Annotated in this window: 53 protein-coding genes and 1 tRNA gene (1 of these 54 cut by a window edge); 32 read left to right on the top strand and 22 right to left on the bottom strand. The window is 63.6% G+C overall.

Annotated elements, in window-relative coordinates; all coding sequences use genetic code 11:
* From uvrB to AC1DSF_RS24840, 14 genes are all read left to right on the top strand, one after another.
* Positions 1 to 1396 carry the 3' portion of an excinuclease ABC subunit UvrB gene (gene uvrB, locus AC1DSF_RS24905; protein WP_478128284.1) on the top strand. 716 nt of this gene lie to the left of the window's left edge, so the window shows 1396 of its 2112 coding nt (coding positions 717-2112); its start codon lies off the left edge, out of view; it ends in the stop codon at positions 1394 to 1396.
* A gap of 233 nt (positions 1397 to 1629) precedes the next feature.
* Positions 1630 to 2166 (top strand): Fe-S cluster assembly transcriptional regulator IscR, encoded by a 537-nt coding sequence (iscR, locus tag AC1DSF_RS24900; RefSeq protein ID WP_478128283.1) that lies wholly within the window; start codon positions 1630 to 1632, stop codon positions 2164 to 2166.
* 71 nt (positions 2167 to 2237) lie between these two features.
* Positions 2238 to 3458, top strand: a complete 1221-nt coding sequence (locus AC1DSF_RS24895; protein WP_478128282.1) for an IscS subfamily cysteine desulfurase — start codon at positions 2238 to 2240, stop codon at positions 3456 to 3458.
* A gap of 18 nt (positions 3459 to 3476) precedes the next feature.
* A complete protein-coding gene (gene iscU, locus AC1DSF_RS24890) occupies positions 3477 to 3890 on the top strand; it encodes a Fe-S cluster assembly scaffold IscU (protein ID WP_478096903.1) in 414 nt (137 codons plus the stop codon).
* A 1-nt stretch (position 3891) separates the two neighbouring features.
* Positions 3892 to 4215 carry an iron-sulfur cluster assembly protein IscA gene (gene iscA, locus AC1DSF_RS24885; protein WP_184524123.1) on the top strand — a complete coding sequence of 108 codons (324 nt, stop codon included), beginning with the start codon at positions 3892 to 3894 and terminating at the stop codon, positions 4213 to 4215.
* Positions 4216 to 4274: 59 nt separating this feature from the next.
* Positions 4275 to 4793: a Fe-S protein assembly co-chaperone HscB gene (hscB, locus tag AC1DSF_RS24880; RefSeq protein ID WP_478128281.1), complete on the top strand. Its 519-nt coding sequence runs from the start codon at positions 4275 to 4277 to the stop codon at positions 4791 to 4793.
* A gap of 4 nt (positions 4794 to 4797) precedes the next feature.
* On the top strand, positions 4798 to 6654 hold the full coding sequence (gene hscA, locus AC1DSF_RS24875) for a Fe-S protein assembly chaperone HscA (RefSeq protein ID WP_478128280.1): 1857 nt from the start codon (positions 4798 to 4800) through the stop codon (positions 6652 to 6654).
* Between the two features lie 8 nt (positions 6655 to 6662).
* Positions 6663 to 7001 (top strand): ISC system 2Fe-2S type ferredoxin, encoded by a 339-nt coding sequence (gene fdx / locus AC1DSF_RS24870; protein WP_478128279.1) that lies wholly within the window; start codon positions 6663 to 6665, stop codon positions 6999 to 7001.
* On the top strand, positions 7001 to 7720 hold the full coding sequence (gene dnaQ / locus AC1DSF_RS24865) for a DNA polymerase III subunit epsilon (RefSeq protein WP_478128278.1): 720 nt from the start codon (positions 7001 to 7003) through the stop codon (positions 7718 to 7720). The genes fdx and dnaQ overlap by 1 nt, the downstream gene beginning before the upstream one ends.
* Positions 7721 to 7787: 67 nt before the next feature.
* A tRNA-Val gene (locus tag AC1DSF_RS24860) sits at positions 7788 to 7862 on the top strand.
* Positions 7863 to 7950: 88 nt separating this feature from the next.
* Positions 7951 to 8136, top strand: a complete 186-nt coding sequence (locus AC1DSF_RS24855; RefSeq protein WP_478128277.1) for a hypothetical protein — start codon at positions 7951 to 7953, stop codon at positions 8134 to 8136.
* 257 nt (positions 8137 to 8393) lie between these two features.
* A complete protein-coding gene (locus AC1DSF_RS24850) occupies positions 8394 to 9491 on the top strand; it encodes an NAD(P)/FAD-dependent oxidoreductase (protein ID WP_478128275.1) in 1098 nt (365 codons plus the stop codon).
* Between the two features lie 91 nt (positions 9492 to 9582).
* Positions 9583 to 9891, top strand: a complete 309-nt coding sequence (locus AC1DSF_RS24845) for a glycine zipper domain-containing protein (protein ID WP_478128274.1) — start codon at positions 9583 to 9585, stop codon at positions 9889 to 9891.
* A gap of 75 nt (positions 9892 to 9966) precedes the next feature.
* Positions 9967 to 10665 (top strand): phage holin family protein, encoded by a 699-nt coding sequence (locus AC1DSF_RS24840; protein WP_478128273.1) that lies wholly within the window; start codon positions 9967 to 9969, stop codon positions 10663 to 10665.
* A gap of 28 nt (positions 10666 to 10693) precedes the next feature.
* Here the strand turns inward: AC1DSF_RS24840 and AC1DSF_RS24835 are convergent, their stop codons facing one another.
* Entirely contained in the window at positions 10694 to 11767 is a 1074-nt protein-coding gene (locus tag AC1DSF_RS24835; protein WP_478128272.1) for a quinone-dependent dihydroorotate dehydrogenase, read from the bottom strand.
* 45 nt (positions 11768 to 11812) lie between these two features.
* Between AC1DSF_RS24835 and rpiA the strand changes: the two genes are divergently transcribed.
* Positions 11813 to 12514, top strand: coding sequence for a ribose-5-phosphate isomerase RpiA (gene rpiA, locus AC1DSF_RS24830; RefSeq protein WP_478128271.1), 702 nt, complete (start codon positions 11813 to 11815; stop codon positions 12512 to 12514).
* Between the two features lie 22 nt (positions 12515 to 12536).
* On the opposite strand, the gene AC1DSF_RS24825 is transcribed toward rpiA, so the two are convergent.
* The 5 genes from AC1DSF_RS24825 to AC1DSF_RS24805 all read right to left on the bottom strand — a co-directional run bounded on the left by AC1DSF_RS24825 (position 12537) and on the right by AC1DSF_RS24805 (position 19497).
* Positions 12537 to 13163 carry a glutaredoxin family protein gene (locus tag AC1DSF_RS24825; protein ID WP_478128270.1) on the bottom strand — a complete coding sequence of 209 codons (627 nt, stop codon included), beginning with the start codon at positions 13161 to 13163 and terminating at the stop codon, positions 12537 to 12539.
* A 58-nt stretch (positions 13164 to 13221) separates the two neighbouring features.
* Positions 13222 to 15270, bottom strand: coding sequence for a M3 family metallopeptidase (locus tag AC1DSF_RS24820; protein ID WP_478128269.1), 2049 nt, complete (start codon positions 15268 to 15270; stop codon positions 13222 to 13224).
* A gap of 129 nt (positions 15271 to 15399) precedes the next feature.
* Positions 15400 to 16251: a bifunctional methylenetetrahydrofolate dehydrogenase/methenyltetrahydrofolate cyclohydrolase FolD gene (gene folD / locus AC1DSF_RS24815; protein ID WP_478128268.1), complete on the bottom strand. Its 852-nt coding sequence runs from the start codon at positions 16249 to 16251 to the stop codon at positions 15400 to 15402.
* A 76-nt stretch (positions 16252 to 16327) separates the two neighbouring features.
* A complete protein-coding gene (locus AC1DSF_RS24810; protein ID WP_478104179.1) occupies positions 16328 to 16957 on the bottom strand; it encodes a response regulator transcription factor in 630 nt (209 codons plus the stop codon).
* On the bottom strand, positions 16954 to 19497 hold the full coding sequence (locus AC1DSF_RS24805) for a PAS domain-containing sensor histidine kinase (RefSeq protein WP_478128267.1): 2544 nt from the start codon (positions 19495 to 19497) through the stop codon (positions 16954 to 16956). The genes AC1DSF_RS24810 and AC1DSF_RS24805 overlap by 4 nt, the downstream gene beginning before the upstream one ends.
* 207 nt (positions 19498 to 19704) lie before the next feature.
* Between AC1DSF_RS24805 and aceE the strand changes: the two genes are divergently transcribed.
* The 4 genes from aceE to lpdA are packed head-to-tail and all read left to right on the top strand — an operon-like array spanning position 19705 to position 26608.
* Positions 19705 to 22419, top strand: coding sequence for a pyruvate dehydrogenase (acetyl-transferring), homodimeric type (gene aceE / locus AC1DSF_RS24800; RefSeq protein ID WP_478128266.1), 2715 nt, complete (start codon positions 19705 to 19707; stop codon positions 22417 to 22419).
* Positions 22420 to 22465: 46 nt separating this feature from the next.
* Positions 22466 to 24142 carry a dihydrolipoyllysine-residue acetyltransferase gene (aceF, locus tag AC1DSF_RS24795; protein ID WP_478183623.1) on the top strand — a complete coding sequence of 559 codons (1677 nt, stop codon included), beginning with the start codon at positions 22466 to 22468 and terminating at the stop codon, positions 24140 to 24142.
* Between the two features lie 34 nt (positions 24143 to 24176).
* On the top strand, positions 24177 to 24767 hold the full coding sequence (locus tag AC1DSF_RS24790; protein WP_478128264.1) for an MFS transporter: 591 nt from the start codon (positions 24177 to 24179) through the stop codon (positions 24765 to 24767).
* On the top strand, positions 24764 to 26608 hold the full coding sequence (gene lpdA / locus AC1DSF_RS24785; protein WP_478128263.1) for a dihydrolipoyl dehydrogenase: 1845 nt from the start codon (positions 24764 to 24766) through the stop codon (positions 26606 to 26608). Before AC1DSF_RS24790 ends, lpdA begins: the two co-directional genes overlap by 4 nt.
* Before the next feature lie 75 nt (positions 26609 to 26683).
* Here the strand turns inward: lpdA and AC1DSF_RS24780 are convergent, their stop codons facing one another.
* Positions 26684 to 27253 carry a C40 family peptidase gene (locus AC1DSF_RS24780; RefSeq protein ID WP_478128325.1) on the bottom strand — a complete coding sequence of 190 codons (570 nt, stop codon included), beginning with the start codon at positions 27251 to 27253 and terminating at the stop codon, positions 26684 to 26686.
* Positions 27254 to 27478: 225 nt separating this feature from the next.
* Here AC1DSF_RS24780 and AC1DSF_RS24775 point away from each other — a divergent pair, with 225 nt between their 5' ends.
* Positions 27479 to 28606 carry a PQQ-dependent sugar dehydrogenase gene (locus AC1DSF_RS24775; RefSeq protein ID WP_478183622.1) on the top strand — a complete coding sequence of 376 codons (1128 nt, stop codon included), beginning with the start codon at positions 27479 to 27481 and terminating at the stop codon, positions 28604 to 28606.
* A 22-nt stretch (positions 28607 to 28628) separates the two neighbouring features.
* On the opposite strand, the gene AC1DSF_RS24770 is transcribed toward AC1DSF_RS24775, so the two are convergent.
* The gene (locus AC1DSF_RS24770) at positions 28629 to 29462 is read right to left on the bottom strand and encodes an alpha/beta hydrolase (RefSeq protein WP_478128261.1); all 834 of its coding nucleotides are present in this window, start codon (positions 29460 to 29462) and stop codon (positions 28629 to 28631) included.
* A complete protein-coding gene (locus AC1DSF_RS24765; protein ID WP_478183621.1) occupies positions 29459 to 31096 on the bottom strand; it encodes a 4-hydroxyphenylacetate 3-hydroxylase family protein in 1638 nt (545 codons plus the stop codon). Before AC1DSF_RS24765 ends, AC1DSF_RS24770 begins: the two co-directional genes overlap by 4 nt.
* Positions 31097 to 31199: 103 nt before the next feature.
* Between AC1DSF_RS24765 and AC1DSF_RS24760 the strand changes: the two genes are divergently transcribed.
* Entirely contained in the window at positions 31200 to 31799 is a 600-nt protein-coding gene (locus tag AC1DSF_RS24760) for an isochorismatase family protein (RefSeq protein WP_478183620.1), read from the top strand.
* Between the two features lie 18 nt (positions 31800 to 31817).
* Here the strand turns inward: AC1DSF_RS24760 and AC1DSF_RS24755 are convergent, their stop codons facing one another.
* From AC1DSF_RS24755 to AC1DSF_RS24745, 3 genes are all read right to left on the bottom strand, one after another.
* On the bottom strand, positions 31818 to 32657 hold the full coding sequence (locus AC1DSF_RS24755) for a tetratricopeptide repeat protein (RefSeq protein ID WP_478183619.1): 840 nt from the start codon (positions 32655 to 32657) through the stop codon (positions 31818 to 31820).
* The gene (gene ku / locus AC1DSF_RS24750; protein ID WP_478128257.1) at positions 32654 to 33604 is read right to left on the bottom strand and encodes a non-homologous end joining protein Ku; all 951 of its coding nucleotides are present in this window, start codon (positions 33602 to 33604) and stop codon (positions 32654 to 32656) included. The genes AC1DSF_RS24755 and ku overlap by 4 nt, the downstream gene beginning before the upstream one ends.
* Before the next feature lie 86 nt (positions 33605 to 33690).
* Entirely contained in the window at positions 33691 to 35385 is a 1695-nt protein-coding gene (locus tag AC1DSF_RS24745) for a mechanosensitive ion channel family protein (RefSeq protein ID WP_478183618.1), read from the bottom strand.
* Positions 35386 to 35524: 139 nt separating this feature from the next.
* Here AC1DSF_RS24745 and AC1DSF_RS24740 point away from each other — a divergent pair, with 139 nt between their 5' ends.
* Positions 35525 to 35887 (top strand): response regulator, encoded by a 363-nt coding sequence (locus tag AC1DSF_RS24740; RefSeq protein WP_478128255.1) that lies wholly within the window; start codon positions 35525 to 35527, stop codon positions 35885 to 35887.
* A gap of 2 nt (positions 35888 to 35889) precedes the next feature.
* Here the strand turns inward: AC1DSF_RS24740 and AC1DSF_RS24735 are convergent, their stop codons facing one another.
* The 5 genes from AC1DSF_RS24735 to AC1DSF_RS24715 form a co-directional block, all read right to left on the bottom strand.
* Entirely contained in the window at positions 35890 to 36069 is a 180-nt protein-coding gene (locus AC1DSF_RS24735; RefSeq protein WP_478128254.1) for a DUF3606 domain-containing protein, read from the bottom strand.
* Between the two features lie 170 nt (positions 36070 to 36239).
* A complete protein-coding gene (locus tag AC1DSF_RS24730; protein ID WP_478128253.1) occupies positions 36240 to 36671 on the bottom strand; it encodes a hypothetical protein in 432 nt (143 codons plus the stop codon).
* Positions 36672 to 36786: 115 nt separating this feature from the next.
* Positions 36787 to 37053 carry a hypothetical protein gene (locus AC1DSF_RS24725; protein ID WP_478128252.1) on the bottom strand — a complete coding sequence of 89 codons (267 nt, stop codon included), beginning with the start codon at positions 37051 to 37053 and terminating at the stop codon, positions 36787 to 36789.
* A gap of 151 nt (positions 37054 to 37204) precedes the next feature.
* Positions 37205 to 38701, bottom strand: a complete 1497-nt coding sequence (glpK, locus tag AC1DSF_RS24720) for a glycerol kinase GlpK (protein WP_478128251.1) — start codon at positions 38699 to 38701, stop codon at positions 37205 to 37207.
* Between the two features lie 14 nt (positions 38702 to 38715).
* Complete coding sequence (locus tag AC1DSF_RS24715; RefSeq protein ID WP_478128250.1) at positions 38716 to 39486, bottom strand: DeoR/GlpR family DNA-binding transcription regulator; 771 nt, start codon at positions 39484 to 39486, stop codon at positions 38716 to 38718.
* A gap of 98 nt (positions 39487 to 39584) precedes the next feature.
* Here AC1DSF_RS24715 and glpD point away from each other — a divergent pair, with 98 nt between their 5' ends.
* The 8 genes from glpD to AC1DSF_RS24675 all read left to right on the top strand — a co-directional run bounded on the left by glpD (position 39585) and on the right by AC1DSF_RS24675 (position 48033).
* Positions 39585 to 41243, top strand: a complete 1659-nt coding sequence (glpD, locus tag AC1DSF_RS24710; protein ID WP_478128249.1) for a glycerol-3-phosphate dehydrogenase — start codon at positions 39585 to 39587, stop codon at positions 41241 to 41243.
* The gene (locus AC1DSF_RS24705; RefSeq protein WP_478128248.1) at positions 41234 to 42310 is read left to right on the top strand and encodes an ABC transporter ATP-binding protein; all 1077 of its coding nucleotides are present in this window, start codon (positions 41234 to 41236) and stop codon (positions 42308 to 42310) included. Before glpD ends, AC1DSF_RS24705 begins: the two co-directional genes overlap by 10 nt.
* 1 nt (position 42311) lies before the next feature.
* A complete protein-coding gene (locus AC1DSF_RS24700; protein WP_478128247.1) occupies positions 42312 to 43382 on the top strand; it encodes an ABC transporter ATP-binding protein in 1071 nt (356 codons plus the stop codon).
* 25 nt (positions 43383 to 43407) lie between these two features.
* Positions 43408 to 44301 carry a carbohydrate ABC transporter permease gene (locus AC1DSF_RS24695; protein ID WP_478128246.1) on the top strand — a complete coding sequence of 298 codons (894 nt, stop codon included), beginning with the start codon at positions 43408 to 43410 and terminating at the stop codon, positions 44299 to 44301.
* Positions 44298 to 45110 carry a carbohydrate ABC transporter permease gene (locus AC1DSF_RS24690; protein ID WP_478128245.1) on the top strand — a complete coding sequence of 271 codons (813 nt, stop codon included), beginning with the start codon at positions 44298 to 44300 and terminating at the stop codon, positions 45108 to 45110. Before AC1DSF_RS24695 ends, AC1DSF_RS24690 begins: the two co-directional genes overlap by 4 nt.
* Before the next feature lie 13 nt (positions 45111 to 45123).
* Complete coding sequence (locus tag AC1DSF_RS24685) at positions 45124 to 45432, top strand: DUF2160 domain-containing protein (RefSeq protein WP_478128244.1); 309 nt, start codon at positions 45124 to 45126, stop codon at positions 45430 to 45432.
* A gap of 93 nt (positions 45433 to 45525) precedes the next feature.
* Positions 45526 to 47256, top strand: coding sequence for an ABC transporter substrate-binding protein (locus AC1DSF_RS24680; RefSeq protein WP_478128243.1), 1731 nt, complete (start codon positions 45526 to 45528; stop codon positions 47254 to 47256).
* Positions 47257 to 47325: 69 nt separating this feature from the next.
* The gene (locus AC1DSF_RS24675; RefSeq protein WP_478183617.1) at positions 47326 to 48033 is read left to right on the top strand and encodes a hypothetical protein; all 708 of its coding nucleotides are present in this window, start codon (positions 47326 to 47328) and stop codon (positions 48031 to 48033) included.
* Positions 48034 to 48058: 25 nt separating this feature from the next.
* On the opposite strand, the gene AC1DSF_RS24670 is transcribed toward AC1DSF_RS24675, so the two are convergent.
* Positions 48059 to 49381: an HD domain-containing protein gene (locus AC1DSF_RS24670; RefSeq protein ID WP_478183616.1), complete on the bottom strand. Its 1323-nt coding sequence runs from the start codon at positions 49379 to 49381 to the stop codon at positions 48059 to 48061.
* 131 nt (positions 49382 to 49512) lie between these two features.
* Between AC1DSF_RS24670 and AC1DSF_RS24665 the strand changes: the two genes are divergently transcribed.
* Entirely contained in the window at positions 49513 to 49920 is a 408-nt protein-coding gene (locus AC1DSF_RS24665) for an SRPBCC family protein (protein ID WP_478183615.1), read from the top strand.
* Here the strand turns inward: AC1DSF_RS24665 and AC1DSF_RS24660 are convergent.
* Positions 49917 to 50945: an HAD family hydrolase gene (locus tag AC1DSF_RS24660; protein WP_478183614.1), complete on the bottom strand. Its 1029-nt coding sequence runs from the start codon at positions 50943 to 50945 to the stop codon at positions 49917 to 49919. The two genes, AC1DSF_RS24665 and AC1DSF_RS24660, sit on opposite strands and share 4 nt — an antisense overlap.
* A 109-nt stretch (positions 50946 to 51054) precedes the next feature.
* Here AC1DSF_RS24660 and AC1DSF_RS24655 point away from each other — a divergent pair, with 109 nt between their 5' ends.
* Positions 51055 to 52020 (top strand): metallophosphoesterase, encoded by a 966-nt coding sequence (locus tag AC1DSF_RS24655; protein ID WP_478128238.1) that lies wholly within the window; start codon positions 51055 to 51057, stop codon positions 52018 to 52020.
* A gap of 1 nt (position 52021) precedes the next feature.
* Here the strand turns inward: AC1DSF_RS24655 and gltS are convergent, their stop codons facing one another.
* Genes gltS through AC1DSF_RS24640 form a run of 3 tightly spaced genes read right to left on the bottom strand, consistent with a single transcriptional unit; the run spans position 52022 to position 56425 of the window.
* Positions 52022 to 53236, bottom strand: a complete 1215-nt coding sequence (gene gltS, locus AC1DSF_RS24650; protein ID WP_478128237.1) for a sodium/glutamate symporter — start codon at positions 53234 to 53236, stop codon at positions 52022 to 52024.
* Positions 53237 to 53279: 43 nt separating this feature from the next.
* The gene (gene mltB, locus AC1DSF_RS24645; RefSeq protein ID WP_478128236.1) at positions 53280 to 54374 is read right to left on the bottom strand and encodes a lytic murein transglycosylase B; all 1095 of its coding nucleotides are present in this window, start codon (positions 54372 to 54374) and stop codon (positions 53280 to 53282) included.
* A gap of 53 nt (positions 54375 to 54427) precedes the next feature.
* Entirely contained in the window at positions 54428 to 56425 is a 1998-nt protein-coding gene (locus tag AC1DSF_RS24640; RefSeq protein WP_478183613.1) for a transglutaminase TgpA family protein, read from the bottom strand.
* Between the last annotated feature and the right edge of the window lie 204 nt (positions 56426 to 56629).

Here is a 56629-nt window from a genome sequence, read left to right as displayed (position 1 = left end):
GATCCGAATCGAGCTCTTCGACGACGAGATCGAGTCGCTGCAGCTCTTCGATCCCCTCACGGGCCGCATCCGCCAGAAGATCCCGCGTTTCACCGTCTATCCCTCCAGCCACTACGTCACGCCGCGCGACAAGGTGCTGAGTGCGGTGGAAACCATCAAGCTCGAGCTTGACGAAAGGCTCAAGTTCTTCGTCGCCCAAGGCAAGCTGGTCGAGGCGCAGCGGATCGAGCAGCGCACGCGCTTCGATCTCGAAATGCTGGCTGAAATCGGCCATTGCAAGGGCATCGAAAACTACAGTCGCCATCTCTCCGGCGCGGCGCCCGGCGAGCCGCCCGCGACTCTGACCGACTATCTGCCCAAGGACGCCCTGATGTTCCTGGACGAGAGCCACCAGATGATCGGCCAGTTGAGCGCCATGTACAACGGCGACCGGGCCCGCAAGACAACGCTCGTGGAATACGGCTTCCGCTTGCCGTCGGCCATGGACAACCGCCCGCTGAAGTTTGAGGAATTCGAGGCGCGGACGCGGCAGTGCATCTTCGTGTCCGCCACGCCCGCGCAGTACGAAAAGGACAACGCGGGAAACGTCGTGGAACAACTCGTGCGGCCGACAGGGCTGATCGATCCCGAGGTTGAAGTCCGGCCCGCGACGCATCAGGTGGATGACGTGCTGCAGGAAATCCGGCTGCGCGTGGACAAAAACGAGCGCGTACTGATCACCACCCTGACCAAGCGGATGGCCGAGCAGCTGACCGACTATCTGGGCGACAACGGTGTCAAGGTGCGTTACCTGCACAGTGACGTGGACACGGTGGAGCGGGTCGAAATTCTTCGTGACCTCCGGCTCGGCACGTTCGACGTGCTGGTCGGCATCAACCTGCTCCGCGAAGGGCTGGATATTCCCGAGGTGTCGCTGGTTGCAATTCTGGACGCCGACAAGGAAGGCTTTTTGCGGGCGGAGCGCTCGTTGATTCAAACGATCGGCCGTGCGGCCCGGAATCTTCATGGCAAGGCCATCCTGTATGCCGATCGGGTCACGGATTCAATGAGGAAGGCCATCGACGAGACGGAGCGCCGCCGCGCCCGGCAGATTGCTCACAACGAAGCGCACGGAATCACGCCGCGCAGCATCGTGAAGCAGGTGCGGGACCTGATCGACGGTGTCTACAGCGAGAAGACCGGGAAAGAAGCCGCCAAGCGAGATCTTGAGCGCGCGAAGGTGGAAGACATGTCCGAAAAGGACATTGCGCGCGAGATCAAGCGCCTGGAAAAGACCATGCTCGAGCACGCGCGCAACCTCGAGTTCGAGAAGGCCGCGCGCGTTCGGGACCAGTTGGCAGTGCTGCGCGAACAGGCCTTTGGCGCTTCCGGGCACGACAATATCGCCCCTGTGTAGGCGGGCGGCGCGACTGCCGGGATCCGCAGGGCGCGAGCGGGTTTACCCGAGCAAAGTGAAGGGGCTCCTGCTATACTTGAGCGAAATACTCAACAACAAAGAAACTTCGCGATGAAGGGCCGACTCCCATTCACTGGATCACCAGAAAAGCAGGGGTCGGGCAGGGCGGAGACGACGTCACCACGGGTCCCGGCCAAGGTGTCATTTCAACGGTAAGCACTAAGGAGCTTGCGATGCGTCTCACTACCAAAGGCCGCTTTGCGGTTACAGCCATGATCGATCTGGCGTTGCGCCAGAACACCGGTCCGGTCACGCTGGCCGCAATCAGCCAGCGGCAGCAGATTTCGCTGTCATATCTAGAACAACTCTTCGGCAAGCTGCGCCGGCACGAATTGGTCGAATCCACGCGTGGCCCTGGCGGCGGCTATTCGCTCGGCCGCAAGGCTGCCGATATCACCGTTGCGGACATCATTGTCTCGGTCGATGAGCCCATCGATGCCACGCAATGCGGCGGCAAGGAAAACTGCCTCGGGGAAGCGGGTCGATGCATGACGCACGAACTGTGGGCTTCTCTCAATCAGCGCATGGTCGAATTTCTCGACTCCGTCACTTTGCAGAAGCTGGTCGACGACCAGATCGCCAAGGGCGTTCAGATCGAAAACAAGCCCGCCGTGAAGCGCGCGATTTCGAGCCAGCCTGTGGTCAAGCCGATCAGGGTCAACGCGCCCAATTCGGTATTTGCATTGGGCAACGTTTTCGCCAAGTCGTGATTTGCAGGCGCCTCGGGGCGCCGCTACTTCAGCTTCAACAAAGATAAACCCCACGCCAGCCTGAGCCAGCCATGGACGTCACTCCCCATTTCCCGATCTATCTTGACTACGGCGCCACAACGCCCGTCGATCCCCGCGTCGTCGACGCGATGATCCCGTGGCTGCGCGAGCATTTTGGCAATCCGGCATCGCGGAGCCATGCCTGGGGATGGGAGGCCGAGGAGGCCGTCGAAAAGGCGCGAGTCGAAGTCGCGGACCTGATCGGCGCTGACCCGCGTGAGATCGTCTGGACTTCCGGTGCTACCGAATCGAACAATCTGGCGCTGAAGGGTGCGGCCCACTTCTACAAGGGCAAGGGGAAGCACCTGATCACGGTCAAGACTGAGCACAAGGCGGTTCTCGACACCATGCGCGAACTCGAGCGCCAAGGGTTCGACGTGACCTATCTTGACGTCCAGGAAAACGGGCTGCTCGATCTGGAAGCCTTCAAGGCAGCCATCCGTCCCGACACCATCCTTGCGAGCGTCATGTTCGTGAACAACGAAATCGGTGTGATCCAGGACATGGTCGCGCTCGGAAACATTTGCCGTGAAAAGGGCGTGATTTTTCATGCCGACGCGGCGCAAGCCACGGGCAAGGTCGAGATCGACGTCAAGAACCTGCCGATCGACCTGATGAGCCTCGCTTCACACAAGACTTACGGGCCTAAGGGCATCGGCGCACTCTACGTCCGCCGCAAGCCACGCGTACGTCTTGAAGCGCAGATGCATGGTGGCGGCCATGAGCGTGGAATGCGCTCCGGTACGTTGCCTACGCATCAGATCGTGGGCATGGGCGAAGCCTTCCGCCTTGCCAAGCTCGAAATGAAGCAAGACATTGCCAAGGCGCACGCGCTTCAGAAGCGCCTTCTTGACGGCCTTAAGGATGTCGAACAGGTTTTCATCAATGGCGATCTCGCGCATAGGGTTCCGCACAACCTGAACATGAGCTTCAACTACGTCGAAGGCGAATCGCTGATCATGGGCATCAAGGGTCTGGCCGTGTCCAGCGGCTCTGCCTGCACCTCGGCCAGTCTCGAACCCAGCTATGTGCTACGTGCCCTCGGCCGCAGTGACGAACTCGCTCACAGCAGTCTGCGCATGACGATCGGCCGGTTCACGACCGAAGAAGAGATCGACTACGCGGTTTCGACCATCAAGCACAACGTCGCCAAGCTCCGCGAACTGAGCCCGCTGTGGGAGATGTTCAAGGACGGCATCGACATCAGCACGATCCAGTGGTCGGCGCATTAAAGATCAAAGAGGTATCCCATGGCTTATTCATCCAAGGTTATTGACCATTACGAAAATCCCCGCAACGTCGGCTCTTTCGAAAAGGGCGACGAGTCGGTGGGCACCGGCATGGTGGGCGCACCCGCCTGCGGTGACGTCATGAAGCTCCAGATCAAGGTCAACCCCGAGACAGGGGTGATCGAGGACGCGCGCTTCAAGACATACGGCTGCGGTTCGGCAATTGCTTCGTCGTCTCTCGTGACCGAATGGGTCAAGGGAAAGACGCTCGACGAGGCGGCTGCGTTGAAGAATGCGCAGATCGCCGAAGAGCTCGCATTGCCGCCCGTCAAGATCCATTGCTCGATCCTCGCCGAAGACGCCATCAAGGCGGCGGTCAGCGACTACAAGGCCAAGCATGGCGTCGCCGCATCGGCGACGGAGGCTGCTCACTGACATGGCTGTGACTCTCACCGAATCGGCTGCGCGCCACGTCACGCGCTACCTCGGCAAGCGAGGGAAGGGCGTGGGCGTGCGTCTGGGCGTCAAGACGACAGGCTGTTCAGGGCTTGCCTACAAGCTCGAGTACGTCGACGAACTGTCGCCTGAAGACGTGGTATTCGAGGACCACGGCGTGAAGGTGCTCGTCGATCCCAAAAGCCTTGCCTACATCGACGGAACGCAACTCGATTTTGTGCGTGAAGGCCTCAATGAGGGCTTCAAGTTCAACAATCCGAACGAGCGCGACCGCTGCGGTTGCGGCGAGAGCTTCCGCATCTGACCTCCACCGGCATCGAGCCCGAGCCGCCACCATGTCATGTGCTGGCGGCTTTTTGACGTATGAACCTCACTGACAACGATTTCGACCTCTTCGCGGTGCCTGCCCGGTTTGTGCAGGACCGCGCCAAGCTGGACGCCCGCTGGAAAGAACTGCAGCGGGAAGCGCATCCCGACCGTTTTGCTGCGCAGGGCGCGGCAGCTCAGCGGGTTGCCATGCAGTGGTCAGTTCGCATCAACGAGGCCTACCAGCGGCTGAAGGATCCGATCAAGCGTGCCGCATACATTTGTCAATTGAATGCTGCGCCGATCAACGCCGAGAACAATACCGCGATGCCGGCGGATTTTTTGATGCACCAGATGGAGTGGCGCGAAGAGCTCGACGAAGCTCACGGTGCGGCCGACCTCGAGAAACTGCGGTCCGAAGTCGAAGTCGTCCGTGCTCGCGCGATGTCCTCGCTCGATTGGCTCATTGACGAAAAAGGCGACTACCCTGCGGCGGCCCTGCAGGTCAGAGCCCTCATGTTCATAGAGCGCTTTGCCGACGATATCGAGGCGAAGTCAGAGCAATTGGGACAATAGCGCCATGGCATTGCTCCAGATCTCAGAACCGGGCCTCGCGCCCGATCCGCACCAGCGCCGCATCGCGGTCGGCATCGACCTCGGAACCACGCACTCGCTCGTTGCTGCCGTGCGCAATGGAGTCGCCGAATGCTTGCCAGATGCGGAAGGCCGCGTGGTGCTCCCTTCGGCCGTGCGCTATCTCGACAAGGATCGCCGGCAGATCGGCTTCGACGCGTTGGCTGCACGCGTGGGCGATCCCACCAATGTCATCACGTCCGTCAAGCGCTTGATGGGCCGCGGCATCCAGGACATCGGCAATCGCGAAGCAATGGCCTACCACCTGACGGACGACGCAGGCATGGTCAGGGTGCGCACGGCGGCCGGCGAGAAGTCGCCGATTGAAGTCAGCGCCGAGATCCTCGCGACCCTTCGCTATCGGGCCGAGGACACTTTCAATGCGGATCTGTACGGCGCGGTGATCACCGTTCCCGCGTACTTCGACGAAGGCCAGCGCCAAGCCACCAAGGACGCCGCTCAACTCGCAGGACTGAACGTGCTGCGCCTCATCAGCGAGCCGACGTCGGCAGCAATTGCCTACGGGCTCGACAACGCGAGCGAGGGTGTGTACGCCGTCTACGATCTTGGCGGTGGCACTTTCGACATTTCGATCCTGCGCCTGACGCAGGGCGTATTCGAGGTCATTGCAACCGGCGGCGATTCGGCCTTGGGAGGCGACGACTACGATCACGTATTGGCGGACGTGGTCCTCGCGCAAGCAGGCCTGAAGGTGTCCAGCGATACCGACAAGGCTGCGCTGCTGGTGACGGCTCGGGCAGCCAAGGAGGCGCTCACGTCTGCTGAAACAACTCTGTTCTCCGCCAGCCTGCAGGCCGGCAATGTGACCGCCGAGATCCGGCGCGACCAATTCGAAGGCGCGACCCAGCCCCTCACCGCACGAACGATCGCTGCCGTTCGCAAGGCCTTGCGAGACGCTAAGCTCCAGCCGACGGACATGCAGGGGGTCGTGCTGGTTGGCGGGGCCACGCGAATGCCGCAGATTCGGCGCGCAGTCGGTGAGTTCTTTGGTCGAGAGCCATTGACCAATCTCAATCCTGACGAGGTGGTGGCACTGGGCGCGGCCATCCAGGCCAATCAGCTTGCCGGGAATGCGGGCGCCGATGACCTGTTGCTGCTGGATGTGATTCCGCTTTCGCTCGGCATTGAAACCATGGGTGGTTTGGTCGAGCGTATCGTGCCTCGCAACCAGACGATTCCGACGGCGATGGCGCAGGATTTCACGACATACAAGGACGGGCAGACGGCGCTCGCGCTGCACGTGGTGCAAGGCGAACGTGACCTCGTCGCAGATTGCCGCAGCCTGGCGCGATTCGAGCTGCGCGGCATTCCGCCGATGGTCGCGGGCGCCGCACGGATCAGGGTCACCTTCACGGTCGATGCGGACGGCTTGCTTAGCGTGAGCGCCAAGGAGCAGGGCAGCGGAGTGGAGGCAAGCGTTACCGTCAAGCCTTCTTACGGGCTCTCTGACGACCAGATCGCCACGATGCTGCAAGACAGCTTCTCAACCGCCCAACAGGACATGCAGGCACGCGCACTGGTCGAGGCGCGGGTGGACGCCGATCGCATGCTGCTGGCGACACAGAGTGCGCTGGATATAGATGGTGCGCTTTTGTCCCCCGAAGAACGCGGGGCGATTCATTCGTTGATGGACGCCCTGCGCGAAGCCCGATCCACCGGCGACGCAGCCACTGTCGAAGCGGCGACCAAGGCGCTCGCCGATGGCACCGAAGCCTTCGCGGCCGAACGGATGAACGCCGGGATCGCGCGAGCGCTCTCGGGTCGCCAGATCGAATCCCTCTAGAACAAGCAATGCCCACGATCAAGATCCTTCCCCACCCCGAATACTGTCCCGAGGGCGCCGAGATCACCGCCACGGCGGGTACCTCGATCTGCGAGGCTCTGCTCGAGCACGACATCAACATCGAGCATGCCTGCGAGATGAGCTGCGCGTGCACGACCTGCCACGTGGTGGTCCGCAAAGGGCTGGAGTCACTGAACGATGCCGAGGAAGAAGAAGAAGACCTGCTGGATCGCGCTTGGGGCCTCGAGCCCCAGTCGCGCCTGAGCTGCCAGGCAATCCTTGCACAATCAGACCTGACCGTCGAAATCCCGAAGTACTCGATCAATCACGCGAAAGAAAACCACTGATGACAAGGCAGATCGTTCTCGATACCGAAACCACGGGCCTTTCGGCTGAAAACGGCGATCGCATCATCGAACTCGGGTGCGTCGAGCTGTTCAACCGAAAGCTCACGGGCAACGATCTGCACATCTACTTCAATCCTGAGCGGGAAAGCCATGAGGACGCCCTCAAGGTCCACGGCTTGACGTCCGACTTTCTGCGCGACAAACCCAAGTTCGTCACGCTGGCCAATGACATCGTGGAGTATCTGCGTGGTGCGGAACTGATCATTCACAACGCAGCTTTCGACGTCGGGTTTCTCAACAAGGAATTCGAGCTTGCCGGCCTGCCTCGCTTGCAAAGCTTCGTTGGCGAGGTGACCGACACGCTGGCCATGGCCAAGATGGTGTACCCCGGCAAGCGCAATTCGCTGGATGCGCTATGCGACCGATTCGGGGTGGACCGTTCGAACCGCACCTTCCACGGCGCCAAGCTCGATGCCCAACTGCTGGCCGACGTCTACATCAATCTCACGCGCGGACAGGATGCGCTGCTGATCGACGTGGTGCCGAACGAACCGGTGCTGGGCGCCATCGTTGTCGTGGAACTGAGCACCTACGAGTTGCCGGTTTTGGTCGCGACCGAACACGAACTTGCCGCGCACGACGAAGTGCTGGCGCAACTCGATAAGGCGAGCAACGGACGCACTCTTTTTCGACAAATTGCTGATTTTGCTGTGGCATAATCGAAGGCTTCGTGCCATACACGGCGCGAAAAATCCAAACGGCGCAGGTATTCAATATCTGCGCCACGGGCGGTTAGCTCAGGGGTAGAGCACAGCATTCACACTGCTGGGGTCGGAGGTTCGAAGCCTCCACCGCCCACCAAATTCCCCCCCTCTCTCTTTGTCCCCAGCGCTGGTCCTTCAGATCAGCGCTGTGCGTCACGTTGCGCTCGCGGCTTCCGAAGTTGCGCTTGAGGCTCGCCTTCGGCGGCCCTGCTGACGATGGCAAAGAAATCACGCGCATACGAGCAGTCGGCGAAGGCAATGCCGAGTTCGACGAGTTCAAAACGAACTTCAGCCTTGCAGCAAATTGGGCGTGCACGGATGTGACGGCGAAACTGGCGCAGGAGATTCGCGGGGACGAAAAATTGCGCTGAGTCCGCTGGTTCGGGCCACGTCTCTTACCCCTTGCATCCTCCGCCGAGCTCCCGTAGAAGTCGAACTGAAGGAGAACCGCCATGGCCACCAGCCCTGATCTTCCGCCGCCCATCAGCCCCGACCCGCCGGATGTCCCCGAGCTACCCGTCGAGCCCGACGAGGGCCCCGCGACGCCGCCAGGCAATCTGTCCAAGTCGCTCGCCCCACAACCGGCGCTAGTGAAGTGATCCGCCCGCAAGCCAGCTAAGCTTGCGTCATGGACGAATTCGATTGCGCCGTCATCGGCGCCGGGGTGGTTGGCTTGGCGGCGGCTCGCGCGCTTGCGCTGGCGGGCAGAGAGGTGATCGTGCTGGAGGCGGAAGGCGCGATCGGGACCGGCACCAGTTCTCGCAACAGTGAAGTCATTCACGCGGGCATCTATTACCCCAAGGGCTCACTGAAGGCACGACTGTGCGTGCAGGGCAAGCAGTTGCTCTACGACTACGCCATCGAACGCGGCTTGCCGCACCGACGCTGCGGCAAGCTCATCGTGGCCACTGCCGAGCCGCAGGTTGCGCAGCTCGCCGAGATCAAGGCCAAGGCCGCGGCCAACGGCGTAGACGACATGGTTCTGCTCTCAGGCGAGGAGGCGCGCGCCATGGAGCCTCAGCTCCGGTGCCTGGCGGCGCTGCATTCCCCCAGCACCGGGATCGTGGACAGCCATGCCCTGATGCTGAGCCTGCAAGGCGACCTCGAGCAGGCCGGTGGGGTCGTTGCACTGAAATCGGGCATCCTCAGTGCCGAATGCCTGGGTGACGCCATCGTATTGAAGTCCATCGACGGGACGCTTTTGCGATGCAAGAGCGTCGTGAACTCCGCCGGTCTCGTCGCGCCGCTGCTTGCCCGGCAATTCCAAGGCCTGCCGGCGACTTCCGTACCCAAGGCTTATTTCGCAAAAGGCAACTACTTCACGCTGGCTGGGCGGGCGCCGTTCAGCCGGTTGATCTACCCCGTTCCCGAGGCTGCGGGCCTGGGCGTGCATCTCACACTCGATCTGGGCGGACAGGCCAAGTTCGGTCCTGACGTTCAGTGGGTGGACTCGCCCGAGGATCTGGTGGTCGATCCCGCGCGGGGAGAGGGCTTCTATGCCGAGGTGCGCAAATACTGGCCCGCCTTGCCGGACGGCGCGCTGATTCCCGGATATGCCGGCATTCGCCCCAAGATCTCCGGGCCCGGAGATGCTGCTGCGGACTTCATGATCGCAGGCCCGGCGCTGCACGGAGTGCCGGGCTTGGTCAACCTCTTCGGGATCGAATCGCCGGGGTTGACCAGCAGCCTCGCAATTGCCGATCATGTCGTGGGAATTCTGTCGTAGATGCACTTGGGCATGTACTATGACGCGGAGCGTCGTTTGTCGGCGTGTGTTGCCGGCGCGGTGCCGGCGTGACTGAGGAGGACAACTTTAAATGACTGCATCCAATAATCTCGAAGCGGCAGCCAACGCCGTTGCTGAAGACATCGCGAGCGACGTTCGCGGTGTGCTCGCCAGCAAGGATCTCGACTCCGTTCCCCATATCAAGGCGCTTCGCCAGCGCATCGACAGCAAGCTGGCTATCGCGCGCGAACTGGCTGCCGAAAAGAGCCGTATCGCGAGCAAGAAAGCCCGTGAGGCAGCCAACTCGGCCAACGCCTACGCCCACGATGAGCCCTGGCAAATCGCCGGCGCTGCGTTGGCGGTGGGGGTGCTGGTGGGCCTGCTGCTTGGCCGCCGCTGAGCACGCCCGCCTGAGCGCGCAACAGCCAACCGCTTCCGCGGCTCCCATCGGCGGTGAGGCTCGCGGAGGGCACACGTGAAGTGGTTGTCATCGCTTTTTGGGATCAGGTCCCAATGGCGGCGCGTGCGCATCCTGGCGGGCGAAGGCGCCCTGGCTGCTGAAGACCGCCTGGACTTGCTGCGTTTCGCCTGGGAAGACGAAAAGAAGCGTTTGCGATCGATGCTGGGCTTGGTGATCGCGGTGGTCGGGTTGACGACCATTGCGATTGCGCTGCTGTCCGTGGCGATCGTCGTCCATTTCTGGGATTCACCGAATCGCACTGCCGCCGCCTGGTCGGTGGCGGCGGTCTGGCTGGTGCTGTGGCTCGTGTCAGTGATCGCGCTTGTGTCGATGAGTGGCAAACCTTCGACCGCCTTCGAGCCGGTGTTGCAAGAGCTGGAGCGCGATCGCCAGTGGCTTCGACACAGCCTGGGCCGCGGTAGCCCGGACAGTGACAGCATGACCCCGCGTGAGCGGCGCCCGGTGAGTCGTCCGGAGCTGCTTGCGCGAATCGAAAAGCAGCGGATGCGTATCGCAACGCTCCAGGCTGCAGCGACGGGAGCCGGGGAAGCGCCAGTGCCTAACGAGACGACAAGCGCTGCGGCAATGCGCCTCGCGCGCGAACACCCTGTAGCTGCTGGCGTGGCCGCGGCGGCGGTGGTGGCTGCATTGGGACCGCGCCGCCTGGTGCGCTGGGCCAGCGTGCTCGTGCCGGTTCTTTGGCGGATGCGCTGAGGGCGACGGCGCATTCCCAGACAGACCCTCAGGCCCTGCCGCGTTCGTCGCGCAAGGCCTGGGCGGCCCGATGCACCAGCGCCGGTCCGCGGTAGATCAAACCCGTGTAAATCTGGACCACATCGGCGCCGGCCGCAATCTTTGCTTTGGCGTCGGCTGCGCTCAGGATGCCGCCCACGCCGATGATCGGAAACCTGCTTCCCAAGGCGGCCCGCAACTGGCCGATCACTCGATTGCTTGTTTCCCTGACCGGCGCGCCCGAAAGGCCGCCGGCCTCTTCGGCGTGCGGCAAGCCTGCCACTGCATCTCGCGAAAGCGTCGTGTTGGTGGCGATGACGCCGTCCATGCCGTGCCGGACCAGCGTGGCTGCGATCACCTTGACCTGGCTCTCGTCGAGGTCCGGCGCAATCTTGACAAAGAGGGGGACTCGCCGACCTTGCCTCGCCGCAAGCGCCGCCCGTTTGTCGGCCACGGCGCCGAGGAGCGCGTCCAGCGCCTCGTCACTCTGGAGTGAGCGCAAGTTCGCTGTGTTGGGGCTCGAGATATTGATGGTCACGTAGTCCGCATGCGGATACACACCGTCCAGGCACACAAGATAGTCGTCCACGGCCCGTTCGATCGGCGTCGCTGCGTTCTTGCCGATGTTGAGCCCCAGCAGCATCGGCGCTTTTGACGCATTTCGGCGAAAGCGCGCGCGTTGCACGTTGGCGACGAAGGCGTCCAGTCCTTCGTTGTTGAAGCCGAGCCGATTAATCAGTGCATCCCGCTGCGGCAGGCGGAACATGCGTGGCCGCGGGTTGCCGGGTTGCGCCTTCGGCGTGACGGTTCCGACTTCGACAAAGCCAAATCCCATCGCCGCGAAAGCATCGATGCAGCGTGCGTTCTTGTCCAGACCGGCGGCCAGGCCGACCCGATTCGGAAAGGTGAGGCCGGCAAGCGTGATTCGGTCTTCGACGCGAGGTGCGGCGTAGGTGCGGGCGAGTGGTGTGTTCTGGGTTCGTGCCAGCGCATCCAGTGTGAGCTCGTGGGCATGTTCGGGGTCAAAGCCGAAGAGGAACGGACGGGCAAGTCCATACAGCGAGGAGGGCAGCAGCAAGGGCATCGGATAATTCTCGACTTGACTTCAATCAGCCCAGGATTCTCCCCGATGCCTTCTCCCGCTTCAGCTCCCGCCCTGACCCAGGACGAACTCAAGGCGCAGGTCGGTCGCGCCGCTCTGGATTACGTCGTCAAAGGCGAGATCGTCGGTGTCGGCACCGGCTCGACGGTCAACAAATTCATCGATGCGTTGGCGACGATCAAGAGCGAAATCCGCGGAGCGGTTTCAAGCTCCGTCGCGTCGACCGAGCGCCTGCGCGCGCTGGACATTCCCGTTTTTGACAGCAACGAAGTCGAAGAGCTGGCGGTCTACATCGACGGGGCCGACGAGATCGACGGCCGCGGCTACATGATCAAGGGCGGCGGCGCCGCGCTGACCCGCGAAAAAATCGTTGCCGCGCAATCCCGGCGGTTCGTATGCATTGCGGATTCGTCCAAGCTGGTCAATACGCTTGGAGCATTTCCGTTGCCGGTCGAGGTGATCCCGATGTCTGCGCAGCGGATCATTCGCCAGTTCGCGCGACTGGGCGGACTGGCGCAGGTCCGCGAAAAGGACGGCACGGCGCTCGTCACCGACAACGGCCAACACATTGTCGACGTGACGGGTCTGCGGATCACCGATCCACTGGGCTTCGAGACTGAAGTGAATCAATGGCCCGGCGTCGTCACCGTTGGCGTCTTCGCGCATCAGCGCGCCAGCGTCTGTTTGCTGGGCACTTCTTCTGGTGTCAGGACGATGCGCTTCGGCTGAGCGCATCTTCAATCTTCAAGCGTCAGAACTTGATGCCGGCAGGATTGCTCGGCGTTGGCTCGTTGCTTGCGGCCGGCGGAGGAGGAGGGGCCTGCACCGGCGCAGCGGCAGGCGCGGCGGGTGCAGCGGCCTTCAGAGCAACGAGCGGCTGGGCCGGCGGATTGCGAAAACCCGTGGGCAGTTGCGAACTCTTCGGATAGCCCGCAGCATCGAGATACTGCGACCACTCCGCGTCGGAGAACCCCTTGAGCTGCTGCGTCCCGATCGTCAGCAAGGGCAACCCGTTTTGTCCGCTCAGCCGTTGCAGCGCTTGAACGTCGTCATTGCTCTTGACCGTCTTCTCATCGAATGGAATACCGCGCGTGATCAGCAGCGAGCGACCTGCTCCGCAAGGAGCGCAATCGTCCCCGGTGTAAAGCGTGACGGGATAGCGCTGCACCACCTGACGCAGTTCATAAGGCAAACCTGAATTGGCGGCGACCGTCGACACACCCGTGCGTGGCTCGGCAGGCTGGGCGCTGGCTGAAGTTGGCTGGTCCGAAAACGTGACCTTGCCGTTCTTATCGACATTGCGATAGACGGCCTGCGCGAGCGCTGCGCTGGCGAGCAGCGTCAGGGCCAAGCCGGTCAGGGCGGTTTTGCGTTTCATCGAGATTCCCCGGTATCGAATGACGCCGAGTATCTCAGGCTCTGCCGCCCTCTGACCGTCACGCCGCCTGCGTTTCGGCCATTCCCTGATGGCGCAAGAGGGCGTCGATCTGAGGCTCGCGGCCCCTGAAGGCCTTGAACGAGTCCATGGCGCTCCTGCTGCCGCCTGCTTCGAGGATCGCCTGGCGGTATTTGCGTCCGGTCTCGATGCTGGGCTCGCCGTTGGCGCCTGCCGTCTCCTCGAAAGCGGCGTACGCGTCGGCGCTCAGCACTTCGGCCCACTTGTAGCTGTAGTAGCCTGCCGCGTAGCCGCCCGAGAAGATGTGGCTGAAGGTGTTGGGCGTGCGGCTGAAGGGCGGCGAAGGCATCACCGCGACCTCTTCGCGCACCTTGCCGAGCAGTGCCAGGACGTCGCCCGGTTTGGCCGCTGTTGCGTCGTACTCGGTATGCAGCAGCATGTCGAACAACGAGAACTCGATCTGCCGCAGGGTCTGCAGGCCGCTCTGGAAGTTCTTGGCTGCGGTCATCTTCTCGAAGAGCGCGCGGGGCAGCGGCTCGCCGGTGTCGACGTGCGACGTCATGTGGGCAAGCACGTCCCACTCCCAGCAGAAGTTCTCCATGAACTGGCTCGGCAGTTCGACAGCGTCCCACTCCACGCCGCTGATGCCGGAGACATCGCGCTCGTTGATCTGCGTGAGCATGTGGTGCAGGCCATGGCCGAATTCGTGAAAGAGCGTCGTCACGTCATCATGCGTCAGCAGCGGCGGCTTGCCATCCACGCCATCGGCGAAATTGCAGACCAGCTGCGCGACGGGCGTCTGCAGCGTTCCGGTGTCCGGACGCAGCCAACGCGCCCGGACGTCGTCCATCCACGCGCCTCCGCGCTTGGCCGAACGGGCGGAAGGATCGAGATAGAACTGTCCGACCTTCTTGCCATCGCGCTCAATGCGATAGAACTCGACGCTCGGATGCCACACAGGCGCGACGTCGCGCTTGATCGACACCTCGAACAGCGTCTCCACGATCTTGAACAGCCCGCCCATGACCTTCGGCGCGGTGAAGTACTGCTTGACCTCCTGCTCGCTGAAGGCATAGCGCGCTTCCTTGAGCTTCTCGCCGATGTAGCTCCAGTCCCAAGGCTGCGGGTCGACCATGCCGAGCTGGTCGGCCGCGAAGGCACGCAGATCGGCCAGATCGCGTTCGCCGTAAGGCTTGGCCTTGGCGGCGAGGTCGCGCAGGAACTTGACCACTTGGCCGGCGGATTCGGCCATCTTGGGCACGATCGAAAGCTCGCCGAAATTGGGGTAGCCCAAGAGCTTGGCTTCTTCCTGGCGCAGCGCGAGGATTTCGCGGATGAGATCGGTGTTGTCAAAGGCCGGATCGCCGAGTTCGCTGGCTCGCGTGACGTAGGCGCGATAGAGCCTTTCGCGCAGCGCGCTGCTCTTGGCAAACTGCATGACCGGCAGGTACGACGGCATTTTCAACGTCAGCTTGTAGCCTTCCTTGCCGTCCGCTTCGGCGGCGGCGCGGGCCGCACTGATGACGTCTTCCGGAAGTCCTTCGAGTTCGCCCAGAGGCGCATACCAGGCGAAGGCATCCGTGGCATCGAGAGCGTTTTCGCTGAACTTCTGGCTCAGCTCGGCCTGGCGTTCCTGGATCTCGGCGAACCGCGTCTTGGCCGCACCCTGGAGTTCGGCGCCGCCGAGAACAAAGTTGCGGACCGCATTGCGATGCGCTTGGCGCTGCTCCGGATTGAGCGTCGCGACGTCGATCGCCTTGTACTTGGCATACAGCCGTTCATCGGACCCCAGGCGCGTCCAGAACGCCGTCACACGCGGCATCGCTTCGTTGTAAGCCGCCCGCAGTTCAGGCGTATCAGCCACGGCATTGAGATGCCCGACAGCCCCCCATGCACGGCTGAAGCGCTCCGAAGCCACATCCAGCACCTTGGAAATAGCCATCCAGTCAGCCGGAAAATCCGGCGCCGTCACCGTCTGCAGCGCAGCCTCGGCATCCGCCAGCAGAGTGTCCACCGCTGGCGAGACATGCTCAGGCCGAATCCGGTCAAACAGCGGAAGGTCAGTGAAATCGAGAAGCGGATTTTTCATAGGGCGTTTCCAATGCAAGCGCAGCGAAGCAGTTTCGGGAACCACCGCGGAACCGGCTCAGCCGGGCCGCCGGTGGTGCCCCTTGAGGGGGAGGCGGCTACACGAAGTGAGCAAGCAACGGGGTGGTTCTTATGTAGTCATGCGCTCGGCAGCTTCAAGGGTGTTGGCGAGCAACATCGCACGTGTCATCGGGCCGACGCCGCCCGGAACGGGGGTGATCCAGCCGGCGACTTCCTTGACACCGTCGAAATCCACGTCGCCGGCGAGCTTTCCGTCTTCCTTGCGGTTCATCCCCACGTCGATGATCACCGCGCCGGGCTTGACCATGTCCGCCGTCAGGATGTTGCGCTTGCCGACCGCTGCGACCACCACGTCCGCATGACGCGTGAAAGCGGCGAGATCCTTGGTTGCGCTATGACAGATCGTGACGGTCGCGTTCTTGGCGAGCAGCATCATCGCCATCGGCTTGCCCACGATGTTGCTGCGCCCGATGACGACTGCATGCTTTCCGCGCAGGTCATAGCCGATAGAGTCGATCATCTTCATGCAGCCGTGCGGCGTACAAGGCCAGAAACCGGGTTGGCCGACCATCAATGCCCCGGCGCTGGCAACATGGAAGCCATCCACGTCCTTGGCAGGCGAGATGGCCTCGATGACACGATGGCTGTCCATGTGCGGCGGCAGCGGCAGCTGCACCAGGATGCCGTGTACCTTGGGATCTTCGTTGAGGGCGTGGATGCGCGAGAGCAGCTCGGCCTCGGTCATGCTGGCCGCGTAGCGCTCGAGGTTGGCCGTGAGTCCGGTCTCGGTGCTGTCGTTGACCTTGTGCTTGACGTAGACCTGGCTTGCCGGGTCTTCACCGACCAGCACGATGGCCAGCGTCGGCTCGACGCCGCGCGCCTTGAGTGCGGCAATGCGCCCGGTGACGTCGCCGCGAATCTTCCGGGCCAGGGCGTTGCCATCGATCAATTGGGCTGTCATGGTTTTCTGTCTTCCAAGTAAAAACGCCCGCTTGCGCAGGCGTGGATGCAAGATGGGCTGCAGTGCAGGCCAGCAATTAGGCTTTCGCCGGAGCCGCCTGTCCCAGGGCGATCTTCAGTAGATCGGCCACTGTGTTTGCGTTGAGCTTTTCCATGATGTTGGCGCGGTGTGCCTCGACCGTCTTGATGCTGATGCCCAGGTCGTCGGCGATCTGCTTGTTGAGGCGTCCGGCAACGATGCGCTCGAGCACCTGGGCCTCGCGGCCGGTGAGCTTGGACAACAGCGCGTCGCGGCTGGCGGATTGCTGATGCTGCGCAAACGCACCGCGCGCGTGTTCGAGCATGCGTTCGACCAGCGCCACGAGCGCTTCGTCGTTGAAGGGCTTCTGGATGAAATCCATGGCGCCCTTCTTCATGCTGTCGACTGCCATTGGCACGTCGCCATGGCCGGTGATGACAACGATCGGCAGCGGCGACCGGCGCTCGATCAGACGGTCCTGAAGCTCCATGCCGGACATGCCGCCCATGCGGATGTCGACGATCAGGCAGGCGACTTCGCGGGGGTCATATCGGGAGAGGAAGGACTCGGCGGAGTCGAAGCAGCGGACCCGGTAGTCCTTGCCTTCGAGCAGCCATTGCAACGAATCACGAACCGCCTCGTCGTCATCGACGACATAGACCGTGCCCTTCTTGGGAATCAAACTCATGCAGGTACTTTCGCCTCGTTGCTTGCTATTGAATCGATAGCGTCTAACACCGGTATCCAGAAGGAGAAACGGCATCCGACGACATCCGAACCATTGTAGATGTTCTCTGCCTGCATCCGGCCGCGGTGGGACTCGACGATCGTCCGGCAAAGATTCAGGCCGATGCCCATGCCTTCGGGCTTGGTGGAGAAGAAAGCTTCGTACAGCCGGTCCATCACTTCAGGCGCGAGGCCCATGCCCGTGTCCTGCACCGAGAACTCGACGGCGTTCTGGCCATCGATGATTTTCGGGAGCACGCGCAATTCGACGCTGCGCCGTGCCAGCGGGCGATTGGCCAGGTCGATCGACTCGGCTGCGTTCTTCAGCAGGTTGACCATCACCTGTTCGATCAGGATCGGATCCACGCGCAGTACCGGCAGGCGCGCCGCGACATAGTGGTTGAGTCGCACGTTCCGGCGTCGCAGTTCGATGCCTGCCAGTTCGACAGCTTCGCTCACCATCGTCGCGACCTCGGCCGGCGTGCGGTTCGGCTCGCTGCGCTTCACGAACGAGCGGATGCGCTGGATGATCTGACCGGCACGTTGCGCCTGCTTCGAAGTCTTGTCGAGCGCGGCCAGCAATGCGTCCGAATCGATCTGCTGCCCCCTGATGCGGGACATCATTCCGTTGCAATAGTTGGTGATCGCGGTCAGCGGCTGGTTCAGCTCGTGCGCCACGCTGGACGCCATCTCGCCCATGGTGATCAAGCGGCTGGCGGCCTGCGCACGGTCGGCTTGGGCGGCCGACAGGTCCTCGGCGTCGCGCCGCGGGGTGATGTCGGTGGCGATGACGAGCTGGGCCAAGCGCCCGTCGACCCAAGTCAAATAGCGAGACCGCACTTCCAGCCACTTGCCAAGCTCGGGAACGAAAATCTCGTTGTTGGCTGGCTGGGCCGTGGTCAGCTGGTCGATCGGCAGACCGGCGAAAGCGTCGACGTCATCGAGTTCTTCATCCCGCGTATGCGAAGCCGGAACACCAGCCTGCGCGACCATGCCCAGGTGCCCGACGGTGTTGGAGCCGAACCAGAGGCGGTACAGCTTGTTCGCGAACACGAGTTCCTCGCTGCCCAGCGGCGCCACGGACACCGACGCGTCAAGCGCTTCGAGCACGGTCGTGAAGCGCTCGTAAGAAGCGGACAACTGCTCGCGGATGCGCGTCGGCTCCGTGATGTCGGTCATCGAAGTCATCCAGCCCGTCTGGTGCCCGCGGGCGTCGATCAGCGGCGAGACATACAGGCGGGCATTGAAGACGCTGCCGTTCTTGCGCTTGACGCGCACCTGGAAACCCCCCGGCAGGGCGCGGCCATGCAACTCTTCTTCGAGCCGCTCGTTCATGACTTCCCGATCGGACTCAAGCCAATAGGGGAAGGGCGGCGTCTGGCCGACGAGTTCGTTTTCGCTCCAGCCGGTCATGGCGCAGAAGGCGGCATTGACGTAGGTGATGCGGCCCTCGAGGTCGAGCACGCGCATGCCGGTCAGCATCGAGTTTTCCATCGCCCGGCGGAAATTGGTCTCGGCGACCAGCGCCTGCTGTGCCTGCAGCCGGCGGCGCGTATGGCGCCAGGTGCCGATCAGCATCCAGCTTGTCAGCACGCTGAGTGCGCCCACCAGCCAGAACAAGCCATTGCCGACCACCCCCTGCGAGGTGCGATAGGCCTGGGCGCGAAGCACCAGCGCATTGCCAACTGGCGAAACCGGCACTTCGTACTCGTTGGTCCGCACCGTCCAGGGCAGGAGCCGATTGCGGGCGCCGTGCGGACTCGCGACGGTGTTGCCCGCGATGAGCCCGCCCTTTGCATCGAGCAAAGACACCGCGTAGCGCGCCGAGACTTCGGCCGGCATGCCGTAGCGCAGCAAGCCGTCGATGGAGAACTCGCCGAGCAGCATGCCGGCGAACAAGCCTTGGTCGAAGAGGGGGATGTGAAGCTGCAGCATTGGCGGAGGATCGCTGCCGGCCAAGGGCAGCGAGAAGACCGGCTGTCGAAGCTCCCGCGCCAGCGCGTAGTTGCTTTCAGTGTCGCCCGGCCTGAGCACTTCACCGACTGCGCGCTGCTGCGCCGGATGGACGCTGGGCGCCGCATAGCTGGCTTTGACGCGCCGGCGGTCGTCGATCCATGTCACCGCCTGCAATTCGGGGAACTGACTGACGAGTGATTCCGCGCGGCTGGTGAATTCCGTAGCGTCTATCTCACGGTTCGATGCGTCGCGCGCGAGGCGCATGAGTTGCTCTTGCCGCTCCAGCAGGCGCAGGCGCACCCGCTGCTGCGCGTATTCGACGTCGCGCTTGACCGATTCCTGGACGCGCTCCATTTCCTCCGCCCGCAAATACCAGAAGGCGGAAACGATCGCCGCGAGGAAGAGCAGCACCGCGGCGAGCGGCGCCAGCATGGCGACCGCGTCCTGCAGCATCGGCGTCTGGCGGCGCCACCAGCGGCGCCACCAGGACAGCGGCGACGCGTGCACGGCGCTTCGCGCGACCTCGATCGGGGAGGAAAAGGGCATCCATCGAGTTTAGGTGAAGGCTTCGAAAGCAGTGCATCGCTTTCCTGGCGCCAAAGAGAGCAAAGAACGAGCGGAAATCGCTGAAAATTTCATATCAAGAAACGACTACGCACGATTTGAAATCGCGAGAATTCTGTGAGAAACTTCCGCGCGCTGCCGTTACGGCACTAAATTACAGCCACAACCCGCCTTAAAAAGGAGACAAGCATGTCGGCAAATCCCGAGAACCTGTTCGGCTCGGCCGCGAACGATCCGGATGCGCAGGAAACGCGTGAATGGATGGACGCTCTTTCGGCGGTCATCGAGAGCGAGGGCCCTGAACGCGCTCATTTCCTGCTCGAACAATTGCTTGAGCATGCCCGCCAAAGCAGCATCGACAAACCGTTTTCGGCCAACACTGCCTACGTCAACACGATCGAGCCTGATCAGGAAGAGCGCTCTCCCGGCAATCTCGAAATCGAAGAGCGGTTGCGTTCGTACATGCGCTGGAACGCAATGGCGATGGTGGTCAAGGCCAATCGCCACCACCCACCCGAGGGCGGGGACTTGGGCGGTCACATTGGCTCTTTTGCTTCGCTCGCATCGATGTTCGGCGCCGGCTTCAATCACTTCTGGCACGCCGAGAGCGAAAACCATGGCGGTGACTGCCTCTACATCCAGGGCCACGTTTCGCCAGGCATCTACGCTCGCGCCTACCTCGAAGGCCGTCTGACGGAAGAGCAACTCCTCAATTTCCGCCAGGAAGTCGACGGCAAGGGCCTGTCGAGCTACCCGCACCCGAAGCTGATGCCCGAGTTCTGGCAGTTCCCCACGGTGTCGATGGGTCTCGGCCCCTTGATGGCCATCTACCAGGCCCGCTTCCTCAAATACCTGCACGCGCGCGGCATCGCCAATACCGAAAACCGCAAGGTCTGGGTGTTCTGCGGCGACGGCGAAATGGACGAGGTCGAATCCCTCGGCGCGATCAGCCTCGCTGCACGAGAGAATCTCGACAACCTGGTCTTCGTCATCAACTGCAACCTGCAGCGCCTGGACGGTCCGGTGCGCGGAAACGGCAAGATCATCCAGGAACTTGAAGGCGAATTCCGCGGTTCTGGCTGGAACGTGATCAAGCTGATCTGGGGCAGCAGCTGGGATCCGCTGCTGGCGCGGGACAAGGACGGCGCCCTGCGCAAGATCATGATGGAAACGAACGACGGCGATTACCAGTCGTTCAAGGCCAACGACGGCGCCTACGTGCGCAAGCACTTCTTCGGCCGCGATCCCCGCACGCTGGAGATGGTCTCCAAGATGAGCGACGACGAGATCTGGAACCTGCGCCGCGGTGGCCACGATTCGCAGAAGGTCTATGCGGCTTTCCATGCCGCGGTCCAGCACAAGGGCCAGCCGACGGTGCTGTTGATCAAGACCGTCAAGGGCTTCGGCATGGGCAAGATCGGCGAGGGCAAGAATACCGTCCACCAGACGAAGAAGCTCGGCGATGAAGACATCAAGGCCTTCCGCGACCGCTTCAACATCCCGATCCCGGACAGCCAGATCGCCGATCTCCCGTTCTACAAGCCCGCCGACGACACGCCCGAAATGAAGTACCTGCACGAACGCCGCAAGGCGCTCGGCGGCTACCTGCCGCATCGCCGGGTCAAGGCTGACGAGAGCTTCACGGTGCCGGCGCTCGAAACCTTCAAGGCCGTGCTCGAACCGACCGCCGAAGGCCGCGAGATCTCGACGACGCAAGCCTACGTTCGCTTCCTGACGCAACTGCTGCGCGACCAGGCGCTCGGTCCGCGCGTGGTGCCGATCCTGGTCGACGAGGCCCGTACCTTCGGCATGGAAGGCCTGTTCCGCCAGATCGGCATCTACAACCCCGCGGGGCAGCAGTACACGCCGGTCGACAAGGACCAGGTCATGTACTACCGCGAAGACAAGGCCGGCCAGATCCTGCAGGAAGGCATCAACGAAGCGGGCGGCATGTCGAGCTGGATCGCAGCGGCCACGTCATACAGCACGAACAACCGCATCATGGTGCCGTTCTATGTGTATTACTCGATGTTCGGCTTCCAGCGGATCGGCGACCTGGCCTGGGCGGCTGGCGACATGCAGGCTCGCGGATTCCTGCTGGGCGGAACGTCCGGACGCACCACGCTGAACGGCGAAGGCCTGCAGCACGAGGACGGCCACAGCCACATCCTGGCAAACACCATCCCGAACTGCGTGAGCTACGACCCGACCTTCGGGCACGAGGTCGGCGTGATCCTGCATCACGGCCTCAAGCGCATGGTCGAGAAGCAGGACAACGTCTACTACTACATCACGCTGCTGAACGAGAACTACCCGATGCCCGGCCTTCAGCCCGGCACCGAAGAGCAGATCATCAAGGGCATGTACCTGTGCAAGCAGGGGCCGTCGCTCAAGGCCAAGTCGCCGACGGTGCAACTGCTGGGCAGCGGCACCATCCTGCGCGAAAGCATCGCCGCGCAAGAACTGCTGGAAAAGGACTGGGGCGTGAGCGCCTCCGTCTGGAGTTGCCCGAGCTTCAACGAACTCACGCGCGATGGCCAGGAAGTGGAGCGCTGGAACCTGCTGCATCCGACAGAGAAGGCACGCGTTCCGTTCGTCGAGCAGCAGCTTTCTGCGAGCACCGGACCGGTGGTCGCGTCCACCGACTACATGAAGGCGTATGCCGAGCAGATCCGTCCCTTCATTCCGAAGGGCCGCAACTACAAGGTGCTCGGCACCGACGGCTTCGGCCGCAGCGACTTCCGCGCCAAGCTCCGCGAGCACTTCGAGGTGAATCGCCACTTCATCGCGGTTGCGGCGCTGAAGGCGCTGGCCGAAGATGGTGCCGTTCCAGCTCAGAAGGTGGCAGACGCGATCAAGAAGTACGGAATCAACGCCGACAAGATCAACCCGCTCTACGCATAAAACATCAACGAACAACCTACTGCGCCCCAGGGCGGGAGACACTTATATGGCTACAGTGGAAGTCAAGGTGCCGGACATCGGCGATTTCGATGAAGTCGCAGTGATCGAGGTGCTGGTGAAGGCCGGCGACACGGTGAAAGCCGAGCAATCGCTGATCACCGTGGAGTCGGACAAGGCATCAATGGAAATTCCGTCGAGCCAGGCCGGCGTCGTGAAGGAACTCAAGGTCGAAGTCGGCAGCAAGGTCAAGGAAGGGTCGGTCGTGCTGGTGCTTGAAAGCACTGGCGCGGCAGGCGATGCACCCGCTCCCGCCGCGGCGCCTGCGGCTGCAGCGTCCACTGCTGCGGCGCCGGCTGCACCATCACCATCACCATCACCATCACCGGCAGCGGCCGGCGCTTCAGGCCCCATCGAAGTCAAGGTTCCCGACATCGGCGATTTCAAGGATGTCGCGGTGATCGAAGTGCTGGCAAAGCCCGGTGACACCATCAAGGAAGAGCAGTCGCTCATCACCGTCGAGTCCGACAAGGCATCGATGGAGATTCCGTCGTCGGCGGCCGGCGTCCTCAAGGAACTCAAGGTCAAGGTCGGCGACAAGGTCAATATCGGCGACCTGATCGCAGTGATCGAGGGCTCCGCAGCTGGCGGAGCCGCACCTGCATCCGCTGCTGCGGCACCGTCGCCGGCTCCCGCTCAGGCCCAGGCCGCTGCTGCGCCTTCGTCCGCCAGCGTCCCGGCGACGGCTCCAACGGCCGCCCCTGCCGCTCACGATCCGACGGTCGCGCCCAGTGGCAAGCTTCCGCACGCTTCTCCTTCGGTGCGCAAGTTCGCGCGCGAACTCGGCGTGCCGCTCGAAGAGGTCAAAGGCAGTGGCCCCAAAGGGCGCATCACGCAGGAAGACGTCCAGAACTTCACCAAGGCCGTGATGAGCGGCGCCGCCAGCACCAAGGCCGCAGGCGCGAAGGCGCCCGCAGCGGGCGGTGGCGAAGCACTGGGCCTGCTGCCCTGGCCGAAGGTCGACTTCACGAAGTTCGGCACGGTCGAGCGCAAGGATCTGTCGCGCATCAAGAAGATCAGCGGTGCCAACCTGCATCGCAACTGGGTGATGATTCCGCACGTCACCAACAACGACGAAGCCGACATTACCGAACTCGAAGCCTTCCGCGTTTCCACCAACAAGGAAAACGAGAAGTCGGGCGTCAAGGTGACGATGCTCGCTTTCGTGATCAAGGCCGTGGTCTCGGCGCTCAAGAAGTTTCCCGAATTCAACACCAGTCTGGATGGCGACCAGCTCGTCTACAAGCAGTACTTCCACATCGGCTTCGCGGCAGACACGCCGAACGGGCTCGTGGTGCCGGTGCTCAAGGACGCGGACAAGAAGGGCGTTCTCCAGATCAGCCAGGAAATGGGCGAGCTTGCCAAGAAGGCGCGCGACGGCAAGCTGGGCTCCGCCGACATGCAAGGCGGGTGTTTCTCCATCAGCTCGCTCGGCGGCATCGGCGGGACGAACTTCACGCCGATCATCAATGCGCCTGAAGTGGCAATCCTCGGTCTTTCCAAGAGTTCGATGAAGCCGGTTTGGGACGGCAAGCAGTTCGTGCCGCGCCTGACCTTGCCGCTGTCGCTGTCTTACGACCATCGCGTGATCGATGGCGCCCTGGCTGCCCGGTTCAACGCCTACCTGGGCCAGGTGCTTGCCGACTTCCGCCGGGTGCTGCTATGAGCGGCTTCGTCGGGGCGGCGCGGCGTGAGCCTCTATGACCACGGTCGTGGCCGTCCGCAAGGGCGGTCAGGTCGTGATGGCTGCCGATGCGCTCGTGACCTTCGGCGATACGCGCCTGTCGTACCGCGCCGAAGAGAACCGCAAGCTGTTCATGGTCAACGATGCCGGCGGCCAGAGTATCTTTGCGCTGGCCGGCGCCGCAGCGCATTTCCTGGTGCTGCAGCACGCATTGGCGGCGCAGCCGGTGGAGGCGCTTCGGTTTGGCAGCAAGGACGAGATCTTTCGCACCTTCACGCTTTTGCATCCGGTGCTGAAGGACGCGTTCTTCCTGCAGACGAAGGAAGACGAGCATGAGCCCTACGAATCGAGCCAGTTCACCATGCTGCTGGCCAATGCAAGCGGCATCTACGGCATCTACAGCTACCGCGAAGTCTTCGAGTTCAAGCAGTTCTGGAGCATCGGCTCCGGCCGCAGCTTCGCATTGGGCGCGATGCACGCCGCCTATGACAAGGCGCGTTCCGCGCGCGATGTTGCCGAGGCCGGCGTGGCTGCGGCCTGTGAATTCGACCGCAACTCGGCCGGACCGGTCGACGTTCTCACACTCAAACTGAAGGTGTCCAAATGAGCGAAGTACAAGTCAAAGTGCCGGACATCGGCGATTTCGCGGAAGTCGCCGTGATCGAAGTCCTGGTGAAGCCGGGCGACACGATCAAGGCCGAGCAGTCGCTGATCACCGTCGAATCGGACAAGGCCTCGATGGAGATTCCTTCGTCGCACGCCGGCGTGGTCAAGGCGCTGGCCGTGAAGGTGGGAGACAAGGTCAGCGAAGGGTCGGTGGTGCTGACGATGGACGCTGCCGATGGCGCAGCTGCCGCTCCGGCGCCTGCGCCCGCGCCCGCGCCCGGGGCATCCGCCACACCAGCCGCAGCATCCGCACCCCAACAGCCCGCCCCCGGCCCCACCGCGCCGGCGAAGGCGCCTGCAGTGGCGTCGACCTACTCGGGCTCAGTGGACGTCGAATGCGACCTGCTCGTTCTCGGCGCCGGTCCCGGCGGCTACTCCGCCGCATTCCGCGCCGCGGACCTCGGGCTCAAAGTCGTGCTGGTGGAGCGCTACGCGACGCTGGGCGGCGTTTGCCTCAACGTGGGCTGCATTCCATCGAAGGCGCTGCTCCACGTCGCCGCGGTGATCGACGAGGTCAAGCATTTCGCCGACCTGGGCGTGAGCTACGGCGATCCCAAGATTGACCGGAGCAAGCTGCTCGGCCGCAAGAACAAGGTGGTCGGCAGGCTCACCGGCGGTCTCGCCGCGATGGCGAAGATGCGCAAGGTGACGACAGTGCGCGGCATCGGCGAATTCGTCGACCCGTACCACGTCAAGGTGCAGGAAACCACCGGCGACGGCAAGGACGCAACGGGCAAGTCGCAGACGGTCAAGTTCCGCCACTGCGTCATCGCCGCGGGTTCGCAGGCGGTGCATTTGCCCTTTATGCCGAAAGATCCGCGCGTCGTCGATTCGACCGGCGCGCTCGAACTCGGCGTCGAACCCAAGCGGATGCTCATTCTCGGCGGCGGCATCATCGGCCTCGAAATGGGCTCGGTGTATTCCACCTTGGGCGCCCGGCTCGACGTCGTCGAGATGCTCGATGGCTTGATGCAAGGTGCGGACCGCGACCTGGTCAAGGTCTGGCAAAAGCTGAATGCCCCGCGCTTCGACAACATCATGCTGAAGACGAAGACCGTGGGCGCCGAGGCAACGAAGGAGGGAATCCGGGTCACTTTCGAAGGCGAGCAGGCGCCCAAGGAACCGCAGCTCTATGACCTGGTGCTTCAGGCCGTGGGCCGAAGCCCCAACGGCAAGAAGATCGGCGCCGAAAAGGCGGGCGTCGCTGTGAGCGATCGCGGCTTCATCCCGGTCGATGTGCAGATGCGTACCAACGTACCGCACATCTTCGCGGTCGGCGACATCGTCGGCCAGCCGATGCTGGAGCACAAGGCGGTGCATGAGGCGCATGTTGCCGCCGAGGTCATCGCGGGCGAGCAAAAGGGCGATCACGAGCTTTCCAGCGCTGCGTTCAACGCGCGCGTGATCCCGAGCGTGGCCTACACCGATCCGGAAGTGGCGTGGGTCGGGTTGACAGAGGACCAGGCGAAGGCGGAAGGCGTGAAGATCCAGAAGGGGTTGTTCCCGTGGACGGCCTCGGGCCGCGCCATCGCCAAYGGGCGCGACGAGGGCTTCACGAAGCTGCTCTTTGAAGCGGAATCGCATCGCATCGTCGGCGGCGGCATCGTCGGAACCCACGCTGGCGACATGATCGGGGAGATTGCGCTGGCCATCGAAATGGGCGCGGACGCGATCGACATCGGCAAGACGATCCACCCGCACCCGACGCTGGGCGAAAGCATCGGGCTTGCGGCGGAGGCTGCGCACGGCAGTTGCACGGATTTGCCGCCGGTGAAACGCTAGCGCACGACGGCCATAAAAAAATCCCGCGAGCAGCGGGATTTTTTTGGCGGTCGGGTGGCGACCGGCCGGTGGTGATCAGTCGCCGGAGGTCTTGGTGTCGTCCTGGGCTGCGAGAACGCGACGGGCGCCGCTGAAGCGGCGTTGCCAATAACTTCCGCTCATGTCTTCCACGCGAACCTGGGCGCCAGGCTTTGGGGAATGGATGAACTTGCCTTCGCCGACATAGATGCCGACGTGGCTGAAGGCGCGGCGCATGGTCTTGAAGAACACGAGATCGCCCGGCTTCAGTTCGCTACGGTCGATTTTCTGGGTGGCGGCAGCTTGCTCTTCGGCACGGCGGGGAAGCAGATGGCCCACGGTCTGGGTGTACATCGCGCGGACGAAGCCGCTGCAGTCAAAACCGGTTTCGGCCGTGTTGCCGCCTCGCCGGTAGGGAACGCCCAGGAATCCGATGGCCGTCACCACGAGGTCGGAAGTGCGATCGACAACGGTCTGGCGGACCTGATGGAATTGGCCGAGAAATGTCTTATCGACTGTTTTGTCGAAGAGCTGCGGATCCGAATTTTCGTCAACCCGTTCAAGTTGCGGCGCGGCATGAGCGGCGAAGGCAATCAAGAGGCTGGCGGTGAGGAGGATAAATCGCATGGCGCGTAGGATATGGACGACACACCGCAGTGTCAATTTCAGGCAGGTTCGGGATTGTGCCTGTAACTCCTTGTCGTTTAACGATTTTCTTCTTCCTCTCACATCAGAAAATGTAAAGGTTTCGATTATTTTGAATAAGGGCTTTAACAAATGTAATGCGAAAGGTTTTCAAATGCAGGCTGAATGGCCAAACGTTTGCAGAGATCACGTCTTCGAAGGAGTGCCATGAATTCCCCATTGACAAGGATTTGCGCACGCGTCTGTTACGCGATTTTTTTTACATTCATTGCTGGCGGCCTGGCCGCCGCAGCGCCCCGGTCGGAGGTTATTGCTTCCGGTCTCGAGAACCCTTGGGGCGTCACGTTTCTGCCGGGCGGGCGCTTTCTTGTCACGGAGCGGCCGGGGCGGCTTCGCGTCGTCGGCGCGGACGGCAAGCTCGGCGTCCCGGTTGCAGGTCTTCCGCCGATCGCGACCGGCGGCCAGGGCGGGTTGCTCGACGTTCTGGCGGACTCGGGCTTCGACGGGAACCGCACGGTCTATTTCTGCTTTTCGGAGCCTGAGGGTGCCGGAAGCGCGAACAGCACCGCGCTCGCGCGCGCCGAACTGTCCGCGGATGGCAGCCGGCTGGACAACCTGAAGATCATCTTCAGCCAGCGGCCGAAGGTGGCAAGCCGCAACCACTTCGGCTGCCGCATCGTCGAGGCGAAGGACGGCAATCTCTTTCTCACGCTGGGGGAGCGCTTCAGCCGCAAGGAAGAGGCGCAAAAGCTCGACAACCACCTGGGCAAGATCGTCCGCATCGGCAAGGACGGCTCGGTGCCAAAGGACAACCCTTTTGTCGGCAAGCCGGGCGCCTTGCCTGAAATCTGGAGCTACGGGCATCGCAATGGCCAGGGCGCGACGCTAGCGCCGGACGGCACGCTATGGATGCACGAGCACGGCCCGCAAGGCGGCGACGAGATCAACATCCCGCTGCCGGGGCGCAACTATGGGTGGCCGGTCATCACCTACGGCGAGAACTACGGGGGCGGCAAGATTGGCGAGGGCATCACGCACAAGGAAGGCATGGAGCAGCCGCTCCATTACTGGGTTCCGTCGATTGCGCCGTCGGGCATGGCCTTTCTGACGAGCGATCGCTATGGTCCCGAATGGAAGGGCAATCTATTCGTGGGGTCGCTCAAGTTCGGCTACCTCGACCGGATCGAACTCAAGAACGGCAAGGTGGCCGCCGAGCACAAGCTGCTCGAAGAAGGCCGCGCGCGCATACGCGACGTGAAGCAGGGGCCCGACGGATGGCTCTACATCCTCACTGACGAGTCGAATGGCAAGCTGATGCGGCTGCTGCCGAACTGAATCGACGTGCGCGGAGCCGGACTCACGGAAGACAGACGGGTAAGTCGAGCTTCGGCAGGATGTCGTGCCAGAGGCGCCGCCATTCGGGCCAATCGTGCCCGCCCGGCGTCAGGAAGACATGGTCGTCGGGGAGCATGGCCGCCAACAATCGGTCGCTGAAGGCAAAGCGGTCGTCGACGCCGAAGCCCAGGTAGAGCTTCGGCAACTCTGTTGTGCCGGATAGCCCGGATGTCGCGGACGTCGCGGATGGCTCCATGTTCTTGCGACTGCCGCCGTAGCGCTGCAGCCAGCGCCAAAGCCGCTGCTCACCCTTGTCGCCCGGAAGCATCTCCGTCGGCGGCTGCCATCGCGAGAGGCCGCCTGCATTCGCGATGTCGATGCTGGTGGTGCGCTCACCCAGATACGGCGCGAGCGCGACGATGCCCGTGATGTCACCTGGATGCGCGGCCGCGTAAGCCAGGCCGCCGAAGCCTCCGACAGAAATGCCGACCACCCAGATGGACGTGTAGCCTTGCGCGCGGGCAGGCGAAAACACATCGTCTCGCAGGTGATCGAGGATGCTCATGTCGTATCGGTAGTAGGCGACATTGGCGTCTACACGCATGATGTCGACCGCGAGCTTGCGCTCCTGGACTGCCGCGACAAAGCCTTCGCGCACGAACTCGTCGGGCGTGGAAAAAGCGCCCGGCAGCATCACCAGAAGTGTGCGGGCATCGGGCGTGCATGAACTCTTGTCGAGCACGGTCTTCACCGGCGCTTCGGGCGATTGCCAGAACAAACCGCATCCGGCGAGCGCCAGCGCGATGCAACTGGTGATGATCCAGCGCAAAAAGGCAAGGGGCCGGGGGCGCGTCATTCGGGGCGGGGAGCGGGCAGGTCCACCATCACCGGTTGCCCGGGTGTCGTGCACCCGGTGTCGCAGCATCGACCAGGCTGGCGATTGCGCGTAATGGCGCGCTGCGGATCGTGCGGCGCCGCCGCGGCCAAGCCGTCCGCCGCAACGCCGCGCTCCAGGATGCGTTCGACCAGTTCCACCTTCGATCCGACCGGATAGTTGCGGTAGATCTCCTGCTTCATCGCCGCCGGGGAGCCGCCGCCGTGCAGGCTGATGGTGCTGTACCAGCCACTCTGGTAGCCGGCGGTCAGGTCTTCGATGAAACGGGCGGTTTCGATGCGCTGTTCGTACGGAATGTCAGGATTTGCACGCAGCACTTCGGACAGCCGCGCGGCGGTTTCGGGGTTGTGATCCTCGTCGGGGCCGGGCAGGGCGACGATCAGCCCGCCGCTCACATAGTGCGCAATGCGGTGCATGTCGTAGATCTTGGTTGCCAGCAGCAGCTTGCCGATGTTGCTGAAGACCGGGTCCGGCATGAAGACCTCGCAATGCGCGTCGGCCTTGCCATACACGCTCGCAGCGACGCCGCAGGCGAAGAAGCTTTCGGTGATGGTGATGAGTTCCACCATCTGCTCGCGCAAGTGCGTCTCGCGGCCGGGATCGAAGCCATTCGCCTCGCACATCAGCGCGCCCGCGCCGATCAGCAGATCGCCGAAGCCTGCGCGCGCGCCGATGCAACTGTGGCGATGGTGCGTGGCATAGCTGTAGGTGAGGTGGCTGCTGTGCTCCCACTCGCCGGCGAAGAAGACGCTGTCCCATGGGACGAACACGCGGTCGAACATGCAGACGCCGGTGCTTTGCCCGTACTTGCGGCTGAAGAGGGCATCGCCGTGCTCGAGCTTCTCGCCGGGCCTGCCTGCGGGCCGCGCGACGATGGTGAGGCCGGGCGCGTCGAGCGGCACGGCGCAGCAGACCGCGAAGTCGGCGTCTTCCTTGCCCATGTTGCGGCACGGCATGACGAGCAACTCATGCACATAAGGCGCGCCAGTGACGATCGCCTTCGTGCCGGAGATGACGATGCCGCGCACGCCGTCGCGAACGGCGTTGCGCTCGACCACGTGCACGTAGCTATCGGCATTGGCCTGTTCGTGGGGGCGCTTGCTGCGGTCGCCTTTGGCGTCGGTCATCGCCACGCCGAGCGTCAGGTCCTGATCCTGGATGCGATGGAGATATTCGGTGAATCGCGCCATGTGCTCGGTCGTGCCGCGCGCGTCGTCGATGCGAGCCGATACCTGCGCAATGGCGTTGAGCGCATCGTGCGTCAGGTAGCGCTGCGCGCATCCGGTTTCCTGGCACACGAGCCTGACGGCCTCCAGCTTGTTGAGCAGGTCGCCCGAACTGGTGTCGATGTGTGAGAGCCGGTTGACCCGCTTGCCGCTGGTGTGCTGCACCGCGGTCATGAGCGGCGCGTATTGTTCCTTGAGCGCGTAGTCGTAAGTCAGTGCAATCGCATTGATGCCTGGCTGGAAAGCCTGCTCATCCGCCACGCTCTCGACCCGGCGACCATCGACGAAGACAGTGGGGCGGTAGCGGCGGAGAGATTCGCGATAGTCCTGGCCGGACATCAGCGCGACGGCCGAAAGCGGAGCGTTCATCGTCTCATCCTTGTCTGGGTGCTTGCGCGCCGGTGTTTTTAGCATCAACCCGATCTTTTCGGTGGTACGTTCTAGCCCCGCTATTTTTTTAAAGACGCTTTCCATGTTGCTCGACGCATCGCAATCCCAACTGGTCCTGGTCGACTACCAGGCGCGCCTGATGCCCGCGATCCTCGAAGCGGACGCCGTCGCGAAGAATGCAGTCCGCCTCGGCAAGCTCGCCCAACTGGTGGACGTGCCCGTCTGGGGCACCGAACAGAACCCTTCCAAACTCGGCGAAAACCTGCCGGACATCCGCGCCCTGTGCCAGCGCACGCTCGCCAAGATGCATTTCAGCGGCGCCGAAGAAGGGCTCGTCGAGTGGCTGCGGGCGCCCGCCAAGGCGCCGCAAGGCAATGCGCGAAGCCTTCCCAAGCACCTGCAGAAGCAGGCTGTCCCCGAAGAACGCAACACGATCGTGATCGCCGGCTGCGAAGCGCATGTGTGCCTGCTCCAGACGGCGCTCGATCTGCTGGAAGACGAATTCGACGTCTGGGTCGTGACCGACGCTTGCAGTTCGCGCACCGAGCGCAATCGCGACGCCGCCTTCGACCGCCTCGCCGGTGCGGGCGCCGAACTCGTCACGACGGAGATGGTCGGCTTCGAATGGCTGCGCACTGCGGAACATCCGCGCTTCAAGGACCTCCAGGCGCTGATCCGCTAGGGGAACCCTGAGGCACCGCTATCTCTGCAGCCGCCGATAGGCGCTGAAATGGCGGATCGCATCACGCCGATGGCCGAGATGGTCGTGCAGACGCGCGGCGTTGAAGTGCGCGTCGGCGATGCTGGGGTCCAGCCGCAGGCATTGCTCGTAGGCATCGACCGCTTCCGCGAGGCGCCCCATGTCTTCCAGCGCGACCGCCCGATTGAAGTGCAGCAGCGGCACGTCGTGAATGCGTCGCAAGGCTTCGTCGTAGAGCGCGGCGGCTTCGGCCGCGCGGCCGGATTCGCAAAGGATCGCGCCGAGATTCAGATAGGCGTCCGCATGGTCGGGCTCGAGGGCCAACGCCTGGCGATACGCAGCCTCCGCCGCCTTCAAGTCCGTCAGTTCGAGTTCTTCACCGGCTGAGAACAAAGCCTCTGCCGACACCGCATCCGCGGACGGTCCCTCGCTTCGCCGCCGGTCGACAAAGGCCACCGCACCTCGGGTTGCGGCGATGTCGAAGTCCATGAGCAACTGGCCGGTCTCCGCTTCCCACTGGCTTTCGCGGTCGCGCACGGCGATCGAACTTCCCACGGCCGTGATCCGCAAGCCTGACAACGGCAGTTCTTCAGGCAGCGTCGCCTTCAGCCGCTGCAGCGCCCGCAGGATCTTGCGCGTCGGAATGTCCGCCGCCTGCAGGTCGTGCGCGGTCCTGAGCAACACGACGTCGCGGAAGGAAAAACGATAGGCGTTGCGCGGCCCGCGAGCCGGGCGCACGAACCCGTTGGCGATCAGCCCCGCGATGGCGCTCCGGGAGAGGCCCAGCATCTCCTGGATGCTGCGCAAGGTGTGTGGAGTCTCCGGATGATCGACGGTCACTTCCTGGCGCGGGCTTTGGCAGGGACGGCGTCGGCAGCGGCAGCAGTCTTGGACGCCCGCTTGACGCCCTTGCGCTCGTTGGTGGCAAGCGGCGTGACGACTTCGGCGGCAGCGGGCGCGCGTGCCTGGCGCTTCGCCGGGGCTGCCCCTGCACCGGCCCCCGAGCCCGATTTGGCGAGGCTGGCGCGCAGCATCTCCGTCAGGTCGATGATCTGACCGCCCGAAGCCGCCTCTTCGTGGTGCTCGGCAGTCACCACCTGCCTGCCTTCGATCTTGGCGTCAATAGCCGACAGGATCCGCTGCTTTTCCTCGTCGACAAACTGCGTCGGGTCGTAGCTGTCCTGCGAGATCTGGTCGATGAGCTGGAGCGCCAATTGCACCTCCGCGTCAGAGGGCTTGATCTCCTCGATCTGCAGGTCCTTCATTGACCGCACTTCGTCGGCGTAAAGAAGCTGCTGCAGCACCAGCCCGTCTTCGGCCGCGCGAATCTGCACGACGTACTGCTTGCCTTTCCAGGCCCATTTCGCCAGGGCGCACCGGCCGCTCTTGCGCATCGCTGCGCGCAGCAGTGTGTAGGGCTTGCCGCCGCGCTTGTCGGGTGCGATGAAATAGGCCTTGTCGTAGTAGATGGGGTCGACGGCCTTCTCGGGAATGAAGGCGACGATGTCGATGGTGTGGGTCGCGCTCTCTTCGACTGCCTTGAGCTCGTCGGGTGAGAAGAGCACGTAGCGGTCCTTCTCGAATTCGTAACCCTTGACCATCTCGGAGCGCGGCACCACGACCGAAGGGTCCTTCTCGGACACGTATTGCTGCTTGACCCGCGAACCGTCCTTGGTCAGGAGGTTGAATCTCACCGCACTGGAACTCTCCGTGGCGGAATACAGCTTCACCGGAATCGACACCAGACCGAAGCTGAGCGATAGCGACGCGAGGGAACGAGCAGCCATGCGAAATCTCCAGAGGAAGTTCGACGCACCTCCCGATGTGAGGATGCCACTTTCCGCGTTTCTCGAAAACCCCCGGGGAATCAGGATCAGGCCGCAGGCGGGGCGTGCAGCGCCTCCTTGGGCACCACGACGGGCGCGGCCGGCTGCAACACGAAGTGCGGCGACATGATCTGCACGCCGTATTCATTGAAGACGTCCTGGATGTGTCCGTTCAGCTCGTTGACCACATCGTATTTGGGGGCGCCGTCCCGGATGAAGACGTTGAGCTCGTACTCGACATAGAAATCCTGCAACTGCAACTGGCGGACGACCGGCGGCGGCTCCGACAAAAGCTCGGCCGTCCTGCCAGCCGCAAGCGCGAGCATCGCGTGCACTTGGCGCCAGGGAGAGTCATAGCCGATGGTCACCGATGTCGTGACCGAAATACCGCGCGCCTTGGAGGTGTCGCTCTGGTTCAGGATGCTCGCCGCGACCACGACCGTGTTGGGCAGGGTGACGACCTGATCCACGTGGTTGCGCAGCTTGGTCGACAGCACACCCATCTCGATCACGTAGCCTTCCGATTCGCCGATCTTCACGAAGTCGCCGACTCGCAACGCTCGCGCATAGATGAGCACGAAGCCCGCCATGACCTGAGAGACAGTGCCCGACGACCCCAGCGTGACTAGCACGCCGAAGAATACGCTGAGGCCCTTGAAGGCGTCCGAGTGCGACCCTGGGATGAACGGATAGGCCATCACGAGCGCGAAGACCCACACGAGCGCGGCCGTCAGTCGCCGCGTTGCGCCAATGGTGTCAGGCTGCAGTGCCGCGACCGAGACGCCGCTGCTGCGTGCGGCCTCGAAAATCGCATGCAGGCCGCGAATGGCCAGGTGGGCCAGCACGAAGATGGCGGCGACGGTCGCGAGGTCCGGTAACGAATGAATGATGCCGGTCACGAGCTTGGTCGCCAATCCGATCACCGAACTGCCGAGCGTCTCTCCCCACGGCTGCGTGTAGGGGAAGCGCGTCAGCACGTAGGCCAGCCACAGATAGACGGCGACCAGGATGATGGCGATCTTGATCCAGTGAACCGCACCGATCAGCCCCAGCGCGACCATGCGGCGCCAGTCGAGCAGCTTGCGATTCTCGAAGCGCGCTCGGAGCGGCCCGGTGCGGTCGCTGACCCGCAGGGCGGTGCGTTGCAGCACGAAGACGAACGCCGCGAGGATCAGCGTTGCCAGCGCCGTCCAGCCGGCCGATGCGGCGAACTGGCGGCCGTTCATCTGGTCTGCGCGGACCTCCAGTGCATCATGCAGGCGTCGAGCGGCGCTCGCTGCGACCTGGTCCAGCGGCGGATCCCCTGGCTCCCGATCGCTTTCGAACACGGTGAAGACGGTGCCGCCGTCCACCATAATCGCGTAGCCCTCCATCCCTTCGTGCGTGAAGCCGTTGGCCTGGGGCATCGATCGCAGCCGCGAGAAGGGCAACTGGCCGATGCGCTCCGCCGCGCGCGCCGACCGCTGCTGTGCCGTGAGGCCGAACATCGGCGAGCGGAAGACGAAAACCTCCCGGTTTGAAACAGTCAGCGGCGCTCCCGCCGGAGGCGCCTCTTGGGCCCCGACGGCCCCGGCCCACACCGTGAGGATCAGCGCCAGCAGCGTCGCCGCGCACGTAATCCAGCGCGCGTTCCATGCCCGGCGGCACGTGATGGTCGACGCAACATTGCGGTGGTTTTGGTGCGCTGCGCCGGATTTTGCGAACAGTAAGCCGCCGAAAAGGATGAGCTGGGAACGCGTCATGCGGCACTGTCCGGTGCCGCATCCGGGTTGTCAACTGCCCGAAGGTGCAAGGTCCGCGGCGTAAACAGCTGAGACTGCGTCCTACATTCCCATCGAGCGCCCGGTCCGATACTGGGGCCCCGCACCCGGGAAGACTGATGTGAATGTTCTGATCGTCGACGACAACGAAGCCGCAGCCGACCTGCTCAAGGAGATCCTCGCGCTGCAGGACCACACGGCACGTTGCACCTATACCGGTCGACAGGCGCTCGACGCCGCCGCCAGCGAATCATTCGACGCCGCCTTGGTCGACCTCAAGCTGCCTGATTTTCCAGGCACCGAAGTCGCGAGGCAACTGCGCGCCAGCGCGCGCGGCGCGCCGCCGATGATCGTGGCGATCTCGGGTTTTGCGTCAGAGGAAGCCGGCGCTCCGGCAGGGCTCTTCGATCACCACTTGCAGAAGCCGATCGACTTCGACGCGTTGGATCGCATCCTCGCGCTCGCGCTCGCGCAACGCAGCTGAACTCACATCCTGCCGAGGTGCACGGCGACCTGGTCTGCTGAAACGCCGACGTCGGCAATGGCCTTGCGCAGTTCCTCTTCGGTGACGCCGAGGCGATCCATCCAATAGCTCACGTTGTGCGGTTCAGTCACGTCGATTTCGGAATGGTCCAGGCTGTTGCCCAATTCGATGACGTCGGACATGGATGAGCTCCTTGCGATATTGGATGGATGGTTGATGGGTGAAATGATTGAGTTCGAATCTGGGCAGAGTGTCGGGCCCTGATGCCCGACGGACCCGAAGGACGACGCATGCTCCGCGTGCAGGACAACGACCGACGCCGTCCCCATCATCTTCTTCCGCCTCATGGATTTCATCGAAATGGCGACTGCTCGACCATTGCAGACGCATAGCGCACTTTTTCATTCGGAGTCATCGCGTTCTCGATCTGTGCGAGTTCCATGCGTTCATCGTCGTGCGCAACCCACTCGAACAGGTGCGAAGGGGGCATCTCGTCCAGCGCGTCGCGGTCGCTCCAGAATTGCAGCCGAAAGCCCGCGCTTTCCTGCAGCAGTCGGAGGAAGAGGGCGCGCTCCAGCCGAAGCCGCTCGCGCTGCTCGCGGGTCATCCCCAGGAGGAGTGTCGTCAGCTGCTGATCGAGGCTTTCGAGACGGCACTCCAGCTCGAAGCGCGGCGGGCCGTTGAGCAAGGCATTCTGGGGCGACAACCCGGCGCAGGTGAGCAGAGCCCGCGCACAGGCAGCCGCTTGCAGCAATCGAAGCGCTTCTTGAACCAGTGTGCCCATGACGGGCATCTCAGTGCTGGCGGCGCTGCGTGGACGTAGGACGAAAGAGCAACGTACAGCGGGCACGCGCTGCCGTGCGCGTGTGCTGTGCATGTACTTTGCGCGTGGGCGCGCTTCAGCAGGTTTCGTGGGCGGACATTTCGAAGTCCGCGGTTTCGAGCACCACAGGCCGGCCGCCGCCCTGGTGGTGACGCTCGATCGCTATGGCGTTGATCAGATCCGCGTTGTCCAGATAGGCCCGAACGAGGCTTTCGCCGCCTTCACTCGCGCCGAAAAGATCGCGCAGCGGATCCTCGCTGATCGCGGCCACCACCCGGACGCCGTCGGGATAAATGGCAAACCGCACACAGGCGGTATCGAAACAATAAATCGCTTCTCGCATGAGTCCTGTCTCCGTCATCGCACACTGATATTGAGGGCTGGGGCCACCCATTCAGATAGGTTCTGGAGAGCGGAAGTTGCAGCAGCCAGTGGCTGCTTCAAGGGTAGGCCGGGTCCTACGTCAGCAGTATCGGAGCTCAGGAGCCAGGAGCCTACGCGGCCAGCGTTGCCCTTCGCACGGCCGTCTCCCATCCGGCCATTGCTTCATCCGCCTTGGCTCGGCTCATCGTTGGGATAAAGCGCCGCTCCACACGCCAGAGTTTCGACAGTTCGCCCACATTGCCGTACACCCCGGTAGACAGCCCCGCCAGGTAGGCCGCGCCCAGCGCCGTGGTCTCCGTCACTTCTGGCCGCACCACCGGGATGCCCAGCAGGTCGGCCTGGAATTGCATGAGCAGGTCGTTCACCGAAGCACCGCCATCCACGCGCAGTTCGGCCACGGGAGTGCCTCCTGCCGCAAGGGCATCGCGGCTCATCGCCTGCAGCAGCGCAGCACTCTGGTAGGCAATGCTCTCGAGCGCAGCGCGCGCGATGTGTGCCACGGTGGTTCCGCGCGTCAGGCCGGTGATGATGCCGCGCGCCTCGGCGTCCCAATAAGGCGCGCCAAGCCCCGTAAAGGCGGGCACCATCATCACGCCGCCGGCGTCAGGCACGCTCTCGGCCAGCGCTTGCACATGCGCACTGCCCGGGATGGCCTTGAGCCCGTCGCGCAGCCACTGTACGACGGCACCGCCGACGAACACGCTGCCTTCCATTGCGTATTGCGGCTGCCCGCTGGTCTGCGCGGCGCTCGTCACGAGCAGCCCGTTGTGCGAAGGCTGGAAGGCGTTGCCGGTGTGCATGAGCAGGAAGCAGCCGGTGCCATAGGTGTTCTTTGCCGTGCCGGCTTCGAAGCAGGCCTGGCCGAATAGCGCGCTCTGCTGGTCGCCCGCCACGCCGCCGATCGGCAGGCTGCAATCGAACAGGCCGGCGTCCGTGTCGGCGAAATGCGCGCTCGACGGCTTGACCTCGGGCATCAGCGGTGCCGGAATGTCAAGCGCCTTCAGCAGATCGGCGTCCCACTGATTGGTGTGAACGTTGAAGAGCATCGTGCGCGACGCATTGCTGACGTCGGTGACATGCACCTTTCCGCCCGTCAATTGCCAGATGAGCCAACTGTCGATGGTGCCGAAGGCCAACTCGCCGCGCTCGGCCTGCGCGCGCACGCCGGGGACGTTGTCGAGCAGCCAGCGCAGCTTGGTGCCGGAGAAGTAGGCGTCGATCACGAGGCCGGTCTTGTCCCGGATGGCGTCGGCCATGCCGTCCTGTCGCAGCCTGGCGCACATCGGCTCTGCGCGCCGGTCCTGCCAGACGATGGCGTGGTGCACCGGCTGGCCCGTCTTGCGGTTCCACACGAGCGTGGTTTCGCGCTGGTTGGTGATGCCGACCGCGTGAATGTCGCTGGCCTTGAGCTTCGCCTTGGCGAGCACGTCGCGTGCGGTGGCGAGTTGGCTGGTCCAGATCTCCAGCGGATCGTGTTCGACCCAGCCGGGTTGCGGATAGATCTGCGTGAGTTCGCGTTGAGCGATGGCGACGATGCGGCCGGCGCCATCGAAAACGATGCTGCGTGAGCTCGACGTGCCTTGGTCGAGGGCGAGCAGGTAGGTCATGAAAAAAGGTTCCTTCAGTGTTCGCGTGCGATCTCGCAGCGGACTTGCGCGTGTTCGATCAGCTCGGGAAAGGGGGGTGGTGGTTCCGCGTCGGTGAAGAGGCAATCGATCTGCGACAGCTTGGCGAGTTCGATCATCGCGGGCCGGTTGAATTTGCTTGCATCGGCCGCGAGCCAGACTTCGCGTGCCTGCGCGATGATGGTTTGCGCCACCTTGACTTCGCGCAAGTCGAAGTCGCGCAGCGTGCCGTCGGCCTCGATGCTCGACACGCCGATGAGTGCGATGTCCACTTTGAACTGGCGGATGAAGTCGACGGTCGCCTCGCCGACGATGGCGCGGTCGCGCAGCCGCACCGAGCCGCCCGCCACGATCACTTCGCAATGGGGGTTGTCGCTGAGGATGGTCGCGACGTTGAGGTTGTTGGTGATCACCCGCAGGCCGGTGTGATGCAGCAGCGCCTTCGCGATGGCTTCAGTCGTCGTGCCGATATTGAGGATCAGCGAGCAGTCGTTCGGCACCCGCGCTGCCACGGCTCGCGCGATGCGCGCCTTGCCCTCGGCGTTGAGCGTTTCGCGCTGCTGATAGCCGATGTTTTCAGTGGTCGAGCTCGGCACGCGCACGCCCCCATGGAAGCGCGTGAGCAGTTTTTCGTCCGCCAGGCGCTGGACGTCCCGGCGCACCGTCTGCAGGGTGACGCCGAGCATTTCGGCCAGTTCTTCGACGGTGACCGAACCCCGCGAGCGGACAGTGTTGAGGAGCTTGAGTTGGCGGGGATTTGAGTTCACGGATGGCGGCAGACGCGATTTCGCTCAACTTTAGAACGAAAATAAACGAACAAGATTAAGGGTTAACGCCGAAGAAAATCGCGCTTTAAGGAACCAGAATGAAAAAAACCGAAAAACCAACGCCTCAGACAACCCCCACAGAAACGGAATCGACCCCCTTGAGCCCGGAAGCATCGCCCCCATCCGCTTTCACCGCAGACTGCGACGTCCTGATCGTCGGCGGCGGGATCAATGGTTGCGGCATTGCGCGCGATCTCGCGGGGCGCGGCTGGCGCGTCGTGCTCTGCGAAAAGGACGATCTCGCTGCGCACACCTCGTCGTCGTCCACCAAGCTGATCCACGGAGGGTTGCGCTACCTGGAGTACTACGAGTTCTCGCTGGTCCGCAAGGCGTTGCAAGAGCGTGAAGTGCTGCTCAAGAGTGCGCCGCACATCATGCGGCCGCTGCGCTTCGTCATGCCGCACGACCCGTCGATGCGGCCGGCCTGGATGATCCGCATCGGCCTGTTCATGTACGACCACCTGGCAAAGCGCGAGGTGTTGCCGGGTTCGCGCACGGTCGACCTTCGGCGGCACGAGGCCGGCGCGGCGCTCAAGCCCGAATTCAGGCGCGGCTTCGTGTATTCGGACGGCTGGGTCGACGATGCGCGCCTCGTGGTGCTGAACGCCCTGGACGCCCGCGCGCGAGGCGCGGAGGTGCTGACGCGCACCCGTTGCATCAGCGCTCAGCGCGACGGCGAGGGCTGGACCGCCGTGCTTGAAGGCCGCGAAGGACAGCGAACGGTGCACGCCCGCGCGGTGGTCAACGCCGCCGGTCCATGGGCGGAAGCTTTCTTGCGTGGCGTGGCCCGTTCGGCGCAAGGCGAAGCGCTGGCAACGCGGCATCTGAGGCTGGTCAAGGGCAGCCACATCGTCGTGCCGCGCGTGTTCGGCCACGACCACGCCTACATCTTCCAGAACCCGGACAAGCGGATCATCTTCGCGATTCCCTACCAGGACGATTTCACGCTGATCGGCACGACCGACATCGAATTGCAGGGTGACGACCCGGGGGCGGCGCGCATCAGCGACGACGAGGTCGATTACCTGTGCAGCCAGGCCAGCCGGTATTTCGAGAAGGCCATCCTGCCGTCCGATGTGGTCTGGACGTACTCGGGCGTGCGTCCGCTGCTCGATGATGCTTCGGGCGACCCGTCGGCGGTCACGCGCGACTACATGCTCGAATCCAACACCACGGCGGCGCCCTTGCTGTCGGTTTGGGGCGGCAAGATCACCACCTTTCGCAAACTGGCAGAGGACGCAGCCGACGAAGTGGGGCGCATGCTGGGCGATGCGCGCGCTCCATGGACCGACGGGGCATTCATGGCGGGCGGCGATCTCTCGGCCTGGATCGGCGCCACGAGCCGCACTTCGCGGCCCGACGACGATTTCGAACGCTTCGTATCCGCGGTGCGAACCAGGCATGCGTGGATGGGGGCCGGCCTTGCGCGGCGGCTTGCACGCGCCTATGGTGCGCGCATCACGGAGGTGATCGGCGATGCGCAATCGATGAACGACATGGGCCCCGCCGTGGCACCCGGCCTGCACGAGCGCGAGTTGCATTACCTGCGCAACGAGGAGTGGGCATGCAGCGGCGAGGACGTGCTCTGGCGCCGCTCGAAGCTCGGCCTGCATTTCACGCCTACGGAGCGCGAGCAAGTCGACGCTTGGATGCAGGCGCGGGCACTCGCAGGAGGAGGGGGAGTTCCATGCAGCTGACGCTCGATCGCGTCGCCAAGAAGGTCGGCGCACAGACCTGGCTCTATCCGCAGAGCATCGCGCCGCGCAGTGGTGCGGTGACCGTGCTGCTCGGCGCCACGCAGGCCGGCAAGACGAGCCTCATGCGGCTGATGGCGGGGCTCGACGCGCCCACCGAAGGCAAGGTCTTGGTCGACGGCACGGATGTCACCGGCGTGCCGGTTCGCCAGCGGAACGTGGCCATGGTGTATCAGCAGTTCATCAACTACCCGTCGCTGAAGGTGGCTGACAACATCGGATCGCCACTCAAGCTGCGCGGCGAGCCGAACATCGAAGCGCGCGTGCGGGAATTGGCGGACAAGCTGCACATCGGCATGTTCCTCGACCGCTATCCCGCAGAGCTTTCCGGCGGCCAGCAACAGCGCGTGGCCCTGGCTCGCGCTCTGGCCAAGAACGCGCCGCTGATGCTGCTCGATGAGCCGCTGGTGAACCTCGACTACAAGTTGCGCGAAGGCTTGCGCGAGGAACTCACGCAGCTCTTTGCGACGGGCGATTCGACAGTGATCTATGCCACCACCGAGCCGGGCGAGGCACTGCTGCTGGGTGGCTACACGGCGGTCATGGACGCCGGAGAGCTGCTTCAGTACGGGCCGACTGCCGAGGTCTTCCATGCGCCGCAGTCGCTGCGTGTCGCGCGTGCGTTCAGCGATCCGCCGATGAACCTGATGACGGGCCTTGCAGTCACTGGCGGCGTGCAGATCGAAGGCGGTCCCCTGCTGCCGCTGTCAATGCCGGCGGGGGTGGATGGGGCGGTCACCGTCGGCCTGCGGGCCAGCGCGCTCAACATCGGTGGCGGCAATGGCGACATCCCTTTGCAAGGCAAGGTGGAGCTGGCCGAGATCTCCGGATCGGACACCTTCGTCCACGTCGAGACGCTGGTGGGCGAACTCGTCGCGCAATTGACCGGCGTGCATCGGTTCGATCTCGGCGCGGCCGTGACCCTGTACTTCAGCGCGTCTCAGGCCTATGTGTTCGATAGCGGCGAGCGGCTCGCCGTTGCGCCCGACTGGCGCCACAAGGGAGGCTGACATGGCTCGCATCGACCTCGATCTCGCCCACGCTTATCGTACCCACCCCACGCAGGACAGCGACTATGCGCTCCTGCCCCTCAAGATGAGCTTTCGTGACGGCGGCGCCTACGCGTTGCTTGGGCCCTCGGGCTGCGGCAAGACGACGATGCTCAACATCATCTCGGGCCTGCTCGCGCCGTCGAAGGGCAGTGTCAAATTCAACGGCCGCGACGTGACGCTGGAGACGCCCCAGCAACGCAACATCGCGCAGGTGTTCCAGTTCCCGGTGATCTACGACACGATGACCGTGGCACAGAACCTGGCCTTTCCGCTGCGCAACCGGAACATGCCCGCAGAGCAGATCCGCAAGCGCGTCGGCGAGATCGCGGAAATGCTGGACATGAGCGGGCAGCTCAACCAGCGCGCGGCTGGCCTTGCCGCGGACGCCAAGCAGAAGATCTCTCTCGGGCGCGGACTCGTTCGCAGCGACGTGTCGGCTGTGCTCTTCGACGAGCCACTGACGGTGATCGATCCGCACCTCAAGTGGCAACTGCGTCGCAAGCTCAAGCAGATTCATCGCGAACTCAAGCTCACGTTGATCTACGTCACGCACGACCAGGTTGAGGCGCTCACTTTCGCCGAGGAAGTTGTGGTCATGACGCGCGGCAAGGCCGTGCAGATCGGCAGTGCGGAAGCGCTTTTCGAGCGGCCGGCCCATACCTTCGTCGGTCATTTCATCGGCTCGCCCGGGATGAACTTCCTGCCGGCACTGAGCGCGGGCGGCGTTCTCGACATTGCGGGCGCGAGGCTGCAGGCGACACGCGAACTTCCTGAGGGCGCACTGAAGATCGGCATTCGACCGGAGTACGTCGCGCTGGCCGAACCCCACTCGCCAGGGGCACTGATGGCCACGGTCGCACGCGTGCAGGACGTCGGAACGCACCTGATGTTGAGCGCGGCCGTCGGCGACCACACGCTCAAAGCCCGCTTCGGGCTGGAGACGCGGGTCCCATCGGCCGGCGAGCCGATCTGGCTGGCCGTGGTGGGCCGCCATACCTGTTTCTATCGCGACGAAGAGTTGGTGGCCTGAAGCGAGCTGAACCGGAGGCTTCGACATGAACGGAATCAATAAACCGATCAACCAGAAGGCCTGGTGGCTCGTGCTGCCGGTGCTGGTCTGCGTGGCCTTCTCGGCCATCATCCCGCTGATGACCGTGGTGAACTACTCGGTGCAGGACATCATTTCGCCCGACCGCCGAGTCTTCGTGGGCACCGAATGGTTCGCCTCCGTCATGCGCGACAGCGAACTGCATGAAGCGCTGTTGCGCCAGCTCGGCTTTTCGCTGGCGGTGCTCCTGATCGAGATCCCGCTCGGCATCTGCCTTGCGCTGTCGATGCCGTCCACCGGCTGGCGTTCGTCGGCAGTGCTGGTCATCGTTGCGCTGTCGCTGCTGATTCCATGGAACGTGGTCGGCACCATATGGCAGATCTTCGGCCGGGCGGACATCGGCCTGTTCGGCTATGCGCTGCGGAAGCTGGGCATCGACTACAACTACACGGGCAACGCGACGCACGCCTGGCTGACCGTGCTGCTGATGGACGTCTGGCACTGGACGCCTCTCGTGGCGCTCCTGTGCTACGCCGGCTTGCGTTCGATACCCGATGCCTACTACCAGGCGGCGCGCATCGACGGGGCGAGCAAGTTCGCGGTGTTTCGCTATATCCAGCTGCCGAAGATGCGCGGCGTGCTGGTGATCGCGGTGCTGCTGCGCTTCATGGACAGCTTCATGATCTACACGGAGCCCTTCGTGCTGACGGGCGGCGGGCCCGGCAATGCGACCACCTTCCTCAGCCAATACCTCACGCAGAAGGCTGTCGGTCAGTTCGATCTCGGGCCAGCGGCGGCTTTCTCGCTGATTTATTTCCTCATCATCCTGCTGCTGTGCTTCGTCCTTTACAACTGGATGCTGCGTGTCGGCACGCACGACACCGCCGAGGAGGCGCCATGAGCGAAGACCGCCTGCGCAAGCGCAGCCTCTTTCTGGTGCTGTACATCGTCTTCGCGCTGTTGCCCATCTACTGGATGATCAACATGAGCTTCAAGACGAACGAGGAGATCCTCTCGAGCTTCTCGTTCTTTCCCCAGCACCTGACGTGGGAGAACTACAAGCGCATCTTCACGGACGAGTCGTGGTATTCGGGCTATATCAACAGCCTCATCTACGTAGGCATCAACACCGTGATCTCGCTCACGGTGGCGCTGCCGGCTGCCTATGCGTTTTCGCGCTATTCGTTCCTTGGAGACAAGCACGTCTTCTTCTGGCTTCTGACCAACCGCATGACACCGCCGGCGGTCTTCCTGCTGCCGTTCTTTCAGCTCTACACGACCGTCGGCCTCATGGACACGCATCTGGGCGTGGCTCTGGCGCACTTGCTGTTCAACGTGCCGCTTGCGGTGTGGATTCTCGAAGGCTTCATGAGCGGCATTCCGCGGGAGATCGACGAGACGGCCTACATCGACGGCTATTCGTTCCCGCGCTTCTTTCTCACGATCTTCCTGCCGTTGATCAAGGCGGGCGTCGGCGTCGCGGCCTTTTTCTGCTTCATGTTCAGCTGGGTGGAGCTCCTGCTGGCGCGCACGCTGACCAGCGTGAATGCCAAGCCGATCGTCGCGACCATGACGCGCACCGTGAGTGCCGCCGGGATGGACTGGGCGACGCTGGCCGCGGCGGGTGTCCTGACCATCGTGCCCGGCGCCATCGTGATCTGGTTCGTTCGGCACTACATCGCCAAGGGTTTCGCGATGGGCCGCGTCTGACAAGGAGAGTGCGATGTTCGATTGGATGGTCTGGACCACACCGGTGGCCATTTTCTTCAGCTGCATTGCGCTGATGCTCGTCGGCATGACTGTGTGGGAACTCAAGTCGCCGACCACCTTGCGCCGTGGCTGGCTGCCGCTGGAGACAACGCGAGGCGACCGGCTCTTCATCGGGTTGCTCACTGCTGCCTATATCAATCTCATCTTCATCGGCCTCGCAGGCAAGTTCCAGGAATGGATGAGCCTTGAGGAAGAGCCGTCGATCTGGATCAGCTTTGTGCTGTCCATGCTCGTGGTCGGACTGATCATGCGCAAGGGCTGACGCGTCGACCTTTCCCTTTTTCAACTGGACCGGCTCTCCGCTTTCCCGGAGCCGACTCCTCCAGAACCGGGAAGCGCCATCGAGGAGACACTCATGAAGATTCGCTACACAGCATTGGCTCTGGCCGCGGCGACATTCGCCATGCAGAGCGCCGGGGCGGGAGAGGCGGAGGCCAAGAAATGGATCGACAGCGAATTCCAGCCGTCGACCCTGAGCAAAGACCAGCAGATGGCCGAAATGAAATGGTTCATCGACGCGGCCAAGAAGCTGCAGGACAAGGGTGTGAAGGAAATCGCCGTAGTGTCCGAGACGCTGACGACGCACGAGTACGAGTCAAAGACAATGGCCAGGGCCTTCGAGGAAATCACTGGCATCAAGGTGAAGCACGACATCATCCAGGAAGGCGACGTCGTCGAGAAACTGCAGACCTCGATGCAGTCCGGCAAGTCGATCTACGACGGCTGGATCAACGACTCGGACCACATCGGAACCCACTACCGCTATGGCACAGCGCTGTCGCTTACCGATCAGATGGCGGGGCCGTGGAAGGAATACACCAATCCGGGGCTCGACCTGAAGGACTTCATCGGCACGAGCTTCACCACGGCGCCCGACGGCAAGCTCTACCAATTGCCCGACCAGCAGTTCGCCAATCTGTATTGGTTCCGCGCCGACTTGTTCGCGCGAAAGGACCTGCAGGACAAGTTCAAGGCCAAGTACGGATATGAACTCGGCGTACCGCTGAACTGGAGCGCCTACGAAGACATCGCCGCCTTCTTCAGCGAAGACGTCAAGACCATCGATGGCAAGCCGATCTACGGCCACATGGACTATGGCAAGAAGGACCCCTCGCTTGGCTGGCGATTCACCGATGCATGGCTGTCGATGGCGGGCGAGGCCGATGTCGGTATTCCCAACGGTCTTCCGGTCGACGAATGGGGCATCCGCGTGGCGGCGGACAAGTGCACGCCGGTTGGCGCATCGGTCGAGCGCGGCGGCGGCGCCAATTCGCCTGCCGCCGTCTATGCGTTGACCAAGTACATCGACTGGATGAAGAAGTACGCGCCCAAGGAAGCCACCGGGATGACCTTCGGCGAGTCCGGCCCGGTGCCCGCGCAAGGCCAGATCGCGCAGCAGATCTTCTGGTACACCGCGTTCACGGCCGACATGATCAAGCAAGGGCTGCCTGTGGTGAACGCCGATGGCACGCCGAAGTGGCGGATGGCGCCTGGACCCAACGGCCCGTACTGGAAGCAGGGTATGCAGAACGGCTACCAGGACGTCGGATCGTGGACCTTTCTCAAGTCCAACGATCCGAACCGGGCCGCGGCGGCCTGGCTCTATGCGCAGTTCGTGACCGCGAAAACGACGTCGCTCAAGAAGTCGATCGTCGGGTTGACCTTCATCCGGGACAGCGACATCCGCTCCGATTACTTCACGCAGAACGCACCGAAGTATGGCGGCCTGATCGAGTTCTATCGCAGTCCTGCGCGTGTCGCGTGGACACCGACCGGCAACAACGTGCCCGACTATCCGAAGCTCGCGCAGCTCTGGTGGAAGAATGTGGCGGTCGCAGTCACCGGCGAAAAGACGCCGCAGCAGGCCATGGACAACCTCGCGAGCGAGATGGACGACGTCATGGCGCGCCTGCAGCGCGCAGGCATGGCGCACTGCGCGCCCAAGCTCAACCCCAAGTCGTCGCCAGACAAGTGGCTGAGCGACAAGGGCGCGCCGTGGAAGAAGCTCGCCAACGAAAAGCCGCAGGGCGAGACCATCAACTACGACAAGCTCGTGGGTGCGTGGAGGGATGGGCGGGTCCGCTGAAGCGGCGCCCCGCATGAGCTGTCACTCCGCCGGTTGCGCAGATCGGCGGAGCGCATATCCTTCCGGCGCATGAACATCACCTTTCGCTGCGACCCGGCGCTGATCGAGCTGCTGCCGCGCCCGGTGCCGGCGCACGCCATGCTGCCCGACTGGCTGCGCACGATGCCGCCGCGGGTGCCATCGGCCGTGCATCAGCGCGCCGTGCGGACGGTGAAGCAGTGCCCGCCCTTCGTCGATGCGATGACGCATGGTTTTCTGATGCTGCTGCCTTGCGATGTTCATGTGGAGCGCATGCAATTCAGCTGGGACTGGCCCTTGCCGCCGTTGGCCTCGGCTGCGCATCCGCGCGCGCCTTTGAGCTTTCATGTGCCGGAGCAGATCGAAGGCTCTCCCTTTTCGCATGAAGGGCGCTCCGCATTGAAGTTCAACAGCTTCTGGACCATCGAGCTCGAGGCGGACTGGTCGCTGATGGTGGTGCATCCGGTCCATCGCGATGATCTGCCGTTTCGGCTGATCACCGGCATGGTCGACTCGGACAAGTTCATCGACATCGGAATCAACTTTCCGGCCCTGTGGACCGAGCCCGACTTCTGCGGCGTACTCCCGCGTGGGACGCCAGTGGCCCAGTGCTATCCCGTGCGGCGCGAGGTTCCGGCGTTGGTGTGCGAAGCCATGTCGCCGCAGCACATTGAACGCTACAACGAAGTGTCGGCCGGGATCATGGCCGCTCCTGGCGTCTATCGCAGGGGTTATCGATCCAAGCGGGATCGGGCTTGAGGACCTGAGGAGCTGAAGAGTCGGGTCAGGCGGCGGGCGTGTCGCGCAGTGCGGTGCGAAGTGCGTCGAGGTCGAGCCAGAGCTGTCCTGTGCTCGCTGCGCCCAGCGCATGGGCGATGCGACCAAAGGTGTCTTCGCGCACGCGATAGGCGCGGCCATAGGCTTGCATCGCGCCGTCCATGTCGCCGCTTTCCTGCAGCACGATGCCTAGATTCACTTCCGCCTCCGCATAGTGCGGCAGCAGGAACAGCGCACTTCGCAGGGCGGCGGCAGCGCCGGCAAGATCGCCGGCGTCCTGACGCTTCAGCGCGAGTTCGAACCACGCGGCACCGACGGCGTGACGGCGTTCGGGGCGATCGGGCTGCAGGCCATGAGCGCGCTCGAACAGGGCCAACGCTTCTTCAGGTGCGGCGGCTGCACGCGCGATGTCTCCGGCCAGTGCGAGCGTCGGTCCGTGCGCGGGGCGCATCGCGAGGCTTTGCCTGACGTGTTCCTGCGCCTCGGGGATGTCGCCTTTCTGCAGATCGAGCAGCGCGAGCAACTGAAGAACCGCAGGATGAGGTCCGTGCGCTGCCGATGCCTGGTCGCAAAGTGCTCTTGCTTGCGCGCCATTTCCTGCGTTGACTTGCTGGATGGCGAGCGCCAGCAACGCCTCCACAGATGGCGCCGGGGTTGGCGCTCGGTTTGCCGCCGCGTCGATGGCGGACTGGAGGTTGGCGCGCGCCTGCGCCTCGCGTTCGGCGCGGAGTCCGGGCGTCACATAGAGCGGCCGTCGTTCGAGAAAACGAGAAAGGATGGCGCGCCGTCGCTCTTCGAATTGCTGTGCGGGGACGTGGGCGTACTCCGCGCGAATCTGGCGCTCGTATTCCGCAAACCGCGGCGGCGGGGCGCCCAGGATCGAGAGATCGATGTCAACGAGCAGCGCTGCATCGCAGCCCTCCGGGACTGCATCATGGCGCGTGGCCATCACCAGCGCATGCACCCTGCGGATGACCTCGCCGGGCAGACCGGCAGCGGTCAACGCCTCGACGGCCCAGGCGGCGCTTTGCGCTTCGTTGTCGTGGCGGTTGACGTCGTAGATCGCGTCATGGAACCAGAGTGCGAGCGCCACCTCCGCCGGCCGCTCGGCTGCCGCGCGGTGAGCCTCCAGAAGCCGCAGGCATTCGTCCAGATGGTGGAGCGAGTGATAGTGGCGATGCGGCTCGGCGTAGCGGGCCAGCAATTGCGAGAGGAGGGCATCGCTTGGTGCGTCGCTGCCGAGCGCCCGCCAGGCCCCGGCCCACGCAGCGCGCAAACGCACGATTTGCGCGGCGGCGTCATCGTCGTCGGGGGAGGGCGGGCTTTGCATCGGGCTGATTGTGCCGCCGGCCGGCCCGTCCATCTCGTGCCGGGGCTGACGGGCTGCCCCTATGATCTTGGCCGCGAATTCGCTGCATGCGATTCGGACTGATCGAGACCAACCCAATCCTTTGAGTCCTTATGAAAATCACTGTAGAAACCACCATCGCCGCCCCCATTGCCGAAGTCTGGCGCGCCTACACGACGCCCGAAGACATCAAGCAATGGAACGCCGCGTCCTACGACTGGCACACGACTGCTGCCACGGTCGATCTGCGCGTCGGTGGCACCTTCACCTCGCGCATGGAGGCGAAAAACGGCAGCATGGGATTCGATTTCGCCGGCACTTACACCAAGATCGTGCCGCATTCACGCATCGAATATTCATTCGGCGACCGCACCGGCGAAGTCGAGTTTGCCGAGGGCACCGATGGCGTGAAAGTGCGTGTGACCTTCGATAGCGAGTCGACCTATCCGATCGAGCAGCAACGCGAAGGTTGGCAAGCCATCCTGGACAACTTCGCCCGTCACGTGGAGCAGCGCCGCTAGTTCTTTGCGGCCTGGAACGGGAAGACCACGCCCCAGTCCCGTTTCATGTCGACAACGGTCCAGCCCTTGGCGCGCGCGATGTCGAGTGTCGGTGGACTGAGCTTGCCGACGCTCGATGGGCTGTCGTAGGCCCACTCTCGCGCCGCATCCGTGTGATGGACGATGCCCATGAAGCTCGCGCCCGGGCCGGCAGCGGTCCACTGCAGCATCTGCAGGTCACCGTCTGAATTGCCGAAAGCGAAGATGGGTCGGCGACCGATGTGCGTCTGGATGCCGACGGGCTTGCCGGGGCCGTCATCGATGAAGTCCAGTTCCGCCAAGCGCATGATCACCGGCGTGTCGCCTCGCTCCTCGAAACGCGTCTTGCCGCTGCTGCCCACCACCTGCTCGGGCGGCACGCCATAGACTTTTTCGGTCCAAGGCCGCATGAAGGACATGCCGCCGCCTGAGACGATGAAGGTCTTGAAGCCGTTTGCGCGCAAGTAGGCCATCAGTTCGAGCATTGGCTGGTACACCATCGCGGTGTACGGCTGGTTGAAGCGCGGATGCTTCGCCGTTGCGATCCAGTCACGCACCAGCGAATCGAACTCGGCGCTCGACATGCCGGTGCTCGTGGCCGCCACCAGCGCGAGGATGGATTTCTCGCCGCCCGCCATTGCGCCTTTGATATCGCCTCTCAGCACAGACGCAAAAGGCTCTGTCGTCTTCCACTCCGGATGCTGCGGCGCGAGCGCCTTGACGCGATCCAAGACGAAGAACACCTGCGAGTACATCGGCTGCTCGGCCCAGAGCGTGCCGTCGTTGTCGAAGACCGCGATGCGCTCGGGTGGCGGCACGAAATCCTGCGAGCCCTGCGCCGTGACCTTGGCGACAAAGGCGACGATCGACTGCTTGGTGCTGCCTTCGTTCCACGAGGGAAGCGGATCCGGCTTGATCGATGCGCAGCCGGTGAACAGCAGCATCAGCGCATAAAGCGCCAACAGCCATTTGGATTGAAGTCGTTGATCTGCAAAGGTGGATCGCACGGCGCCTCCTGGTTCAGGTGAACGGATTATGTGAATGGACCGCCTTCAACGCTAGCCCGACAACTACGTCCCCGCGCAAGTCCCGGCGCGCAGGTAAAGTCGACTGGCCATGAACTTTTCCGACTGCAGCGAAGAAGAACGCAGGGATCTTGCCGTGCTCGAGGCGCGGATCGGTCGTGCGCACCTCCACCAACGCCTGGGCCTGGAAGGCGAGCATGAGGCTCTCAGCGTTCGGCGGAGCACGCGCTACTTCCATCTGCAGAAGTGGTTCTCCTTTCAGAGCATGATCCGCCTCGGGCTCAACATGACGGGGTTGCGCTCGCGCGGCCGGCGCAATGTATTGGACATCCGAGTACGGGACAACGAGGTCCGGCTCGGGCGTCTGCCGGCGGCCTTCGAGGGCTTCCGGGTGCTGCACCTGAGCGATCTCCACATCGACATGAGCGAAGTCCATCTGGAGCGCTTGATCGAAAGTCTGCGCGGCGTGGCCCATGACGTCTGCGTGCTGACCGGCGACTTCCGGTTTCGGAGCTTCGGGCCTTATGCGCCGACACTCCAGGCGCTGGCGCGCTTGCGGCCTCACCTGGGCGAGCCGGTTTACGCGGTGCTGGGTAATCACGACTCCATTCGCATGGTGCCAGGCATGGAGGAACTGGGCATCCGCGTGCTCATGAATGAAGCGGTGCGTATCGAACGCGATGGTGATGCGCTCGCGCTGGCCGGCATCGACGATGCGCACTACTTTCGAACGCATAACTTTCACAAGGCCACTGCCGACATCGCGCCGGACGCCTGCGCGATCCTGCTTTCGCACACGCCGGAGCCTTATCGGCTCGCGGCGCACGCCGACATCAGCCTGATGCTCAGCGGCCACACGCACGGCGGACAGATCTGCCTGCCGGGCGGCATACCCATCCTCACCGACGCTGACGTACCACGCTTCACGGCGCGAGGTCCGTGGCGGCATCAAGGAATGGTCGGCTACACCTCGGTGGGCTGCGGCTCGTCAGTGGTCGACGTCAGGCTCAACTGTCCGCCGGAGATTGCGTTGCACCGGCTGCACAGGGCGCCTTGAGTCATCGGGCCATGAAGCCGATCACGAAGGCATTCACCAGGTCGATGAAGAATCCGCAGACCAGCGGCACGACCACGAACGCGCGTGGTGCCGGGCCGTGTTCACGCGCTACGGCGCTCATGTTGGCGATGGCCGTCGCGGTCGAGCCGAGTGCAATGCCGCCGAAGCCGGCGCAGATGACGGCCGATTCATAGTCGCGCCCCATGCAAAGGTAGACCACGAAGACGGTGAAGGCGACCGCCATGATCACCTGCAGCACCACCGCAGTCAGCACGAAGAGCGCAACGCCGTGCATCTGCCAGAGCTGCAGGCCCATCAGCGCCATCGTCAGGAAGACGCCGAGGCAGATGTCGGCGATCAGGGACACGCCCGCGCGCATGCGGTCCCAGTGCCACAACTGGCCCTTTTGCGCAGTGAACAAGGCCGTGAGGTTGCGCACCAGGATGCCGGCCACCAGGCTTCCGACGAATGCAGGCAATCTCAGCCCTGTCATCGCGATCAGGTCGCTGATGCCGCGACCCATGATCAACGCCACGTTTAGCCAGAGCAGCGCGAGCAGCACGCTGTTGTAGTCCAGGCGGGTGCGGTTCTCGTCCTCGTAGTGGGCGCCCGGCTCCAGAGTGGCCTCGGACGAAGAGACGAGGCGATGCTTGTGCATCAGGTAGGCAGCGAGCGGCCCGCCGATCGCACATGCGGCAATCAACCCCGCCATGTTGGCGGACAGGCCGATGACTTCCGCGTTGCCGATGCCCAGGTCGCTGACGAAATGCGGAGCCCACGCCAGAGTGGTCCCGACGCCGCCGGTGAGGGAGATGGAGCCCGTCAGAAGTCCCGCGCGCCGATCGAGTCCGAAGCCGGTCGCGACGGCCATGCCGAGCAGGTTCTGCATCACCATGTAGCCCGCGGAGAGCCCTAGCAGCACCGCCAGCGGTCGCCCGCCCTTGCTCAAGGTCCGCACATCCGAAGCAAGGCCGATCGCCGCGAAGAAATACAGCAGCAGGACGTCGCGCACGCCGAGCTGGAAATCGACCTTCAGCCCAAAGGCGAGGAAAAGCAGGCTGACGACGGCGATGCACACGAGCCCGCCCACGACGGGCTCCGGAATGCTGTAGCGCCGCAGAAGTTCGAAGCGGCGCGTGCACGCCTTGCCGACGAAGAGCAGCAAGACCGCGAGCGTGAAACTGACGTAGGCATCGAGATGGAATTCTTGTGGCAAGTGCGTGCTCCGGCCGGAGGCGGATGTCCGCCACAGAGAGAAATCACTGATCCATTGCGGCGCGCACTTCGCGTCCGAGTTCGATGACGGACATCGCGTAGTAGCTGCTCCAGTTGTAGCGCGTGATCACGTAGAAATTCTGTGTCCCGGCCACATAGCTGGGGGCTTCCGCGCCGTTCTGCAGTTCGATGAGCGCGAGCAGTCCCTTGAACCTGAGTGCCTCACCTTGAAGCACGGCGCCGCCCGCCACGAAGGCGTCCGCGCTGAAGGTCGGCACGATGTCCGGCGCCAGCAGCACCGCTTTCTGGAGTCGCGATTCGTCGAAGCTCACTGGAAAGATGGGCGGCATGCCCGGTTGCCAGCCAAAGGCCTTGAAATAGTTCGCCACCGAGCCGATCACGTCGACGGGGTTGTTGACCAGGTCGATGCGCCCGTCGCCGTCGAAGTCGACAGCGTACTTGGCGATGCTGCTCGGCATGAACTGCGGCATGCCCATCGCGCCGGCGTAGCTGCCCAGCGGCGCCAATGGATCTTCAGCCGTGCGGCTTTCGGTGCTCAGGAAGCTTTCGAGTTCGCTGCGAAAGAAGGCCTGCCGCTCGGCGGCGCGTGGATGCGCCTGCGGGAAGTCGAAGGACAAGGTCGCCAGCGCGTCGATGACGCGGAAGCTGCCCATGTTGCGTCCATAGATGGTCTCGACGCCGATGATCCCGACGATGATTTCTGGCGGCACGCCGAACTGTGCTTGGGCACGTGCGAGCGTGTCGGCGTTGTTTCGCCAGAAGCGCACGCCCGCCGAGATGCGCACCGGGTCGATGAAGCGGCCGCGATAGGCATACCAGTTCTTTGGCGTGCCGACGGGGGCGGGCAGCATCAGGCGCGGGACGTTCTGCAGTTGCTTGGCGCTGCCGATGGTGGCGCGCACCCATTGGCGATCGAGCTTGCGGCGATCGGCGACCTCGTCGGCGAACTGCATCGCGTCGGTGCGCGTGGCGTAAGGGATGCCGCTCTGGGCGGCAGTGGCGGCCTTCTTGTGCACCCCCTGCGCCGCGGAAGCGGGTATCGAAGTGACGAATGCGGCCGAGAAGGTCAGGGAAACGGAGAGGGAAAGGGCCGAAGTGACGGTCAGAGGGCGAGGCATGGCGCGCATTGTGCCGTTCACGTGGCGTGCGCCGGAAAACTTCACATGCGGTTTCAGCGCGGCCACGACAGTCGGCGGAACTCGGAGCGCAATGCCGACAGCCCGGCGCCTGGCGTCTTGGCATAACGCTGCGCTTCGAGCCGGAGCAGCCAGTCATGCGCCGCCTGTGCATTCGCACCGAAGTGCTCGGTCAGGCGTGCCGCCATCTGGCGCGGTGGTGCAGTCTCCGGCACATCGATGCCCGCCTGCTTCAGGCGCGCGCGCGCCTGGCCCAGCAACCGCAGCCAGGGGTCATGCCGGCTGCGTTCCCACAGGGTCCAGCCGGCGCCGGCCACGCTGGCCGCCACCATCAGCACCAGCAGCACCATGATGAGGTCCTGCATGCTTGGCGCTTCGAATCCGAGGTTCTTCAGAAGATCGAGCTGGCGGCTTTGCGTGTAGTTGAGCACCCATTGGTTCCAACCGTTGTTGACGGCTTCCCACGCGGCGCGAAGGTTGTGCGCAAGGCTCGGAGTCACGACTTCGAACGCGCCTTCGATGAGCCCCGGCTGCGCCACGAGACGCCGGAACTGGCCGACCCGGTCGGGCGATATCGCGCCGGTCGGGTCGACACGGACCCAGCCCGTGCCTTCCTGCCAGACCTCGGCCCAGGCATGTGCATCGCTGTGGCGCAGCATCCAGTAGTTGTCCACGCCATTGAGCTCGCCGCCTTGGTAGCCGGTGACGATACGCGACGGAATGTCCAGCGCGCGCATCAGCACGACGAATGCCGACGCGATGTGTTCGCAGAAGCCCGCCTTGATGTCGAACCAGAACTCGTCGGCGGTGTTGTCGCCGTAGAGGCCGGGTTCGAGCGTGTACGAATAGCCGCCCGTGCGAAGCCGCTGCAGAACGGCCTGGACATAGGCCTGCGTCGAAGCGCCGCGCAGGGCCGGGTCGTTGCGCATCTGCGCTGCGAGCGCCACAGTGCGCGGATTCGACCCTCGGGGCAGCGCCACGAAGGATTGCAAGGCGGCCGCGCGGCGCGCCGGCCCGTACTCGAACTGCGTGAAGCTTTCGGCGCGATAGCGCGCGAGATCGGTGAGCGGTCGGTTCGTGACCCATTGCAGATCGGACGTGCCGAAGACTTCGAAGCCGGGAAGGTCCGGCCGGGTCGGCGTGGCATCGAGCGTCAGCAGCATGGGCCGGCTGGAAGGCTCCAGCGTGACCTCATAGCGCGAGGGTTCGCCCTGCACACGCAGGTTGAGAGGCATTTGCCGGCGTATGAAAGGGGACTGGGCCGTCCATTCACGACCATCGAATTCCGACAGCACGGGCCCGCGGAAGTAGAGGCTGGCGCGTGGCGGAAGGCGTCCGTCGTCGAACTTGATGCGTGCGGCGATGCCGTCGTCCAGCGCCAGTTGCGCGATCGCGCCCACGCGCATGGTGTTCGACAGCCCGGTGCGGCCGGCCATTGCGTCGGTCGGCGTTCCCCAGAGGGGGGCCATTCGCGGGAACAGCATGAACAGCACCAGCATGATCGGTGCACCGAGCAGCGCCATCCAGCCTGCAGTGCGCGCGGCTTGCGACAGCGGGGGTTTGCCGACGGGCATGTGGGCGTTGACCAGCGCCGTCAGCAGGCCCAGCAGAGCCAGCAGCATCGCGAAGGCTGTCAGGAGCGATTGCGAATAGAAGAAGTTCGTGAGCATCGTGAAGAAGCCCAGGAAGAAGATCACGAAGGCGTCTCGGCGGGCTCGCAGCTCAAGCGTCTTGAGGGCTAGCAGGATGACGATGAGGGTGACGCCTGCGTCGCGGCCCAAGAGGGTGCGGTGAGTGGAGAAAGTGGCTATGAGGGTCAGCGCCAACAGGGCGGCTCGCCACCACTTTGTCGGCAGAGGCTTGGCTTGGATGGCCAGGGTGCCGCGCCAGATGAGGACTATGGCGGCCAGGAGGGTGCACCACCACGGGAGGTTGGGGGTTTGAGGGAGGAGGATGAGGGTGATGACGGATAGGAGGAAGAGGGTGTCTCGGGTTTCTCTGGGGAGGGACTGGAGGGATGGGAGGGGGGTCATGGGCGGGGGGGCTTCCGCCGGGTGGGGGTGTTGCTGTTGATGTATGCGGTTTTGGGGGTGGGGGCCGGGACTCGCCCCGGCGGGCGACTTCCTTTTCTTTGCTTCGCCAAAGAAAAGGAAGCAAAAGAAAGGCGACCCTGCTGTGGGCGTCCCTTCGCTGCGCTACGGGCAACCTGCGGTGCTCGCTTTTCGTGGGGTCCGCGC

The organism is Variovorax sp. 01N429 (genome assembly GCF_056399425.1).
This window is presented reverse-complemented; position numbering and strand designations above follow the sequence as displayed.

Bases quoted from the DNA above. Each gene is read 5' to 3' on its own strand.
- iscR (WP_478128283.1), top strand. From the start codon at position 1,630: ATGCGTCTCACTACCAAAGGCCGCTTTGCGGTTACAGCCATGATCGAT.
- AC1DSF_RS24895 (WP_478128282.1), top strand. From the start codon at position 2,238: ATGGACGTCACTCCCCATTTCCCGATCTATCTTGACTACGGCGCCACA.
- iscU (WP_478096903.1), top strand. From the start codon at position 3,477: ATGGCTTATTCATCCAAGGTTATTGACCATTACGAAAATCCCCGCAAC.
- iscA (WP_184524123.1), top strand. From the start codon at position 3,892: ATGGCTGTGACTCTCACCGAATCGGCTGCGCGCCACGTCACGCGCTAC.
- hscB (WP_478128281.1), top strand. From the start codon at position 4,275: ATGAACCTCACTGACAACGATTTCGACCTCTTCGCGGTGCCTGCCCGG.
- hscA (WP_478128280.1), top strand. From the start codon at position 4,798: ATGGCATTGCTCCAGATCTCAGAACCGGGCCTCGCGCCCGATCCGCAC.
- fdx (WP_478128279.1), top strand. From the start codon at position 6,663: ATGCCCACGATCAAGATCCTTCCCCACCCCGAATACTGTCCCGAGGGC.
- dnaQ (WP_478128278.1), top strand. From the start codon at position 7,001: ATGACAAGGCAGATCGTTCTCGATACCGAAACCACGGGCCTTTCGGCT.
- AC1DSF_RS24850 (WP_478128275.1), top strand. From the start codon at position 8,394: ATGGACGAATTCGATTGCGCCGTCATCGGCGCCGGGGTGGTTGGCTTG.
- AC1DSF_RS24845 (WP_478128274.1), top strand. From the start codon at position 9,583: ATGACTGCATCCAATAATCTCGAAGCGGCAGCCAACGCCGTTGCTGAA.
- AC1DSF_RS24835 (WP_478128272.1), bottom strand. From the start codon at position 11,767: ATGCCCTTGCTGCTGCCCTCCTCGCTGTATGGACTTGCCCGTCCGTTC.
- rpiA (WP_478128271.1), top strand. From the start codon at position 11,813: ATGCCTTCTCCCGCTTCAGCTCCCGCCCTGACCCAGGACGAACTCAAG.
- AC1DSF_RS24825 (WP_478128270.1), bottom strand. From the start codon at position 13,163: ATGAAACGCAAAACCGCCCTGACCGGCTTGGCCCTGACGCTGCTCGCC.
- AC1DSF_RS24820 (WP_478128269.1), bottom strand. From the start codon at position 15,270: ATGAAAAATCCGCTTCTCGATTTCACTGACCTTCCGCTGTTTGACCGG.
- folD (WP_478128268.1), bottom strand. From the start codon at position 16,251: ATGACAGCCCAATTGATCGATGGCAACGCCCTGGCCCGGAAGATTCGC.
- AC1DSF_RS24810 (WP_478104179.1), bottom strand. From the start codon at position 16,957: ATGAGTTTGATTCCCAAGAAGGGCACGGTCTATGTCGTCGATGACGAC.
- AC1DSF_RS24805 (WP_478128267.1), bottom strand. From the start codon at position 19,497: ATGCCCTTTTCCTCCCCGATCGAGGTCGCGCGAAGCGCCGTGCACGCG.
- aceE (WP_478128266.1), top strand. From the start codon at position 19,705: ATGTCGGCAAATCCCGAGAACCTGTTCGGCTCGGCCGCGAACGATCCG.
- aceF (WP_478183623.1), top strand. From the start codon at position 22,466: ATGGCTACAGTGGAAGTCAAGGTGCCGGACATCGGCGATTTCGATGAA.
- AC1DSF_RS24790 (WP_478128264.1), top strand. From the start codon at position 24,177: ATGACCACGGTCGTGGCCGTCCGCAAGGGCGGTCAGGTCGTGATGGCT.
- AC1DSF_RS24780 (WP_478128325.1), bottom strand. From the start codon at position 27,253: ATGCGATTTATCCTCCTCACCGCCAGCCTCTTGATTGCCTTCGCCGCT.
- AC1DSF_RS24775 (WP_478183622.1), top strand. From the start codon at position 27,479: ATGAATTCCCCATTGACAAGGATTTGCGCACGCGTCTGTTACGCGATT.
- AC1DSF_RS24770 (WP_478128261.1), bottom strand. From the start codon at position 29,462: ATGACGCGCCCCCGGCCCCTTGCCTTTTTGCGCTGGATCATCACCAGT.
- AC1DSF_RS24765 (WP_478183621.1), bottom strand. From the start codon at position 31,096: ATGAACGCTCCGCTTTCGGCCGTCGCGCTGATGTCCGGCCAGGACTAT.
- AC1DSF_RS24760 (WP_478183620.1), top strand. From the start codon at position 31,200: ATGTTGCTCGACGCATCGCAATCCCAACTGGTCCTGGTCGACTACCAG.
- ku (WP_478128257.1), bottom strand. From the start codon at position 33,604: ATGGCTGCTCGTTCCCTCGCGTCGCTATCGCTCAGCTTCGGTCTGGTG.
- AC1DSF_RS24745 (WP_478183618.1), bottom strand. From the start codon at position 35,385: ATGACGCGTTCCCAGCTCATCCTTTTCGGCGGCTTACTGTTCGCAAAA.
- AC1DSF_RS24735 (WP_478128254.1), bottom strand. From the start codon at position 36,069: ATGTCCGACGTCATCGAATTGGGCAACAGCCTGGACCATTCCGAAATC.
- AC1DSF_RS24730 (WP_478128253.1), bottom strand. From the start codon at position 36,671: ATGGGCACACTGGTTCAAGAAGCGCTTCGATTGCTGCAAGCGGCTGCC.
- AC1DSF_RS24725 (WP_478128252.1), bottom strand. From the start codon at position 37,053: ATGCGAGAAGCGATTTATTGTTTCGATACCGCCTGTGTGCGGTTTGCC.
- glpK (WP_478128251.1), bottom strand. From the start codon at position 38,701: ATGACCTACCTGCTCGCCCTCGACCAAGGCACGTCGAGCTCACGCAGC.
- glpD (WP_478128249.1), top strand. From the start codon at position 39,585: ATGAAAAAAACCGAAAAACCAACGCCTCAGACAACCCCCACAGAAACG.
- AC1DSF_RS24705 (WP_478128248.1), top strand. From the start codon at position 41,234: ATGCAGCTGACGCTCGATCGCGTCGCCAAGAAGGTCGGCGCACAGACC.
- AC1DSF_RS24700 (WP_478128247.1), top strand. From the start codon at position 42,312: ATGGCTCGCATCGACCTCGATCTCGCCCACGCTTATCGTACCCACCCC.
- AC1DSF_RS24695 (WP_478128246.1), top strand. From the start codon at position 43,408: ATGAACGGAATCAATAAACCGATCAACCAGAAGGCCTGGTGGCTCGTG.
- AC1DSF_RS24690 (WP_478128245.1), top strand. From the start codon at position 44,298: ATGAGCGAAGACCGCCTGCGCAAGCGCAGCCTCTTTCTGGTGCTGTAC.
- AC1DSF_RS24685 (WP_478128244.1), top strand. From the start codon at position 45,124: ATGTTCGATTGGATGGTCTGGACCACACCGGTGGCCATTTTCTTCAGC.
- AC1DSF_RS24680 (WP_478128243.1), top strand. From the start codon at position 45,526: ATGAAGATTCGCTACACAGCATTGGCTCTGGCCGCGGCGACATTCGCC.
- AC1DSF_RS24675 (WP_478183617.1), top strand. From the start codon at position 47,326: ATGAACATCACCTTTCGCTGCGACCCGGCGCTGATCGAGCTGCTGCCG.
- AC1DSF_RS24670 (WP_478183616.1), bottom strand. From the start codon at position 49,381: ATGCAAAGCCCGCCCTCCCCCGACGACGATGACGCCGCCGCGCAAATC.
- AC1DSF_RS24665 (WP_478183615.1), top strand. From the start codon at position 49,513: ATGAAAATCACTGTAGAAACCACCATCGCCGCCCCCATTGCCGAAGTC.
- AC1DSF_RS24655 (WP_478128238.1), top strand. From the start codon at position 51,055: ATGAACTTTTCCGACTGCAGCGAAGAAGAACGCAGGGATCTTGCCGTG.
- mltB (WP_478128236.1), bottom strand. From the start codon at position 54,374: ATGCCTCGCCCTCTGACCGTCACTTCGGCCCTTTCCCTCTCCGTTTCC.
- AC1DSF_RS24640 (WP_478183613.1), bottom strand. From the start codon at position 56,425: ATGACCCCCCTCCCATCCCTCCAGTCCCTCCCCAGAGAAACCCGAGAC.